General features: G+C 58.6%; 44 protein-coding genes and 1 tRNA gene. 22 read left to right on the forward strand and 23 right to left on the reverse strand.

Features of this window, described 5'->3' with window-relative positions; genetic code table 11:
* Positions 1 to 169: 169 nt before the first annotated feature.
* On the reverse strand, positions 170 to 493 hold the full coding sequence (locus ACGHU1_RS12355) for a hypothetical protein (protein WP_390587315.1): 324 nt from the start codon (positions 491 to 493) through the stop codon (positions 170 to 172).
* 371 nt (positions 494 to 864) lie between these two features.
* On the opposite strand from ACGHU1_RS12355, the gene ACGHU1_RS12360 reads away from it, so the two are divergent.
* The gene (locus tag ACGHU1_RS12360) at positions 865 to 1773 is read left to right on the forward strand and encodes a DUF4238 domain-containing protein (protein ID WP_390587317.1); all 909 of its coding nucleotides are present in this window, start codon (positions 865 to 867) and stop codon (positions 1771 to 1773) included.
* Positions 1774 to 2130: 357 nt separating this feature from the next.
* Here ACGHU1_RS12360 and ACGHU1_RS12365 read toward each other — a convergent pair whose 3' ends face one another.
* Positions 2131 to 2598: a hypothetical protein gene (locus ACGHU1_RS12365; RefSeq protein ID WP_390587319.1), complete on the reverse strand. Its 468-nt coding sequence runs from the start codon at positions 2596 to 2598 to the stop codon at positions 2131 to 2133.
* 85 nt (positions 2599 to 2683) lie between these two features.
* Here ACGHU1_RS12365 and ACGHU1_RS12370 point away from each other — a divergent pair, with 85 nt between their 5' ends.
* Positions 2684 to 3355 carry a hypothetical protein gene (locus ACGHU1_RS12370; protein WP_390587321.1) on the forward strand — a complete coding sequence of 224 codons (672 nt, stop codon included), beginning with the start codon at positions 2684 to 2686 and terminating at the stop codon, positions 3353 to 3355.
* Here the strand turns inward: ACGHU1_RS12370 and ACGHU1_RS12375 are convergent.
* The 7 genes from ACGHU1_RS12375 to ACGHU1_RS12405 all read right to left on the reverse strand — a co-directional run bounded on the left by ACGHU1_RS12375 (position 3352) and on the right by ACGHU1_RS12405 (position 9899).
* Positions 3352 to 3903: a GNAT family N-acetyltransferase gene (locus ACGHU1_RS12375; protein WP_390587323.1), complete on the reverse strand. Its 552-nt coding sequence runs from the start codon at positions 3901 to 3903 to the stop codon at positions 3352 to 3354. The genes ACGHU1_RS12370 and ACGHU1_RS12375 overlap by 4 nt on opposite strands.
* A gap of 42 nt (positions 3904 to 3945) precedes the next feature.
* Positions 3946 to 4734: a LysR family transcriptional regulator gene (locus ACGHU1_RS12380; RefSeq protein ID WP_390587325.1), complete on the reverse strand. Its 789-nt coding sequence runs from the start codon at positions 4732 to 4734 to the stop codon at positions 3946 to 3948.
* Between the two features lie 62 nt (positions 4735 to 4796).
* Positions 4797 to 5204, reverse strand: coding sequence for a Co2+/Mg2+ efflux protein ApaG (apaG, locus tag ACGHU1_RS12385; protein ID WP_390587327.1), 408 nt, complete (start codon positions 5202 to 5204; stop codon positions 4797 to 4799).
* Positions 5205 to 5527: 323 nt separating this feature from the next.
* On the reverse strand, positions 5528 to 6157 hold the full coding sequence (locus ACGHU1_RS12390; RefSeq protein ID WP_390587329.1) for a 2-hydroxychromene-2-carboxylate isomerase: 630 nt from the start codon (positions 6155 to 6157) through the stop codon (positions 5528 to 5530).
* Between the two features lie 87 nt (positions 6158 to 6244).
* Positions 6245 to 7759: a SulP family inorganic anion transporter gene (locus ACGHU1_RS12395; RefSeq protein ID WP_390587330.1), complete on the reverse strand. Its 1515-nt coding sequence runs from the start codon at positions 7757 to 7759 to the stop codon at positions 6245 to 6247.
* Positions 7760 to 8122: 363 nt separating this feature from the next.
* The gene (locus ACGHU1_RS12400; protein WP_390587332.1) at positions 8123 to 9340 is read right to left on the reverse strand and encodes a trans-sulfuration enzyme family protein; all 1218 of its coding nucleotides are present in this window, start codon (positions 9338 to 9340) and stop codon (positions 8123 to 8125) included.
* 19 nt (positions 9341 to 9359) lie between these two features.
* Positions 9360 to 9899: a TetR/AcrR family transcriptional regulator gene (locus tag ACGHU1_RS12405; RefSeq protein WP_390587334.1), complete on the reverse strand. Its 540-nt coding sequence runs from the start codon at positions 9897 to 9899 to the stop codon at positions 9360 to 9362.
* 76 nt (positions 9900 to 9975) lie between these two features.
* On the opposite strand from ACGHU1_RS12405, the gene ACGHU1_RS12410 reads away from it, so the two are divergent.
* On the forward strand, positions 9976 to 10383 hold the full coding sequence (locus ACGHU1_RS12410) for a hypothetical protein (protein WP_390587336.1): 408 nt from the start codon (positions 9976 to 9978) through the stop codon (positions 10381 to 10383).
* Between the two features lie 45 nt (positions 10384 to 10428).
* Positions 10429 to 11781 carry a phospholipid carrier-dependent glycosyltransferase gene (locus ACGHU1_RS12415; RefSeq protein WP_390587337.1) on the forward strand — a complete coding sequence of 451 codons (1353 nt, stop codon included), beginning with the start codon at positions 10429 to 10431 and terminating at the stop codon, positions 11779 to 11781.
* Here the strand turns inward: ACGHU1_RS12415 and ACGHU1_RS12420 are convergent.
* From ACGHU1_RS12420 to ACGHU1_RS12445, 6 genes are all read right to left on the reverse strand, one after another.
* A complete protein-coding gene (locus ACGHU1_RS12420; protein WP_390587412.1) occupies positions 11778 to 12869 on the reverse strand; it encodes a glycosyltransferase family 2 protein in 1092 nt (363 codons plus the stop codon). The genes ACGHU1_RS12415 and ACGHU1_RS12420 overlap by 4 nt on opposite strands.
* 13 nt (positions 12870 to 12882) lie before the next feature.
* A complete protein-coding gene (gene leuB / locus ACGHU1_RS12425; protein WP_390587339.1) occupies positions 12883 to 13941 on the reverse strand; it encodes a 3-isopropylmalate dehydrogenase in 1059 nt (352 codons plus the stop codon).
* Between the two features lie 9 nt (positions 13942 to 13950).
* Entirely contained in the window at positions 13951 to 14553 is a 603-nt protein-coding gene (locus tag ACGHU1_RS12430; protein WP_390587340.1) for a DNA repair protein RecO, read from the reverse strand.
* 87 nt (positions 14554 to 14640) lie between these two features.
* Positions 14641 to 14892 carry an accessory factor UbiK family protein gene (locus ACGHU1_RS12435; RefSeq protein ID WP_390587341.1) on the reverse strand — a complete coding sequence of 84 codons (252 nt, stop codon included), beginning with the start codon at positions 14890 to 14892 and terminating at the stop codon, positions 14641 to 14643.
* A gap of 72 nt (positions 14893 to 14964) precedes the next feature.
* On the reverse strand, positions 14965 to 15513 hold the full coding sequence (locus tag ACGHU1_RS12440) for a TspO/MBR family protein (RefSeq protein ID WP_390587342.1): 549 nt from the start codon (positions 15511 to 15513) through the stop codon (positions 14965 to 14967).
* A gap of 204 nt (positions 15514 to 15717) precedes the next feature.
* A complete protein-coding gene (locus ACGHU1_RS12445) occupies positions 15718 to 16473 on the reverse strand; it encodes a TlyA family RNA methyltransferase (RefSeq protein ID WP_390587344.1) in 756 nt (251 codons plus the stop codon).
* A gap of 34 nt (positions 16474 to 16507) precedes the next feature.
* On the opposite strand from ACGHU1_RS12445, the gene ACGHU1_RS12450 reads away from it, so the two are divergent.
* From ACGHU1_RS12450 to ACGHU1_RS12470, 5 genes are all read left to right on the forward strand, one after another.
* Positions 16508 to 17110 carry a hypothetical protein gene (locus tag ACGHU1_RS12450; protein WP_390587346.1) on the forward strand — a complete coding sequence of 201 codons (603 nt, stop codon included), beginning with the start codon at positions 16508 to 16510 and terminating at the stop codon, positions 17108 to 17110.
* Between the two features lie 782 nt (positions 17111 to 17892).
* Entirely contained in the window at positions 17893 to 18975 is a 1083-nt protein-coding gene (locus tag ACGHU1_RS12455) for a branched-chain amino acid aminotransferase (protein ID WP_390587347.1), read from the forward strand.
* A gap of 6 nt (positions 18976 to 18981) precedes the next feature.
* A complete protein-coding gene (locus ACGHU1_RS12460; protein ID WP_390587348.1) occupies positions 18982 to 19920 on the forward strand; it encodes a rhodanese-related sulfurtransferase in 939 nt (312 codons plus the stop codon).
* Entirely contained in the window at positions 19917 to 20573 is a 657-nt protein-coding gene (locus tag ACGHU1_RS12465; RefSeq protein ID WP_390587350.1) for a glutathione S-transferase, read from the forward strand. Before ACGHU1_RS12460 ends, ACGHU1_RS12465 begins: the two co-directional genes overlap by 4 nt.
* 34 nt (positions 20574 to 20607) lie before the next feature.
* On the forward strand, positions 20608 to 20985 hold the full coding sequence (locus ACGHU1_RS12470) for a hypothetical protein (protein WP_390587351.1): 378 nt from the start codon (positions 20608 to 20610) through the stop codon (positions 20983 to 20985).
* Positions 20986 to 21002: 17 nt separating this feature from the next.
* Here the strand turns inward: ACGHU1_RS12470 and ACGHU1_RS12475 are convergent, their stop codons facing one another.
* Positions 21003 to 21896 carry a LysR family transcriptional regulator gene (locus ACGHU1_RS12475; RefSeq protein WP_390587353.1) on the reverse strand — a complete coding sequence of 298 codons (894 nt, stop codon included), beginning with the start codon at positions 21894 to 21896 and terminating at the stop codon, positions 21003 to 21005.
* A 129-nt stretch (positions 21897 to 22025) separates the two neighbouring features.
* Here ACGHU1_RS12475 and ACGHU1_RS12480 point away from each other — a divergent pair, with 129 nt between their 5' ends.
* Together ACGHU1_RS12480 and ACGHU1_RS12485 are read left to right on the forward strand one after the other, a co-directional pair.
* Positions 22026 to 22739 (forward strand): pirin family protein, encoded by a 714-nt coding sequence (locus ACGHU1_RS12480; RefSeq protein ID WP_390587355.1) that lies wholly within the window; start codon positions 22026 to 22028, stop codon positions 22737 to 22739.
* A gap of 76 nt (positions 22740 to 22815) precedes the next feature.
* Complete coding sequence (locus tag ACGHU1_RS12485) at positions 22816 to 23409, forward strand: FMN-dependent NADH-azoreductase (protein ID WP_390587357.1); 594 nt, start codon at positions 22816 to 22818, stop codon at positions 23407 to 23409.
* Between the two features lie 61 nt (positions 23410 to 23470).
* Here ACGHU1_RS12485 and ACGHU1_RS12490 read toward each other — a convergent pair whose 3' ends face one another.
* From ACGHU1_RS12490 to ACGHU1_RS12500, 3 genes are all read right to left on the reverse strand, one after another.
* Positions 23471 to 24814, reverse strand: coding sequence for an MFS transporter (locus tag ACGHU1_RS12490; RefSeq protein WP_390587358.1), 1344 nt, complete (start codon positions 24812 to 24814; stop codon positions 23471 to 23473).
* A 127-nt stretch (positions 24815 to 24941) separates the two neighbouring features.
* Positions 24942 to 27008 carry an NAD(+) synthase gene (locus ACGHU1_RS12495; RefSeq protein ID WP_390587360.1) on the reverse strand — a complete coding sequence of 689 codons (2067 nt, stop codon included), beginning with the start codon at positions 27006 to 27008 and terminating at the stop codon, positions 24942 to 24944.
* Positions 27009 to 27056: 48 nt separating this feature from the next.
* Complete coding sequence (locus ACGHU1_RS12500) at positions 27057 to 28058, reverse strand: DNA topoisomerase IB (protein ID WP_390587363.1); 1002 nt, start codon at positions 28056 to 28058, stop codon at positions 27057 to 27059.
* A 119-nt stretch (positions 28059 to 28177) separates the two neighbouring features.
* Between ACGHU1_RS12500 and yghU the strand changes: the two genes are divergently transcribed.
* From yghU to ACGHU1_RS12520, 4 genes are all read left to right on the forward strand, one after another.
* Entirely contained in the window at positions 28178 to 29035 is an 858-nt protein-coding gene (yghU, locus tag ACGHU1_RS12505; RefSeq protein WP_390587366.1) for a glutathione-dependent disulfide-bond oxidoreductase, read from the forward strand.
* A gap of 79 nt (positions 29036 to 29114) precedes the next feature.
* Positions 29115 to 30497: an MFS transporter gene (locus ACGHU1_RS12510; protein WP_390587368.1), complete on the forward strand. Its 1383-nt coding sequence runs from the start codon at positions 29115 to 29117 to the stop codon at positions 30495 to 30497.
* Positions 30498 to 30567: 70 nt separating this feature from the next.
* Positions 30568 to 30642: transfer RNA gene (locus tag ACGHU1_RS12515), tRNA-Gln, on the forward strand.
* 419 nt (positions 30643 to 31061) lie between these two features.
* Entirely contained in the window at positions 31062 to 33953 is a 2892-nt protein-coding gene (locus ACGHU1_RS12520) for an AAA family ATPase (RefSeq protein ID WP_390587370.1), read from the forward strand.
* A 165-nt stretch (positions 33954 to 34118) separates the two neighbouring features.
* Here the strand turns inward: ACGHU1_RS12520 and hsdR are convergent, their stop codons facing one another.
* From hsdR to ACGHU1_RS12540, 4 genes are read right to left on the reverse strand one after another with little or no spacing between them, the layout of a single operon-like run.
* Positions 34119 to 36464 carry an EcoAI/FtnUII family type I restriction enzme subunit R gene (gene hsdR / locus ACGHU1_RS12525; RefSeq protein ID WP_390587372.1) on the reverse strand — a complete coding sequence of 782 codons (2346 nt, stop codon included), beginning with the start codon at positions 36462 to 36464 and terminating at the stop codon, positions 34119 to 34121.
* Entirely contained in the window at positions 36465 to 37103 is a 639-nt protein-coding gene (locus ACGHU1_RS12530) for a hypothetical protein (RefSeq protein ID WP_390587374.1), read from the reverse strand.
* A 2-nt stretch (positions 37104 to 37105) separates the two neighbouring features.
* On the reverse strand, positions 37106 to 38269 hold the full coding sequence (locus ACGHU1_RS12535) for a restriction endonuclease subunit S (RefSeq protein ID WP_390587376.1): 1164 nt from the start codon (positions 38267 to 38269) through the stop codon (positions 37106 to 37108).
* Positions 38269 to 39735 (reverse strand): N-6 DNA methylase, encoded by a 1467-nt coding sequence (locus ACGHU1_RS12540; RefSeq protein WP_390587379.1) that lies wholly within the window; start codon positions 39733 to 39735, stop codon positions 38269 to 38271. The genes ACGHU1_RS12535 and ACGHU1_RS12540 overlap by 1 nt, the downstream gene beginning before the upstream one ends.
* 195 nt (positions 39736 to 39930) lie before the next feature.
* Here ACGHU1_RS12540 and ACGHU1_RS12545 point away from each other — a divergent pair, with 195 nt between their 5' ends.
* From ACGHU1_RS12545 to ACGHU1_RS12575, 7 genes are all read left to right on the forward strand, one after another.
* Positions 39931 to 40197 (forward strand): hypothetical protein, encoded by a 267-nt coding sequence (locus ACGHU1_RS12545; protein WP_390587382.1) that lies wholly within the window; start codon positions 39931 to 39933, stop codon positions 40195 to 40197.
* A 30-nt stretch (positions 40198 to 40227) separates the two neighbouring features.
* Positions 40228 to 41112, forward strand: a complete 885-nt coding sequence (locus tag ACGHU1_RS12550; RefSeq protein ID WP_390587385.1) for a hypothetical protein — start codon at positions 40228 to 40230, stop codon at positions 41110 to 41112.
* 430 nt (positions 41113 to 41542) lie between these two features.
* Positions 41543 to 44977 carry a MobA/MobL family protein gene (locus tag ACGHU1_RS12555; RefSeq protein WP_390587388.1) on the forward strand — a complete coding sequence of 1145 codons (3435 nt, stop codon included), beginning with the start codon at positions 41543 to 41545 and terminating at the stop codon, positions 44975 to 44977.
* A 125-nt stretch (positions 44978 to 45102) separates the two neighbouring features.
* The gene (locus ACGHU1_RS12560; RefSeq protein ID WP_390587391.1) at positions 45103 to 46038 is read left to right on the forward strand and encodes an exonuclease domain-containing protein; all 936 of its coding nucleotides are present in this window, start codon (positions 45103 to 45105) and stop codon (positions 46036 to 46038) included.
* 71 nt (positions 46039 to 46109) lie between these two features.
* On the forward strand, positions 46110 to 46655 hold the full coding sequence (locus ACGHU1_RS12565) for a hypothetical protein (RefSeq protein ID WP_390587392.1): 546 nt from the start codon (positions 46110 to 46112) through the stop codon (positions 46653 to 46655).
* 81 nt (positions 46656 to 46736) lie between these two features.
* A complete protein-coding gene (locus ACGHU1_RS12570; protein WP_390587394.1) occupies positions 46737 to 47318 on the forward strand; it encodes a hypothetical protein in 582 nt (193 codons plus the stop codon).
* A gap of 42 nt (positions 47319 to 47360) precedes the next feature.
* Positions 47361 to 48119 carry a hypothetical protein gene (locus tag ACGHU1_RS12575; protein ID WP_390587395.1) on the forward strand — a complete coding sequence of 253 codons (759 nt, stop codon included), beginning with the start codon at positions 47361 to 47363 and terminating at the stop codon, positions 48117 to 48119.
* Positions 48120 to 48221: the final 102 nt, after the last annotated feature.

Below are 48221 nucleotides of genomic sequence, written 5' to 3' on the forward strand. Positions count from 1 at the left end.
GTTAGAGGATCGCCCCAATAGAAAAGGCCTTACTCGTATGAGCAAGATCTGCGGGACAGGACCGGCAATGTTCAGCTCTATTGTCCGAAGGGACTCGTAAGAGTGCCTTCGGATGGGCGCAAATAGGGGAGTGTTGGGTTTTGGTCAAGGGTGGTGGGGGAACGGGAACTCAAAGCTCGAGTTTCGCGCTAACGGGCTTTCCATATTCGATGCCCTGAACTCTGGGATCATTGGCTTTTAGCTTCGTCGCCAAATATGTTCCATCTTTACGCATACCAGTAAAGACGATTTCGTCTTCAGCAACATATCCCAGATCAACTTCACCATCCGGTAGAAAAGCGAACATACGGCGTGCGATTGAAACGACCAATTGCTGGTCGTGTTTGAAAGCTTCGCGCGCCCAAGACATCAGGTCCGAATAGTACGGCTCAATTCGCCAGACGTTTGGCGTATCCGGATCCACGTGCACCGCCATTCGGCTTTCATCTTCCATCACTATAACCATTTTGCATTTCGAAGGACGCCAATGATCTCCGGCAATTGGCCAGCGCAGGTACCCGCACTCAAATACAGCACAGGATGGCGGCCTGCTGTCGTAGATTCCACATCCTTTTCGTTTGATAACGTGTTGGCACCAGATGCCAGCAGGTTTCTTCAATTCTGAGATAGCCATTAGCTTGCAGCACATACTGCATTCGCCACATTCCCGTCCGCCGAATGTAGAGAAATTTTCCAAGTCCATGATTAACCTCAAAGTATTATCGCGTTTTTCGCTATGCGAGATTGGCAGACGGCGCCAAGTCGAATAATCAACTAGGACGACAATAGTTCATCTGAGCGAGAACGCATCCCGGAAGTCCACAATTGCAGACACCCCGTAAACATCATTTTATCCCACAGTTTTGGACGAAAAATTGGGCAGGCAATGATGGCATGGCTCAAAGATATACAAGTCCGTTCCCCGGAGTTATCGCATCACATCGAAAACACCCCGCAGCGATTGGTTGGGAGGAACGATTATATGACTTCCCCGCGATGGATAAGAAAACTCTGGACTTCGAAACACTGCTATTCAAACGTATTGATCAACACGCCTCTGATTTATTTACAAAGCTGAAAAATTCGCCAAACCCGATACTTTCAAAAAGAGAGACGGAAACCCTCGCCGTATTTCTACTTACACTAATGCATCGAAGTCCCGCAGGCATCGCGGCAATGCGACAACTTTCGAAGATGCTTTTTGAGGAAGTTCGCGCTGAAATCCGCGACACCTACAACACCACTCGAAGCGAAATCGAACCGTTGACCGTCGAAGACTATGAAGCCCAACAAGGGCCCGATGCCTATCTCGACCATTTCAGCAATATTTTCAGAAGCGTAGTTTTCAGCGAGAAAATCGCCGCATTTCTAGCGAATTTGCATTGGAAACGGGTAAAATTGGAAGCGCCTGACCGAAGACTTCTGCTATCGGATGACCCTTTAATTCGAACCAATGGACTGGCCGGACCAGAAGGCCATGTCGCATTCCCTCTTTCACCAAAGTTCGCAATAATCGGATGCAATCAGTCACAATATTTTGATAAGATTTTCTCCCAAAGTCCTCGAATACTGATCGGGAAGTTCAATGAGCAAACTGTCCAATCTGCTCGACATTTTGTTGTTGGGGTAGACGAGCAACAAGACCGCTTTGTTCGGAATAGGTTTGGTAAGTCACAAAGACCCACATTATCCGAACAGTCGTTAAATGACCGGACAAACGGCAATTCCTTTTGATGTGATTTTCCTACTCGCGCCCACTCTCCAAATGTGCCTACCGCAGAGGCATGCGCCGGTCGCTGCCAGTTGTGGTGTCAACTGCAAGCGTCAGAGAACGCCGCCGCGAGTTTTTTGTCTTCCGCAAGCGCATCCGCGCTCGCGATGTCCTCGCGCCTTCGGCGCTGCGGGCGGCCGGTCGGCCTTGCGGCGCTACGCGCCGTGCTGCGCCACCGGGGCCCAATACTTGAGCCACGACTCTTGAGACTTTTGTTTCGCCCTCAAACGCCCAACCCGCTGGCTCGCGCTCTACTCGCACTATTCCAAGCCGCCATTAAATCGCCATTGGCACTGGCAAGGTCGTACTCCGCGATCCAATCAGTGGGTCTCGAAATCATTATAAGGCGTTCGCAAGGCAATAGCACAGTACGCTTCTAGCAAAGCTTGGCGAGGCTGGTCCTCTTCGGCGACGTACCTGAAATTCATCGTACGAATTCTCTTTTTTGCTGTGTTGAAAGACACTTGAAAATCCTCCGAAGCGGCCAACACAGCACGACCGCTTCCTGGCAGATAAGAAGGTGGGCCAATACCGAGATCTTCGCGCGCAAGCTTATACGCGAACGAGGCCTGGTTCTGACGTGATCCCGGACAACAGTGCAAAAAATATCGTTCTCTTAAGCGATTGGATCGCCCCACATAAAGAGATCGATCACCATCTGAGAACAGATATACCCCGCACTTCGGCATATCGAGCGGAAGCTCTCCAAATTTCATTGGGTCACATGCCATCAATCGAGAGAGCTTGTCCTCGAAGTTAGAAATCACATCCAAAAATCGTTTGTTCATAAGGCCTCCCAGAGCGCGTCTGCATAAATAAAGATGACGCCATAATTTTCCTACTCGCCAAAAACCTGCATACACCCCGCGAGTAATGACCAAGCTCACCCCCACCCGCGCCACTCCCCGCCAAGCCACCTCCGCGGTCGCCTACACGGCCGAGCCGCCCTCGCCGTCCGATCCGCTGCTCGACTTTGCGCCGGTCCCTCACACCGCGCCTCGGCGCAACTCCATCACCCCCGGTCTCCAGCGCGAATTTATCGCGCATCTCGCCGCCACCGGCATTGTCACCGCCGCTGCTCGGCATATCGGCAAGAGCATGGAGGCTCTCTACAAACTGCGTGCACGGCCCGGTGCCGAGGGGTTTCGCAGTGCGTGGGATGCGGCCATTGACCGGGGTGTTTCGCGGCTGGAGGCGAGCGCCCTCACCCGCGCTATCGAGGGCGAGGAGCGCATGGTCGTCTCCTCCGGCAAGGTGCTCGGCACCGAAACCCGGCATAATGAGGCGCTGGTGATGTTCTTCCTGCGCGGCCGCCTTCCCCATCGGTACGGCAACGGCGATCTCATCCCCGGCCATCCTGCCTACGAGGCGCTCAAGAAACAGCTGCACGCCGAGTGGAAAGCCGAGCAATATGAAGAGCGCAACAGCGAGGAAAACCGTGCGGCGAACCTGCAATTCCTGACCGACCTGCGCGAACGCTGGCGGCGCGAGTGGGAGGCGGAGCAGGCGGGGAAAGAGGCAGCGGCGCGCGTGCTGGGCGCTTAGGCCGCGTATTCGCGTTTGAGCAGGCCATAAACATACGCGTCGCACAGGCCGATATGGGTGGTTTCGTGCTCGCGAAAATGCGCCTCCCGCGTGAAGCCGAGCCGTTCTAACAGGCGCACGGATGCGGCGTTGCGCGGGTCAACCTCGGCCGTGATCTTGCGCGCCCCGCCCTCTGGCACCGGCAGCGCAAACAGGTGCGCGATCAGCGCGGCGGCGCATTCCTTTGCCGCGCCCTCGCCCTGCCGGTGCGCGCAGACGATATACCCGATCTCAATCACGCCATCCTCATGCGCCGGAACCGCGACGAAACGGCCTGCAATCCCGCCCGCATCCTCGGCAATCCCCCTGTCTTGCGCAATCCACGTGCGTCCCGGCCAGTCGGCATCCGCGAGCCAGTCCCACAGCTCCGCCTCGCTACCGAACGCCTCACGTGTGAGATACCGGCACTGCTCCGGGTCCGACAGGGTGGGAAACAGCGCGCCAGCATCCTCACGCCTAAGCGGACGCAAGGTGAAACGCTTGGTCGTGAGAGTGGCAACAGGGATCATGCGAAGAGTGATACGCGGGGCCAATGCCGCACGCAAACACAGCTATTCGGTTAGGAAAGCGACGATACTCTTCACCTTTTTGCTGCGCCATTGCGGCGTCGGCGCGACGAGCCAGTATGCGCGGCGGCTTTCCTGCGGATCGCCCTCCGCCACCAGCGCGCCGCTTTCCAGCGCGCCTGCGACCAGCGGCTGCGGCAGGACCGTGCGGCCCATCCCGGCGAGCGCGCTGGACAGCGCCTGCCCCGCGCTGCCCGCTTTGATGCACGGCTTCACGCCATCAGGCAAAGCCGCGCCGGGCCAGTCAATCCACGCATCGCGGTGCTGCGGCGCGGCGACGGTGATCCGCTCTGCCGGGGCCAGCTGTACGCCTTCAAGGTCGCCGGGTCCGTCGGTGAGGCGGATGGCAAGGTCGAGGTTCGCCTCGGTAAAATCGGCGTTCTCGTTCGCGACAAAGCTATACAGGATGCCCGGCGTATCGGCCTGAAACACCGCAAGGCGCGGGGCGAGCCATTCGGCGTAGAATTCGCGCGGTGCAGCAATGGTATACCGGTCGGAGGACTGACCCGCCTGCATCGCCTGCACACTTTCTTCAAACCGCAGGAACCCCTCGCGCAGCGGATCAAGCCCCGCTTCGCCCTCCGGCGTCAGCTCCAGCCCCTTGCTCGTGCGGCGGAACAGGACCACGCCAAGGTGATCCTCCAGCGCGCGGATCTGCTGACCCACCGCTGCGGGTGTCACGGCAAGCTCATCTGCCGCGCGGGTGAAGGACAGGTGCCGCGCCGCCGCGTCATAAACGCGCAGGGCGTTAAGGGGGAGGTGGGTGCGTTTCATGCACAGGAAGCTTTAGCGCGCAACGCGGCTATCGCAAGTCGGCCCTCGCCAGAACTCGCAGCTTACCGGCCGCCTTCGGCGGTTTCGGGCGCGGCAAGCGGGAAGAAGGGGATGCGCACTTCCAATGGCGACCCGTCGGCTTTCAGGAAGGTGTAGAACCCCTCCATCGATCCGTGCGCGGTGGTCAGCGGGCATCCGCTCACATAATCGTGGCTTTCACCGGGTTGCAGCATCGGCTGTTCGCCCACCACACCTTCGCCATCGACATGGTTGACCATGCCGCGCGCGTCGGTGATGCGCCAGTGCCGGGTCTGAAGCTGGATCGGTTCGTGCGATCCGTTTTCAATGCGGATATGATACACCCAGAACCACTTGCCCGCATCGGGATGCGATTGCTCCGGCAGGAAATTGACAGCAACCCGAACGGTGACCCCGTTGGTGACGGCAGCGTGTTGGAACAGCTCTTTCATACGATTCTCAAGGTAACAATTCTTCGGACAGTCACAAGAGCACCAGCCCGGTTAATCCACCCTGTATTCGATCATTTCACCGCATTTCGGTGCAGATCGCGCATATTTTTGGGGTTGTGCGAATGACGCGCCAGCTGCGGAAACGCGCGAACAGCCTAGAAAATCCTCATCTTCTCAGTATTTTATCGCGAGCCAGTCAGATCAGGTGCCGCGTTTGCTGTGACCAAAAAGCCGGCCCCTAATCGCAACCTGTTTTTCCTATGAACTTTTTTTCGGGCAGGCCAGGCCATCCTAGATCGCCCTTTTCGGCCCAAGCCCCGGCGTCAACCTTTGATCAGCTCTTCTTCGATCTGGTCGAGGCGTTCTTTACCGAAATACATTTCGTAATTTGCACTATTGCCGCCGGTTTTTCCGACAAACATGGTGGGAATGCCGAATGCTCTGCGATCGACCACGCTGTCGGTCATGGCGACGAGGCCTTGTTTTACCTCGTCGGTTTGCGCGCGTGCGAACAGGTCGTCTGCGTCAAAGCCTGCGTTCGCGATTTCCTTGCTCAGCGCGTCGGGGTCGGAAATATCGACGCCCCGCTCCCAGATGGCAGGCAGCATCATCTCCGCAAACTGAACGCCGCGCCCGTCCTGATCGGCGGCGAACAGCATCCGCTGAAGCAGGATCGAATTGAACGGGAATTGCGGGTGCATCTTGTATTTGCCAAGGTCGTGTTTGGCGATGAAGCGGTTCATTTCCAGCATCGAATAAGCAACCTTGCCCTTCACATCCTTGTCCCGAATCATCGGCGGGGCATTGCCGGTCAGCCGGTGCATCCCGGCCAGGAACACCGGCACCACGTCAAGCTCTGCGCCCGTGCGGCGGATCAGGTCGCGCAAAGGCCACCAGACGAGGTATGCGTTGGGACTTACGAAGTCGAAAACCAGCTCGACGCGGTTGGCCATGATTGCTCTCCCTTTGCGCGGACGCTTTTACAGCGTGTGGCTTGCATGACCCGCCGGCCTTGGCAAGCCCTCACCGCGCGAAAAGGATCAGTGCGGCGCGAGGCCGATTTCGAGACCGGTGCGATCTTCCAGCGCGAATTTGTCGAACAGATCGGCGCTAGCCGCGTTCAGGCCCACGATGCGCGTATGACGTCCGTTGCGGCGCATCCGCTCGACTGCTTTTTCCAGCGCGCCGATGGCCGAAATGTCCCAGAAATGCGCTTTCGATACGTCGATCACCACGTGGTGCGCCGCGTCCTCATACTGGCTTTCCGGGCCGAGCGCGTTCTGGAATTTGTCGACGCTGGCAAAGAAAATCTCGCCGGTTACGACATAAACGGAGCTGTTCGGGCGGCGGACACGCTCCACGCTGAACAGGTTGCGCACCTTGTTCGCAAAGAAGATGCCCGACAGCAGCACGCCGACCAGCACACCAAGCGCCAGATCGTGGGTCCAGACAACGACGATTACAGTCGCGATCATCACCATCGAACTGGTTGGTGGATGGCGGCGCAGATTGGGGATCGAATTCCAGCTGAACGTGCCGATCGAGACCATGATCATCACCGCGACAAGCGCGGGCATCGGCACTTGCCCAACATATGGGCCAAGCACGGTGAGCAGGAACAGCAGAAACGCGCCGGCGGTGAATGTCGAAAGCCGTCCGCGTCCGCCCGATGCGACATTGATGACCGACTGGCCGATCATCGCACAGCCGCCCATGCCGCCAAAGAAGGCCGCTGCGATGTTGGCGATGCCCTGACCGCCGCTTTCGCGTTGCTTGTTGCTTTCAGTGTGGGTCATGTCGTCCACGATCTGCGCGGTCAGCAGGCTTTCCAGCAAGCCCACAGCCGCCATCGTCAGCGAATAGGGCGCGATGATTTGCAGTGTTTCGAGCGTGAAGGGCACGTTCGGGATCGCAAAAAATGGCAGGCCGTCGGGCAGTTCACCCTCGCCCGCGACATTCTTTACTGGCAGGCCCCAATACATCGCCGCAGCGGTCAACAGGACAATCGCGACCAGCGGGCTTGGCACCGCTTTGGTAACGCGCGGCAGCAGATAGATCACGCCAAGGCCAACCGCGACCATGACGTAAGTGTAAAGGTTCACCCCGTCGACGCGCGGATCAAGCTGGGGGATTTGCGCCATGAAAATCAGGATCGCGAGCGCGTTGACGAAGCCGGTGATGACGCTGCGACTGACAAACTGCATCAGCAGATCGAGCCGCAGGAGCGCTGCGATGCCCTGGAAAATGCCCATCAGGATCGTCGCGGCAAACAGGTATTCGACCCCGTAATCGCGCACCAGCGGGATGACGACCACCGCCACCGCAGCCGTCGCGGCAGAGATCATGCCCGGACGCCCGCCTGTCAAAGCAATGACCATCGCAATGACGACCGAGGCATAGAGACCCACGCTTGGATCGACCCCGGCGATAAGGGCAAAACCGATAGCCTCCGGAATCAGCGCAAGCGCGACCACGATGCCTGCAAGAATATCTGCCTTTGGCTGGCCCAGCCAATCACGCCGCAGCGTGGCCGCAAAGGAGCGGTCAGTCTTCATAATCATAATTCCAGAATTCACCCGACAGGCCATATTGCACCAGGCGGGATATAAGCAGGACGCGCCCTGCAACAGAGCTTGGCGCTTTATAGGTCAATGCTGCATTGCACAACCCGCAGGCCATGAGCGGCCAAAATCACGGTTAAAAGGGCGTTACCCGCGATTGAACGCGTTCCGTTAGGAAGACTGCGCGATACCCTGCATTGTCCACGAACGCAGAGTGTTTTCCGCGCGTTCGGTATTTCGACGAGGGTGGCCCCTCAATAGTCGTTCCAAACGGCCCCAAGAGAATAACGCACAGGGCGGGGTCAATGTGCATGAAGCCGGGTTCGTCCTCATACGGGGTGACCCGGCTTTTTGCGTTTAAAGCCCTGCTGCGGACAAGGACCGGTCCATATCTTCGGTCAGATCGGCGATATCTTCCAGCCCGACATTGATGCGCAGCAGCCCCTCGGTCACGCCCATCGCCTCGCGCGCGCCCTCGCCCATATTGGCGTGGGTCGTGCTGGCCGGATGGCACATCAGGCTGCGCGTATCGCCGATATTGTTGGAGATATCGATCAGTTCCATCGCGTCGAGGATCGCAAAAGCACGCGCGCGGGTTTTTACATCGAATGCAAAGATCGGCCCGGTGGCTTCCATCTGTTTGATCGCGATGTGATGCGCGGGATGGCTCGGCAGGCCCGGATGGCGCATTTCGCCGCCCGCTTTCACGATCCGCGGCTCCAGAAATTCGCCCAAAGTCACCGCGCTCCGGCTTTGTTCGTGCGCGCGCAGGCGGAGCGTTTCCAGCCCCTTGTGCACGACCCAGGCGTTGAAAGGGGAGATCGTCGGACCGGTGTTGCGCTGGAATGGCATGAGCGTTTCGGTGATCCATTCCTCGCTGCCGCAAATCGCCCCGGCCAGCACCCTGCCCTGCCCGTCCATCAGCTTGGTCGCGCTGTAAGCGACAACATCTGCGCCGAATTCCATCGGGCGCTGCAGCACCGGAGAGGCAAACGCATTGTCGACCACGGTGGTGATCCCGTGTGCTTTCGCAAGGTCGCAAACATATTTCAGATCAACCACATCCAGCGTCGGGTTTGCCGGAGTTTCGAAAAAGAAAACCTTGGTGTTCGGCCTGATTGCCGCTTCCCACTGCGCATTGTCGGCGCTGTCGATCACGGTCGTCTCGATCCCGAAACGCGGCAGCAGATTATCGACGAGCCAGCGGCACGAACCAAATGCTGCGCGTGCGGCAACGCAGTGGTCTCCGGCGGAAAGCTGGCACAGCAAAGACGCCGTCATCGCCGCCATCCCGCTTGCCTGGGTGCGGCATGCCTCTGCCCCTTCAAGCAGTGCGATGCGCTCTTCCAGCATGGCAACGGTCGGGTTCTGGAGCCGCGAATACGTCATGCCCTGTGCATCGCCGGCAAACCGGTCTGCGACAGTTTGCGCATCGTCGTAAGTGTAGCCCGAGGTGAGGAACATCGCCTCGCTCGTCTCGCCATGTTCACTGCGCCACGTGCCGCCGCGCACAGCCTGCGTGGCGGGGCGCCATTTGCGCGTCGCGGCGCGGTCCATTCCAGTCGTCTTTTTCATGAGAACGGCGTTAGAGCGGTTAAAGTCCGCTCGCAACCAAACCCTCGCTAGCCGTGCGATCATGGCCGACCACGCCCAGCATTAATGTGCCTTCTAACAAGGTCATCAGGTAACGTGCGCCGCCAGCTGGATCAGGATCATCTTCGGGCATCTGGGTCTCCAGCCACGCTAGCTGTTTGGTCATCATCTGCTCGGCCGCTTCCTTATAGCCGGATACGCCCCGCGCCGAACCCGCCACGATTTCCCACCAGAGTACCATGAAGGGCTGCATCGCAGGCTGTTTCCCCTGCGCCAGAATCCGTTCGAAACACTCCTTCCGGGTTGCCGCGCGTCCGTCACCCAAAGCCATCTCAAGCGCGGCCGAATAAACCCCGGCGATGTATTCGACCAAACCTGCAATCAGCTTTTGCTTGTTCCCGAAATGATAGATCAACATCCGGTCGCTCGTCCCCGCAGCTTTGGCCAGAGGCCGAAGGCTCGCGCTGCCAAGTCCATGCTCGAGGACGTGCGCGGCGAGTCTTGGAAGCAACGTTTCCCGGGAGAGAGAGGAGCTCGTCATTTCACTCTTGTAGCGTACGCTACAATACGCTACCAGATAATGCAGCAACCGCTACAACGATATCCGGAGCTGATCGATGAACGTCCTGCAAATCACTTTCCTCGCTGTGCTGGCATGCGGCGGTATCGCAATTGCCTATACATTGCTCGCCAAGCCAACAACCGGCAATGCGTTCCTCGCTGCCATGCTTTCCGCCGGTCTTGGCGCATTCACCGCCGTTCAGATCGCACAGGAGGGTGTGATGATGTTCTTCATCAATCACACCCACAATCTAACCGGGCTTCAGGTGTGGTGGGATCTGGTCATGTGCGTCGTGATCGGACTGTTCCTGATCGCGCAGCGTGCACGCGCGGCTGGAATGAATTTGGCGCCGTGGTTCCTGTTCGTCGGCGCCACGGCAAGCATTGGATTGCTCGCCACGTGCGCACGATTGTTCTGGCTCGAAAGCCGGACGAGCACACTTGCGGGCACTTCCGCCGTGTAAACCCGCTTGCCGGATGGCGGCACCTTTTCTAAGCGGCAGTGCCATATGACGGACGCTGCCATCACCGCTTCGACACCGCTCGGGAATGCGCATCAGGCTGCACTCCCGAAAGATCATCCCGCCGATCCGTGGCTTTGGTGTATCGCGCTGCCGCTGCTGTTCGGATCGCTGGCGACCATCCGCCTTGCGATCCCCTCTGCGCCCTATTTCGATGAGGTGCATTACCTGCCCGCCGCGCGCGAGATTCTCGCGATCTGGGGCGATGGCGGTGCGTACACCAATCGCGAACACCCGCTGCTGGGCAAGGAATTGCTGGCGCTGGGCATTTACCTGTTCGGTGACAACCCGCTGGGCTGGCGGATATTCCCCCTCATCGCCGGAATAGCAGCGGTGGGCGCGTGTATGCGAGCGATGTGGCATGCCAGCCATGACCGGTTCGCCGTGATCGCTTTTGGCATTTTGCTGGCGACCGGTTTCCATCTCTTCATCCATGCCCGCATCGCCATGCTCGATATCTTCATGGCGGCGTTCCTTTCGATTGCCGCATGGCAATTTGCCGCCGCGATCCGCCAGCCGGAACGCGGGCGTTTGCGGCTGGCCCTTACCGGGATCGCCATCGGCTGCGCGCTCGGCTCCAAATGGAACGCCGTGCCGCTGGCGATGGTGCCTGGCATCACATTCTTTGCCGCCCGGCTGTCCGCAGGCCGCCGCCGTCTGTTCACCAGCACCCGGGGCATTCCTGTGCCCGGCGTTTCGCTGGCAGAGGCGTTTGTCTGGCTGGGGGCCGTGCCGCTTATTGTATACGCCCTGACCTTTGCGCCGGGATACTGGCTGGGCGATCAATTTCACGCGTCTCCATTGACGGAGTTCGGCCTGATCGGATTGCACCGGGAGATACTTTCACTGCAACAACAGGTGCTTGCGCCGCATTCCTATATGAGCACTTGGCCGCAATGGGTGCTGAACACACGCGGCATCTGGTATCTGTATGAATTTACAGACGGCGCGCAGCGCGGTGTCTTGCTAATCGGTAATCCGCTCACCATGCTGATCGGACTGCCTGCGCTGGCATGGTGCCTTGTAAACGGGCTTTACCAACGCAATTGCGCGAAGATGGCGATGGTGATCGGGTACGCGGTCACGTTAGGCCTGTGGCTGATCGCGCCCAAGCCTGTGCAATTCTATTACCATTATCTGCTGCCGAGCATGTTCCTGCTTGGCGCGCTCGCCCTGACGCTGTCGGATATTCACAGCAGCCAAAGATACCGCTGGGTCAGCTACACGGCGCTAACGGCATCGGCGCTGGTGTTCGCGCTGTTCTTCCCGATCCTGAGCGCCGCCGAACTGGAAGGCCCGATGAGCTTCGCCAAATGGGCGGTGATTGAGGGGTGGCGCTAAAACCGGCCCCAGACGAACCGGCTCGATAGCGCATAATTCCAGACCGATCCGATCAGGATACCGGCCAGCGCCGCGAGTGCCCAGAACAGTCCCTGACTTTCCAGCAGCGTCGCGACGGCCACATTGGCGAAACCGCCCACCGCGCAGGTTGCGCAGAACCCTGCCCAGCCTGCCAAAACTGCGCCCCAGCCCTTCAGCCGTTTGTCGCGGTAGGTCAGCCAGTTGTTGAGCCAGAAGTTAAAGCTCATCGCGACCAGCACCGCGCCCAATTGCGCTTTCCAGAATGTCGCCGTCATTCCGCCCAGCAGGACTGCCAGCACCGCATAATGCACGATTACGCCCAGCCCGCCGACCGTCCCGAACAGCGCAAAGCGCGTGGGGATCACCCGGCCCAGCGTCTTGTCATAAAGCCCGGCGAGAAAATCGAACAGAATTGCGCGGTCCAGCTTACTTTCCCCTTCGCGGCGGGCGGCAAAATTGAGCGGGAATTCCTTCACCTGCATGGGCGCGTCCGAAGTCGCCAGCAGATCGAGCAATATCTTGAACCCGATGCCCGACAATCGGGGCGCAAGGGCGCGTGCGCGGCTGGATGGCAACATGAAAAATCCGCTCATCGGATCGGTCAGTTCGACGCCGGTAATGGCGCGCGCGACGCGGTTGGCCATGCCCGAAAGCCGCTCGCGTTCCGGCGCGTCCCAGTCTTCAGGACTTGCCCCTTCGGCGAAGCGGCTGGCGACGCAAATATCGGCCTCACCGGCTTTGAGGCTCGCCAACATATCAGGGAGCAATGCGGGATCATGCTGGTGGTCTGCGTCCATCACCGCCACAAACGGCGCTGCGGTGGCGCAGAACCCTTCGATAGCGGCGCTCGATAGCCCGCGCCTGCCGATGCGCTGGATCACGCGCACCCGGCGGTCTTCGCGGGCAAGATCGCGCCCCTCGTCGGCGGTTCCATCGGCGCTGTCATCATCGACGATCAGCACTTCCCATCCATCGCGCCCCAACGCCTGTTCGATGCGCTCGACCAGCGGCACCAGATTGCCGCGCTCGTTGAGAGTCGGAAGGATTATGGCGAGTTCAAGGGCCATGCGGGATCGAGGGTCAGAGCCGTTTGAGGACAGCCGCGCCGATTTCCTCGCAGCCATGTGTCCCGCCCAGATCGCCGCCGCGAATACCGTCTGCCAGCGCGCTCTCCACCGCGTTTTCGATGCGGGCAGCCTCTGCTTCGCGGCCAAAAGAATGGCGCAGCATCATCGCGGCGGACAGGATCGTCGCCATCGGATTTGCCTTGCCCTGGCCGGCGATATCGGGCGCGCTGCCGTGGATCGGTTCGTACAGGCCGAACAGACCGTGATCGGTGGACCGGTCGCCCATAGATGCGCTCGGCAAAAGCCCGATTGATCCGACCGCCGCGCTGGCAAGATCGGACAGGATATCGCCGAACAAATTGGCCGTCAGGATGACGCTGAATTGCGAAGGGTTGCTAATGATCTGCATCGCCGCGTTGTCGACATACATGTGGCTCAGCGTAATGTCGGGCTGAGCTGCGGCGGCGGCAATTACGGTGTCGCGCCAGACCTGGCTTGTTTCAAGCACGTTGGCCTTGTCGACACTGCACAATTCGCCGTTCCCTGCGCGCGCCGTGCTAAATGCGACCTGCGCGATGCGGCTGACCTCTGTTTCGCAATAGGACATCATGTCCCACCCCTCGCGGCTGCCATCGGCGGCTTTTCGTTCACCCTTGTCGCCGAAATACACATCGCCGGTCAGCTCGCGCACGATCATCATATCGAGCGTGCGGGCGATCTCCGGCTTCAACGGGGAGAGATGCTCCATTCCCGCAAACACCTTTGCCGGGCGCAGATTGGCAAACAGATCAAGCTCTTTGCGCAGGCCCAGGATCGCCTGTTCTGGGCGCAGATGACGCTCCAGACCGTCGCAATCAGGATCGCCAACCGCGCCAAACAGCACCGCGTCCGCTTCGCGCGCCATCGTCAGCGTCTCTTCGGGCAGAGGATGGCCGTGGCGTTTGTAAGCGATCCCGCCCACGTCGCCGTCGAACAGTGTCAGGCCGGGCAGGTCGAGCGCCTCCAGCACCATGACCGCCTGCCGCGTGACTTCGGGGCCGATCCCGTCCCCTGGCAGAACTGCGATTTTCATAGGCTTCCCTTATTCCAGCATCCGCACCAGCCGTTCGCCCAAGGCGGTGCGCGCGGCAATAACATCGCTTTTCACATCGGCAAGCAGGTAACGCGCGATGGGTTTGTGCAGTGCGCGAAAAGCTTCGATCTGCGCGGGGAAATCATCGTCCATATCAGGCTTGCCCCCGCCATATCCCAACTCGCGCAAGAACATCGCTTCATACGCGACCATCGCCGCCAGCCAGCCGCGCGCAGATGGCGCGTGGCAGATCGCGTTGAGCAGGCCGTCAAGCGCCTGATAGAGCGAGGGATAAGGATTGCGTTCCGGCAGCGTGCTGGCCGTAAGCGCGCAGGCCCATGTGATCGCCGCCGCTGGCAGCGGCTCGGTCATCCAGGGGCCTCGGCTTTCCTCCAGCTCCAGCCGGGCAAAGGGCAATTGGCTCGCCGATTTTGCGCGCAGTTCCAATGCGACCCGGTTGCCGGGGATCATCACCGGACGCAGCTGCCGCCCCCTGCCGCCCGCGACATAGCCCGCGACCAGTCCGTATTCTTCGGTGAGCAAGCGCGCGATCGCCGCCGTTTCGCCGTGCGCCCGGCTGGCGACCAGCAATGCAGGCGCGGTCAGGTTCATTCGGCCCCGGCGACCGTTTCGCAGGTAGGCTCAGTGCATTGCATAAAGAAGCGCGCGCGCCCAGTGCCCGTGTCAGAGCAAATGTGGTTATTTGGCGGAAAGTTTCGCTTCAAGCTCGGCGACTTTCGCTTCGAGCGCGTCGGCTTGCTCGCGTGCTTTCTGGGCCATCGCTTTTACCGTGTCGAATTCTTCGCGGCTTACGAAATCCACGCCGCCCATCGCCTCTCTCAGGCGTTCGCGCGCGCTTTCGCGGGCTTCGCGCGTCATGCCGGCCATGGTGCCTGCTGCGCTGTTGGCAATTTTGACGAAGTCGGCGATGATCGGGTTTTCGCTTTGCATGAAAGCTATTTGGTGAAGCCGGTGCGCTTTGTCCAGAATGTTTCTGCGCCTGAGACAGGCTGCGCAGATTGGCTAAAGCGTGATTTCCACTGCCGCTGCAGGTTCTTCACCGCTTGCCGCTGCGGGGTTCTCTGCGATGAACTGGTAATTCAGCGCCGCCGCGAAACACGCCCACAGCAGATACGGCACCAATAACAGCGCTGCCACGCGCCGGACCCGCCAGAACAGCGCCATAACCACGATCAGGCTGACCACCGCATAGCCAAGCACGTACAGCGCCAGCGTCATCTCTTGCATTCCGAAAAACACCGGCGTCCACGCCAGCGTGCCAACGAAATGCAGCGCGAATGCAATCAGCGCAGCGCCGCGTCCACGCGCGCCCCATGCACTTGCAATCATGGCGACTGAAAATCCGACCAGCACCCAAAGCACGGTCCAGACGATCCCGAAAATCGCAGGAGGCGGAAAAATCGACGGCTTGTCGAGCGACTGGAACCAAGATGTCGAAGCATTGCCAAGCTGACCGGACATAAAGCCGAGCAGGACCACCAGCGGGACCATGAAAAGCGACCATCGTAAAAAGCTGGCGCGCAGCTGCTCTTTTGAAGCCAGAATGTTCATTCACTCTCCTGTCCGGCGGACGCCGTTAATTCATTGGGCGCTTCAACGCTCGGTCGTTCTACTCACTGTTAGCTGGCGTTAATCGATTCGTTCATACCTGTATGCAAGCGCACGGTGCGAAGTGTCAGGGTCAGGGACACTTTACCCACATCTTGCGTGGAAGGGGTCTTTGATATCCGGGGGCGCCTGATACGAGCTTGATGGCTAGCTGCGCCGTGCGCTGATCAGGAATTCGACGTTCCCTTGCGGTCCTGTAATCGGGCTTTGCGCGATTCCCTGAATGTCCCAGCCCAGATTTTCGAGCCACTCGCGCACCTCTTCGCAGACACGCGCGTGCAGATCAGGGTCGCGGACCACGCCGCCCTTGCCCACCTCTTCACGCGCAACCTCGAATTGCGGTTTTATAAGTGCGACAAGGTGGCAGTCCTTCGCAGCGAGTTTTAACGGGCGTTCGAGCACTTTTGCCAGGCTGATGAAACTTGCATCGCACACTACCCAGCTGACAGGGCGATCAATTTGCTCGGCGGTCAGGATGCGCGCGCTGGTCTGTTCGTAAACGGTTACGCGGTCATCCTGCCGCAATTTCCACGCGAGCTGGTTGGTCCCGCTATCCACTGCAAACACATGCGCTGCGCCGTTGGCCAGCAACACATCGGTAAAGCCGCCGGTGGAGCTGCCGACGTCCATCGCGGTAACGCCCGCCGGATTGAGCGCGAAGTGATCAATCGCATGCGCCAGCTTTATCCCGCCGCGGCTGACCCAGGGATGATCGCGTCCGCGCACTTCCAGCGAAGCATCCTCGGCGATCTGCTGCCCCGGCTTTTCGACCTTTGCCTCGCCCGCAAAGACAGTGCCCGCCATTATCAGCGCCTGCGCCCGCGTTCGGCTTTCCACCAGTCCGCGTTCGACCAGCAGGTGATCGACCCGCTTCTTTTTCGGTTGTTTCGTTGTTTTCGTCATGGACCCGAAAGGCGTTAGCGCGCATTTAAGTGCCATGAAAGCAATCTACTTACATGCCGCTGGCGCAATCGCGCTGACCTTCACCATCGCTGCCTGCGTTCCATCGGTGACCATACCGCCGGCACCGACGCCCGTTCCAGCCGCCGCGCCCCCCGCCGCTGCGCCCGCACCCGAACCTGCGCCTGCACCTGCGCCCGCGCCAACACCGGCCCCCGCACAGGCCGTGCAGGAACAGGAATACGAAAACTATCTCGACGCGCCGCAGACGCCGGGGACGTGGACCTATGCGTCCGATCCCGATGTGACGATGGCGTGGTTTGGCACAGGCGGAAACGAACTGGCCGCCGATTTCGTGATCATCTGCCAGCTTGGGCAGCGTCAGATCGGCCTTGTGCGCAGGGGCTCCGATCAGCCTCGGGTGATGCAGGTGACCACAGAGACGACAACGCGCATCCTCGAAGCGTCAGCAATGCCGCGCGAGGGAGCAATGGTGGTCGCAATGCTGAACGCGGACGATACCCTGCTTGACGCGATGGCTGTCACCAAGGGGCGTTTCAAACTTGAAACCGAAGGAATGCCTACGCTCTACCTGCCCGCATGGGTCGAGGTAAGCCGCGTGATCGAGGATTGCCGCTAAAGATTCGTTTCGCGATTTCCACAGTTTGGCAGTGTTTTCGTCCCGCCGGACGCCGAAACGTTGACCGTCCCGGGTCTTCCACGGGCGCAGCGCGTTTCTCTATTTGGGCGAAGGCGCATGATTGTGACGTGGGAAAAGTTTTTTTCAAGTCTTGTGTTGGTAGGCGATAAGACTCAAATATGTGCTTGAGGTTAGCGGCGAACGCAAACTTCGGCCCCCGGTGAAACGCGAGGGTCTTGGCTTTCAAGCGCGAAAGGAGGTGATCCGATGTCTCATGGTTCAGTAGCGAGGTCGGTGAAGATCCCTACGGAGCATATTCGGTAGCATTTCCTTACCGAGTAAGGTTTCGTGAGCGGCACTTCCGGCCGCTGACCATGAAAGGGCGGTTCCCCGACGGGCGGAGCCGCCCTTTTCATTTTTTGTTTGAGCCTCAAGCGCCGGGCGCAGCGCATCCGCGCTGCTTGGCTGCGCCGCATAAGCGGCGGCGCGCGGTCGCGCGCTGGCGAGCCCGCGGCTCGCACCATTCCAAGCCATCGGTCGAGCGCCCTGATACTTGGCGCTACCTCGCATTGTCGCTGCGGAGCACGGCGCGAAGCGCCGCAAGGGCGACAGCCCGCCCGCAGCGACGCAGGCGCGAGGAAATCGCGCCCCGGATGGGGTGCGCAAACAAAACACCCGGCGCTTGAGGCTCAAACCAAAAAACCCAAAACAAAACTCCGCACATACACGCCCGCCTACACAATCCTTGCCCCCGTCGGCGCACGGCATTATCTGCCTGCGTCATGGAATTCACGACGCTCCCACACCCTTCGCCAACACCCGATGACGCGCGCGAGGCGGCGATTGCCGATCCCGGTTTCGGCACGGTTTTCACCGATCACATGGTCACCGTCGATTACGACGCGGCGAAAGGCGGTTGGCAAACACCTGTGATCGGCCCGCGTCAGGCCATCCCTTTAGATCCGGCGGCGAGCGTTCTTCACTACGCGCAGGAAATTTTCGAAGGCATGAAAGCCTTCCCCCACGCAGATGGCGGCCTTGCGCTGTTCCGGCCGGAGGCAAACGCACAGCGTTTCAACGCCAGCGCCCGGCGCATGGCAATGCCCGAAATTCCCGAAGAATTGTTCCTCGCCGCCGTTCGCGAAGCGGTGAAAGCGGATGCGGACTGGATGCCATCGGTCGAGGGCGGATCGCTTTATATCCGTCCCTTCATGTTCGCGTCGGAGGCATTTCTGGGCGTGCGCCCCGCGACCCAGTACAAATTCGTCGTGATCCTTGTATCGTCAGGCAATTATTTCAAGAACGGCGTGAACCCGGTGAAAATCTGGGTCAGCCAGGATTACGTCCGCGCAGCGCCCGGCGGCACTGGCGCAGCCAAAACCGGCGGCAATTACGCCGCCAGCCTTGTCCCGCAGGCCGAAGCGATCCGGCAGGGCTGCGATCAGGTCGTCTTCCTTGATGCGGTAGAGAAGAAATGGGTCGAGGAGCTGGGCGGGATGAACCTGTTCTTCATCCGGTCCGACGGCAGCGTCATCACCCCGGAACTGACTGGCACGATCCTGCCCGGCATTACCCGCGACAGTCTGATCGCGATGCTCCGCGAAGAGGGGCTGGACGTGCGCGAGGAGCCGTATTCAATCACGCAGTGGCGCGAAGAGGCCGAGAACGGCACCTTGCTGGAAACGCTCGCCTGCGGCACCGCTGCGGTCGTCACGCCCGTCGGCACAGTCGCCTCCCCCGCTGGCGAGTTCTCCATTGGCACCGGCGGGATCGGCCAGATGGCGCAGAAGATGCGCGAACGTCTGGTCGATCTGCAACATGGCCGGGTCGAGGACAAACACGGCTGGGTCGAGCGGATCGGGTAAACGCCCATGACCGACACCCCGATCCAGGTCGCCGCCCTATACCGCTTCACACGTTTTGACGATCCGGCAAGCCTTCAAGCGTCACTTCAATCCGCGTGCGATGCGGCCGGGATAAAGGGAACGTTGCTGATTGCCAAAGAGGGCATCAACGGCACGATTGCCGGCACGGACAATGCGCTAAACAGCGTGCTGGAAACCATCCGCGCCCTGCCCGGCTGTGCTGAAACCGAAGTGAAGTTCTCCCACGCCGATGCAATGCCTTTCAACCGGATGAAGGTGCGGCTGAAACGCGAGATCGTGACGATGGGACAGCCCGACATTAATCCCAATGCCAGCGTCGGGCGCTATGTCGCGCCAGAGGACTGGAACGACCTTATCAGCGATCCCGACACCATCGTGATCGACACCCGCAACGATTACGAAGTCGCGGTCGGCACATTCAAGGGCGCAGTCGATCCACAGACCAAAAGCTTCCGCGACTTTCCGGCGTGGTTCCGTGAACACCGCGAGGAATTGCTGGAGGGCAAGAAAAAGGTCGCGATGTTCTGCACCGGCGGAATTCGCTGCGAAAAATCGACCAGCTTCCTGCGCTCCGAAGGCATAGAGGACGTGTTTCACCTGAAGGGCGGTATCCTCAAATACCTAGAAACCGTGCCCGAAGACGACAGCAAATGGGAAGGCGAATGCTTCGTTTTCGACCAGCGCGTCGCCGTCAAACACGGACTTGAGCTGGGATCATACGGGCTGTGCTTTGCCTGCCGTATGCCGCTCAACGAAGCCGAAATGGCATCACCCGATTACGAAGCCGGTGTCAGCTGCCCGCACTGCATCAATGACCGCGATGACGAACAGCGCGCCCGCTATGCTGAACGCCAGCGCCAGCAGCAACTCGCCAAGGCGCGCGGTGAGGCGCATATCGGGCCGAAACCGAATGGCGATGCGTGACCGATTTTCCAGTCCTCTATTCTTTTCGCCGCTGCCCTTACGCGATGCGGGCGCGCATGGCGCTGTGGACGGCAGGCATCACGGTAGAGCTGCGCGAGGTAAAGCTCGCGGACAAGCCGCCCGAACTAGCCGAGGTATCGCGCAAGGCGACCGTACCGGTGCTGGCGTTAACCGATGGGACAGTCATTGACGAAAGCATCGCGGTCATGCGCTGGGCGCTTAACCAGAACGACCCTGAGGGCTGGCTGAAAGGCGATGACCGCGATTTGATCCAGCGGTTTGATGGCCCGTTCAAACACCATCTCGACCGTTACAAATACCCGACGCGCTACCCTGATGAGGCAGGCGGCGACGAGGATACCTTTCGTTTCGATCATCGCTCCAGCGGCTTTGCGATGCTGGCCGATCTCGATTCCCGTTTGGGAGACCGCAGGCACCTGTGCGGTGATTACCGGACCCTAGCCGATATCGCGCTGTTTCCGTTCATCCGCCAGTTCGCCAACACCGACCGCGACTGGTTTGACGCGCAAGGGCTGCCGCACCTTTTACCGTGGCTGGAGGGGCATCTCGCGTCCGATCTGTTCAAGGCTGTCATGCCTAAATTCACACCCTGGAAATTAGGCGACGAAGCGATCATCTTTGGCCCGGAGTAGTAGAATTTTAACTCTCGATGTGGATGTTGCCAGCATGTCTGGGTTTTCGCCTGTCCACAAGATTGCGATTGATGAATATCGCGCCGAATTGCATTTCGCGATCGGTGGTTTCTGGACGCTCGAAAAAATGCACAGCTTCCTCGGTGAATTGACCAAAGCTGCCGCGCCCTTTCTCAAATCGCGCAAACGCTTCAGGGTCCTCGGCGATCTACGCGACTTTGTGCCGCAAGACCGTTCGACCGCCGAGGCAATCCGTAACAGCCTCCTAGAGGCGCAGAAAAACGGATTGACCCGATTTGCCCTGGTATCGACGGCGCCGCTTGTGAAACTTCAATATAAGCGGATAACCGACGGACTGGATGTCGAATTTTTCGACAGCCCTCGCGAAGCAGAGATGTGGCTGCGCCAGTAATCCTGCGGCTTGAAAATTTAATTCCCCAATCCATCGCGGAACCCATCAATCAGCCAGTTTGCCGCCGGTCCCAGCCGCTCGTTCCTCCGCCATAGCGCACTCAGCGGATAGGCTGCGCCGGGTTTCTCCGGCAGGTCGAGTTCCACCAATCGTCCCGCTGCGATATCCTCTGCAACCTGATGACGCGGCATGTTGCCCCAGCCCAGCCCCTCTTTCAGCAAAGCGTGTTTTGCGCCCAGATCGCCCAGCCGCCACGTAAGCGGGCTGAGCACGGAAAACTCGCGGCCCTGCGTCAGATCGGATCGGTCGGCGAGGACCAGTTGCAAATGTTGGCGGCTTTCACCCGGCGCAACGTCCTTTGCCGCCAGCGGGTGATCGGGCGCGGCCACGGGAATGAGTTCAACATCACCCACCACTTGCCGTTCGAGCGCGGGATTGTCCCCGATCACCGGGCCACCAATTGCAAGCTGCGCGCGGTCATCCAGCAGGCATTCGGCAACCGCGCCAAGCCCTTCGATATTAAGCGTCAACGCGACTGTCGGGAACATGCGGCGGAATTCGCGCAGCACCTGTGCGGTGACATCGCTGGGCACCATCACATCGAGCACCAGGCCGACGCTGCTTTCTAACCCGGTATGGAGCGACTTCGCCTTTGCCAGCAGCGCATCGGCCCTGTCTGCGACCGCCCGCGCCTCTGCCAGCAGCCCCTCGCCCGCTTCGGTCAGCACAGGTTTGCGAGACCCTTCGCGTTCGAACAGGGTGGCGGCCAATTGCGTTTCGAGTTGGGCTATACCGTAGCTGATCGCGGAAACCGCCCGCCCGGATGCGCGTGCCGCTGCGCCAAAGCTTCCCTCGTCCACCACGGCCAGGAAGATACGCAATTGATCGAGGGATGGCTCACCCAGCTTCATCGGGTAATGTTCTAATATTCAGAACATTTTTGCAAGTTTTATCGCACTTATGCAGACACAAGACCAAGCCTATATCCGAGACTACACCGACAAGGCCGCATTATCGGCTTATCGAAACGGAGACCGGATATGATCGAACTTCGCCCCTTCAACACGCTCGGCTCGGCCAATCACGGCTGGCTCGATGCGCATCACCATTTCTCTTTCGCAAGCTATCGCGATCCCGAGCGCGTCAATTGGGGGTCGCTGCGGGTCTGGAACGATGACACAATCGCACCGGGCACCGGTTTTCCGACGCACCCGCACAGCGACATGGAGATCATCACCTATGTCCGCAAAGGCGCCATCACCCACCGCGACAGCATGGGCAATGAGGGCCGGACAGAGGCTGGCGATGTTCAGGTGATGAGCGCGGGCAACGGCGTGAAGCATTCGGAATACAACCGCGAGGATGAGGAAACCGAAATATTCCAGATCTGGATCATCCCCGATGAGCGCGGCGGTGCGCCGACCTGGGGCGCAAAGTCCTTTCCCAAGGGCGACCGCGCCGGACAGCTCGTCACCCTCGCCGCGAGCACTGCGAATGATGAAGACCGCGCAGCGGGCGCACTGCCGATCCGCGCAGATGCCCGCGTTCTGGGCGCAACGATCTCCGCCGGCGAAAGCGTGACCTACACGCCGGGCAGCGCGGACCGGCACCTGTATCTGGTTCCTGCGACCGGCAAGGTGCGGATCGACGACGTCGAAGCCTCTGCGCGGGACGGAGTTGCCATCACGCAGCTGGGCGAAGTGACGATCACCGCGCTGGAAGACAGCGAAATCGTGCTGGTCGACGCTGCCTGACACACCACCGAAACGAGCCGGGCGCGGCACATGCCCGGCCCGTTCCTCGTATGATTCAACTTAAGGAACCACACCCATGACAAACATCCTGCATATCACCGCCTCCATTCGCGGAGATGAAAGTGTTTCTACCGGCCTCGGAACTGCGCTTGTTGAAAAGCTTGCGGCACAGTCAGATGCACAGGTGGCGAAGCGCGATCTGGACGCTGAAACCTTGCCATTTGTCACGGCAGAACGCTTTGCCGCTAATTCGGCGGCTGCTGCGGACCGTACGCCAGAGCAGGCAGATCTGGCCGCTATTGCCGACACTTTGATCGCCGAATTGCAAGCCGCCGAAACGCTCGTAATCAGCACGCCGGTTTACAATTTCGGACCGCCTGCCTCACTTAAAGCGTGGGCCGATCTGGTTGCCCGCGTTGGCACGACCTTCAAATACACCGACACCGGACCCGTGGGTCTTTTGGAGGGTAAGAAAGCCTACATCACCGCAGCATCGGGCGGCACACCTGTCGGCAGCGACATGGATTTCATGTCCAGCTGGCTTCGTTTCTTTCTGGGCTTTCTTGGGATCGCGGATGTCGAAGTGATCGCCGCCGACGGGATTATGGGAGCAGACGGCGAAGCGAAGATCAAAGCCGCGCATCAGGAAGTTGCCAAGATCGCAGCCTGATCACAGCATTTGAAATTGCTATGCCGGGCTGTGTATCAGCAGCCCGGCATAGACATGGGGGTCAGGCCGGTCTTTGCGCGGCCAGTATCTCCTTTTGCTCACGGATCGCGTAATAATGAGGACGGCGCGGATATTTCACCGTCAGCATCAGGATTAGCGAGATCAGCGCTCCGGCGCCCACGACGATGAAAATGGTCGACAGTCCTCCGAACGCTTCGGTCTGGCTCAACATGAATGCCCCGAATGATATCCCGAAATTGCTGACCGCCATATAGATCGTGAACTGGGTTGCGGCGACTTTTGGATCGCACAGCCGCATCGAAATGGGCAGGCAGGCGACAGTCAGCAACAGGTCCAATGGAATCCAGAAATATACAAACCCAATGAAAAAGGCCGTATCACCCCATAACGGCACGCTGAGATACATGACCGCGCACATCGAAATGCTGGTAACCAGCCACATGATGGCGATGCGTTTCGCACCGAACCGGTCGCCCAGCCAGCCGCCCAGTGTCATGCACAGCACCCCGGCAAACAGTCCGGCGCTTGCCGTCAGCGACGCGATTTCCGATGTGCTCCACCCGGCATAATTTGCCCCGATAAGCGGCGTTGTCCCGGTCAACCCACCGTACAGAATACCGCGTCCGAAAAGCACTGGCAGCCACAGCAAGCTGGCCAGTTTCGACATGGAAAGAGCGGTCGATTTGAGCAGCGGCCACCACGCCTCCGGCTGGATGTCGATATTGCGCTGGTTCGACTGACCGGAAGACCAAGGCAGCTTTCGCTCCCCCTCGCGCTCGCGAAAACTGCCGACATAGGCGCACAGGACAAAGATCAGCAGCGCGACGATCAGGAATGCGGCCGGCGCTCCGAAATCTTCGATCACGAACCCGCAGATGGCGGTTGCGGTCGCGATACCGATCGACTGACCTCCGAACATCATGCCGCTGCCCCGCGCCCTTTCATCCTCGGTCATGATGTCCACGGCCAACCCGTCGACCGCCACATCCTGAAATGTCGTCGCGAGGTTCACCGTGAAACCAATGGCGCCCAGCACGGCAACATCGCTTGGCAATGGATCAATGAAAGCTGCAACCACAAGGCACGCAATCATGACAAGCTGCGCGCCAAGTATCCATGCGCGCCTGCGCCCCATGGGAAGGAAGGTATAGCGGTCCATGATGAAGCCGTTGACCAGCTTTAGCGACCAAGGCAGCGCGGTTAGCGCAGCGACCGAACCGACCTCGGCCGCGCTCGCCCCGTTTACGGCCATCCATGCGGGGACGGCGAACCAGAACAACCCGATAGGCATTCCCTGTCCAACATACAGAATGAACAGCGTAAAAAGCCTGAGCGGCCTGCTGTGTTCAAGCAGCAAACCCGCACCACCGGATTGGTCGGTCATCAATTTCCCCCAAATGTCTGCGCGACATGCGCAAACTGACGACCCTGGGGAATAAGCTACAGCGATTGATCCCGCTGGCAAGCAGTGATGAGAGGTGCCGCCCTGATTGGCGCGTTTTTACAAATCGCTAATCGAGGTCGGGCAGACTGCTGCGCAGGTCGTCCAGCCAAACATCCGCCACCGCATCGGACGGCGCACGCCAATCGCCGCGCGGCGACAGCGCTCCGCCCGAACTGACCTTTGGCCCATTGGGCAGCGCGCTGCGCTTGAATTGGCTGAACCCGAAGAACCGGTGGAGGAATTTCTCGAGCCATCCAGCGATCTGCGCCAGATCATATTCGTTCTTGCGCTCCTGCGGGAAATTGACGGGCCAATGACCTGCGCTGGCATCACGCCACGCATGGAACGCGAGAAAAGCGATCTTGGCAGGCCGCTGGCCATACCGGATCGTGTGATGCAGGAAGAAATCGTTGAGCTCGTACGGCCCGATCTTCTCCTCGGTGCTTTGCAACTCGCCATCTTCGCCTGCGGGAACAAGCTCGGGCGAAATTTCGGTGTCCAGGACCGCGGCGAGCACCTCGGCGCAGGCGGGCACAAACTGCTCTGTCTCAATAGTCCAGCGGATGAGATACTGGATAAGCGTTTTCGGCACACCTGAATTGACGCCGTAATGGCTCATATGGTCGCCCACACCGTATGTGCACCAGCCCAGCGCGAGTTCGGAAAGATCGCCGGTGCCGATCACAAACCCGCTGTGCTGCCCGGCAAGCCGGAACAGATAGTCGGTGCGCAGACCGGCCTGCACGTTTTCGAACGTGACATCGTAATGCGCCTCACCATCAGCATAGGGATGCCCGATATCCTCCAGCATTCGCTTGGCCGCAGGCTTGATATCGATCTCCTCGGCGGTGATCTCCATCGCCTCCATCAGTCGCCACGCATTCGATTTGGTTGTGTCCGACGTGCCAAAGCCGGGCATGGTGTATCCGCGAATGGTGGAGCGCGGCAGCCCGAGCCGATCGCACGCCTTGGCCGCCACGATCAGCGCGTGCGTGCTGTCCAGCCCGCCCGATATTCCGATCACCAGACTTTCAGGCTTTGTCGCCTGAATGCGGCGCATCAGCGCATCAACCTGAATGTTGAACGCCTCATAGCAATCCTCATCCAGCGTTTTCGCGTTGTTCGGCACAAAGGGGAAGCGGCGGACGGGGCGGATCAGCCCGATATCGCGCGTCTCGCCAGAATGATCGAACATGATGCGGCGATAGCTGTCCTCGGGGCGGCCATGCGCTTCGGCTGCGTCGGAGAAGGTCTGGTTGCGCATCCGTTCGCCCGCGATCCTGTCGGTATCGATATCGACGACGCACAGCTCCGGCTCCAGATCGAAACGGACGCTTTCGGCCATCAGCTCGCCCAGCTCATACACCACGCCCTGCCCGTCCCATGCGAGATCGGTGGTGCTTTCGCCGTGTCCGCTCGCCGAATAGACATAGGCGCAGATGGACCGCGCGCTGCTGGACCGGCAATGCAGGTGCCGGTCATCCGCGCGTCCGATGGTGATCGGCGATGCGGATAGGTTGCAAAGGATGTGCGCCCCGGCGAGCGCGGCCATGGTGCCCGGCGGATTGGGCGACCAGAAATCCTCGCAAATCTCCACGCCGAATGTGAAGCCCGGCAGATTTGAAGCACCAAAGACAAGGTCGGTGCCAAACGGCACTTCCTCTCCGGCCACGGCGATCCATAAATCCTGGCAATTGCGGCCATGCGCGAAATAGCGTTTTTCGTAGAATTCGCGGTAATTCGGCAGGTAGCTTTTCGGGATCACGCCCAGCAATTCGCCATGCGCGATTACCAGAGCGCAATTGTAAATCTTGGAATTGCGCCGTAGCGGGGCGCCGACCACCAGCACCGTGCCGATATCCGCGCTCGCCTCGACCACTTCGCCCACCGCCTGTTCAGCGCGGTCGAGCAAGGCGTTTTGCAAGTGCAAATCGTCGATGGCGTAGGATGAAAGGCACAGCTCGGGATAGACCAGCAGATCGACGTTCTGTTCATGCGCCCGCTTTGCCTCTGCGATGACGCCTTCGGTGTTGAAAGGCACATCGCCGGTCCGCACGCGCGGGGTAGAGGTCGCCACGCGGACAAAGCCGTGGGCGTGCATATCGTAGAACGGATGGGTGCCGGCTGATGCCATGCGCAGGTCTCCTTTAAGGCTGGCTTTAGCCGCGCAATTCCGCCCTGCCTAGGCGGCAAGCAGATCGGCGGCTTGCGGGCTTTCCTCGATCAGCGTGATCAGCCCGCGCTCGCTCCGGCTGAGCCAGCGTGTCGCGCGCGGCAATCGCAGCGACGCGCGCCATTCGGACTGCGTCTCAACCTTCGCGATCACAGCGGGATGGATATAGCTTTTGCGGGCAGTGGCCGGGGTGTTGCCAAGGTGATCCGACACCAGATCAAGCAGGTCGGAAATGCGCACATCGTCCTTCGCCATCGCCAGCCGCTCGAATGCGAGCACGCTGCCGTGCCACGTGCGAAAATTCTTGGCGGTGATATCCTCGCCCATGGTTTCGCGCAGATAGCTGTTCACATCATCGGCGGTGATCGCGCGCGTCTGCCCGTCCTCATCCTCGAACTGAAAGATGTGGTCCCCGCCAAGGTCAGCCATTTTCTCGACCGCCTTGGCCAGCGGCGCGGATTCCACCGCCATCTGCCGGTCGCGGCCACCCTTACCCGTAAAATGCAAGGCGACGCTGTCCTCCGCCACCTCGACATGCTCGCTGCGCAACGTCGTCGCGCCGTAGCTTTCATTGCGGCGAGTATACTGCTCACTGCCGATCCTGATGGAGGTCAGGTCAAGCAAGTGCACCGCACTTGCCAATGTGCGAGTCATGGTGGGCGCGGATTGGGCGAGATCGTCTGCCACGCGTTTGCGGACAAGCGGCAGCAGCCTGCCAAACGCCTCGCAGCGGTCGAATTTTGATCCTTCGCGCATCAGGCGGAATTCAGGGTGATACCGGTATTGCTTGCGCCCCGCATCGTCATATCCTGTCGCCAGAATATGGCCGTTTTCCGCCGGGCAAAACCACGCATCGCGGTAAGCTGGCGGCAGGGCGATCGCGTTCAGACGCCGGCGCACCGCGCGATCACGGATGAGATCACCCTCGGGCATGTAATAGGCAAAGCCCTTCCCTGCCCCTCTGCGGGTGATGCCGGGCAGGCTGTCATCGACATAGATTAGCTTTTCCATGTCAAAGCAAATGCGCCGCGGACCCCGGCGGTTCCGCCTTGCGCTTTTACCGGCGAACCGCCACCTCTCGCGGCAAGGGTCAGAAAAGACATGAACTCTTTTTGCAGGAGACACGAATAATGGCCGATCCCACCTACACACCGCCCGCCGTATGGAGCGCCGACACCGTTTCGGGAGGGCGTTTTGCCAGCATCAACCGGCCAACATCTGGCGCGCGTGAGGAAAAGGCGCTCCCATCGGGCGACCACCCGTTCCAGCTGCACTCTCTCGCCACGCCAAACGGTGTGAAGGTCACGATCATGCTGGAGGAGCTGCTCGAACTGGGGCACTCCGGCGCGGAATATGACGCTTACACGGTGAACATCGGCGATGGGGAGCAATTCACCAGCGGGTTCGTCGATATCAATCCCAATTCGAAAATTCCGGCGCTGATCGATCAAAGCGGCGACACACCGTTCCGCGTGTTCGAATCCGGCGCGATCCTGCTGCACCTCGCTGAAAAATTCAGCGAGTTTCTACCCACCGATCCCGCCGCACGCGCCGAGGTGATGAGCTGGGTGTTCTGGCAAGTCGGAACCGGCCCCTTCATCGGCGGCGGCTTTGGCCATTTTTATGCCTATGCGCCAGAGAAATACGAATACCCAATCAACCGCTACGCCATGGAAACAAAGCGGATTTTCGATGTCGCAGACAAACGGCTCGCCAAAACGCGCTTTCTGGGGGGCGACGAGTACACAATTGCTGATATCGCCAACTTCCCATGGCTCGCGCCGTTCGTATGGGGCAAGATTTACAACGAGGCGAAGACGTTTCTCTCCATCGACGAATATGAAAACGTCGCCCGCTGGGTGCATGAAATCAATGCGCGGCCAGCGGTAAAACGCGGCAAGATCGTGAACAAGGTGTGGGGCGATGACAACGCGCAGCTGCGTGAGCGTCACTCTGCCGCCGATTTTGACGGCAAAACGCTGGACTGACAAACTGCGGTTTTAAATGGCAGGCCGCTTGACTAGGGCGCGTGCCTGCCGTCCTGTCGCCTTATGAAGGCAATGCGTCGTGGATGATCAGGGGAAAGAACGGGTCGGGACCGGCGAAAAGCTGGGCTACGGCATTGGCGATCTGGCCGCCGGGCTGATCCTTAATTTCTTCGGCGTTTTCATCCTCTATTATTTCGTCGATTTGAAAGGCCTTGCCCCGGCGGCCATCGGATTGATGATGCTGCTCACCAAACTGGTCGACGCGTTCACCGATCCGATGATGGGCGCAATCGCTGACCGCACGCGAACCCGCTGGGGCCGGTATCGCCCTTATATCCTGTTCGGCTCCGTCCCGCTCGGCATTGCGATCATTCTCGTGTTTACTCCGCCAGCCGGGCTGAGCGACGGGTGGCTGCTGGCATGGGCATATGTGACCTACACGCTCACGCAGCTGGCCTTCACCGCTGTCAATGTGCCCTATGGCGGATTGCTCGGCGTAATTTCACCGCGTTCCAAGGTCCGCACCAGCGTTACAGCATTTCGGATGTTCTTCTCCGCATCGGGCGGCATTCTGGTGGGCGCGCTGGGCACTACGCTGGTGCGCGAACTGGGCGGCGGGGATGAAGAGCTGGGCATTTTGCTAACGATATCGTGCATCGCAGCGGTGGCGGTTTTCAGCCTGCTGATCACGTTCTGGGCGACGAAAGAGCGCGTTCCGCCCGCCTCTGTCAACGGCTCGCTCAGCGGCGATCTGTCGGTTCTGCTGCGCTCCGGCCCGTGGATCGCAGTGGCAATTGCTGCGATTCTCGGCGTGACGGCGATTGCCGCGCGGGCGGGCAGCGCGCTGTTCTTTTTCAAATATGTGGCAGGCGATGACGGCACGCCCGTCTTTGCATTTCTCGATCGGACCGCCCTGTTCCTTACCTCGCTCGCGGTGGGTCAGATTGCCGGAGTGATCATCGGCAATCTGCTGCAAAAGCGGGTCGAGAAATCGCATCTCATGATCGCGGCGGGCGGGCTGAAAGCGTCGATGATAACGCTATTTTATTTCCTCCCGCTTGACGCGGTGTGGCCGCAAACGGCGGTGCAATTCCTTGTCGGGATCGGGTTCGGGATGCTGATGATCCTCTCTTTTTCCATGTTCACCGATATTGCCGAATTCATCGACTGGAAATCACGCAGGCAGATGACCGCACTCGTCATCGCAGCATCTGTATTTGCCGTGAAAGCCGGCATCGCGTTCGGATCGGCCATCCCAGGTTTCATGCTGGAGGCCACCGGGTTTGTGCAGGATGCCGCGCAAAGTGAAACCTCGCTCATGGGCATTCAGCTGGCCTTCGCTGTGATCCCTGCGGCAATGATATTTCCGGCGATGATCGCGCTGCTGTTTTACAGCATAAATCGCACCGTCATTGCCAAAGTTGAAAGCGACCTTTCCGCCCGCCGCGCTGCCGCTATTTGAACTTTGCACCGATTGTAGGCGAGACAACACTTCACATCCGCGAACAAGCCGCTATATCCGCGCCATCTGCTGGGGTGTAGCCAAGTGGTAAGGCACTGGTTTTTGGTACCGGCATGCGCAGGTTCGAATCCTGCCACCCCAGCCAGTTTCCTGAATTAAGCCAAACATCTGAAAACCTTACGGTTTCCCTGCGAGTCAAAACCGCGTGGCATCCTGCTGTGGCACCCTGTCGCAGCCTTGATCCTGGCACCATGAATCGAATGGTTTCGGGATGCAAGAACGCGTCCTAAATCTCTGGCGGCTTTTTGCACAGGCTCGTCGTGGGCGTGCAGCGCACTAATGTTCAGATCTGGCTAGGGCCAGCTTAGCGCTCGAACTTGAGCACAGGCTACGCCCCCTTTTCAGTCCGGAGTTGGAGGTAGTCCGCTCACGTTTCGCGGTTCCCGCATTGTTTGGCAGTGCGCAAAGTGGGGTTATGATTCGAAGACCATCAATATACCTCTTTGAAAATGGCACCGGAAAGTTGAAGGATCATTTGAAGATCAAAGGACAGGGAAGCACCGAATGAATGTGGATACCGGACACGATGCCGCAAAGGCCATCTTGGAGGAAGCGAAATCCCGACTTGTCGAGATCACTACTGAAGAAGACGCCAAGGTTCAGGTAATCAATCGTATTCTCACTGAGGCTCTCGGGTGGGATCACAAGGATATTTCCGCCGAACGCAAGCACGAGAATGGTTTCTCCGACTACGTGATTCACATCGAAGGCAATCCCGCCTTCTTGATTGAGGCAAAACGCGTGGGCGTTCTAGATCTAAAGACTAGGTCTACGACGCGTGGGCAATTTAAGATTTCAGGGCCTGTAGTTCGCCCGGCAATCGAAGGCGTTAATCAGGCTGCGTCCTATAGTCTGCCTGAAGGAATACCGCTCTGTCTGGTTACCGATGGGGTCACATGGATTATCTTTTTACCCTGGACTGGCTCAGGAAAATACACCGACAAAGAGGCGATTGTTTTTCCGACGATGAATTCGGTTCTTGCCGCATTTACTGAATTCTATGAACTCTTGTCAAAGGAACATATCCGGCGAAAAACATACAGAATTATTTTCGACTCAGTTCATCAGAGCCGTTTGACATTGGATCGCACGCTAGTTCCCGCAATTGATCAGACAGAAAATCAAATCGTGCAGAAGTCAGCTTTGGCATTTGATCTTGAGACTGTTTTTACAAAATTTTTCTCAAACCTTACTGGTCAGCAAGATCCAGAGATGCTTGCTGAGTGTTTCGTTGAAACCCGCGAGAGCAGGATTGCTGACTTCTCTCTTGAAAAGCTCACAAAGAATGTCCTCGGTAACGTCGCCGCCGGCCATAAGAACATTGACGAAGACCTCAAAGATCTGGTGACCGACGCTGTCGCCAGCGCTGGCGGCCAGACAGTCTTTATTGTGGGGCCATCAGGAGCGGGGAAATCAACTTTTCTGGATCGGTTCTTTTCGCGAACACTCGACCCGGATATCAGGTCTCAATGTCTGGTCATCAAGATTGATGTTCAAGATGCTACCGGCGATGGAAGCACATTGCTGTCCTGGCTTACGGAGAAAGCGATCACATCAATCGAAGCTCAGCTATATGATGGTGGTTCGCCATCTTGGGATGAACTCTTTGGCCTATACCACCTTGAATATAAGAGAAGATCCAAAGGTGCAGACGCTCGACTTTATCAAAGGGACAAAGAGGCGTTTAAAGATAAGTTCTCGGACTACATGGATCAGCAGGTTGAACATGATAGAGAAGGGTATCTCCGTCGTCTTTTGAAAGACATTGTTGTCAATCGCAGGAGGCTCCCAGTTTTCATTATTGATAACAGTGACGAATTTACAATGGATATAAAGTCACAAGTTTTTCAATATATTCAGGCACTCCAGCGACACGTAAGTAATTGCTTAATCTTTTTCCCGTCCACGGATAGATCTGCTTGGGCATTTGCGAAAACTGATATTTTCAATATTTACTCTTCGCGCTCATTCTTTCTTCCTACACCTCCTCCCCGCGAGGTCTTTCGAAAACGTGTCGACTTCCTGAGAAACAAGACTGATCAGTCGGGAGGTGAGGCTGAAGCTGCAAGCTACATTGCTCAGCACGGGATTACAGTTAAGATTCAAAACATCGCAGCATTCGCCTCAGTGGTTGAAGCAGTTTTCGTCGAACAAGACTACCCGTCGAAGCAGGTTGGTGAGCTATCCAATTATAATATGAGGAAGTCGCTCGATCTTGCGAAGAGAGTAATTACCTCGTCCGTTCTCAACTTAGAAGATCTAGTTCGATCCTACGTAACCTCGACGATGGCGGCACCATCCATTCAGCATTTCTCGAATGCGCTCGTAAAAGGGGATTACTCCTTTTTCAAACCAGAGGATGAGCCTGCAATCTTCCCTGTCTTTCAAGTGGACAAGAACATCAAGCAGTCGCCGCTCACTAACTTGAGACTCTTGCAGCATTTATCCGACGCTAGCCAATCCTCTCAGTCCTCAGATGACCGATATATCCGGGCTGAGGCGATCCTCTCATTCTTTGACGCGATGTCTATCACTGAACTTGCAACACAGCGCAGCCTAGAGATGCTGCTAGAGGCTGGGCTTATTGAACCGTATGACCTGTCTCGGCGCGGATACTCTGACGATAGGCGGTTCGCGATTACCTTCAGGGGGTTGGCACATCTGCGAATGGCGAAGTTCAACTCAGTATTCTTCGAGCAGATGGCACTTACAACACCGTTGGCTGATTCCGAAGTTAGTGAACAAGTGCGGAATGCGTTTCGCGAAAAGGGTTCCATTGGAAAGCGTTTGGAGAAGGTTCGAGAACTATTCGCTCAATATCTAAATGACGAAGACTCTAGGCATTGTTTTGTCCCAGAGAGACCCGAATTCTCTCAACAGGCAGAACTAGCCACAGAAATTCATAAACGCTGGGTTTCGGCAACACCGACAGAAGAGATGTGGGCAGCTGTTGATATCGTTGGCGAACGGCTTATGGGAAAAGTCGAGAAGTTCGACAAGATAAAGGGCTTTGGGTTTGTCGAGCTTCCGAGCCTTAGAGATAGTGCCTTTCTTCATATTCGAAGTCTGGAGACCAGCGGTATCGATCCTGTTCCGGACCCACTTCCGGGAGACGCAATCGAATGCGAAGTAACACGGAATAATAAGGGGCTCGCGGTAACCAGGGTAGTTTCGTTCAAGCCCGCAAGCGAAACGAGAGTTTCTGGGAGAATCGTGAAGTTGATACATAACAAGCGCTTTGGCTTTGCTCATATTGATGCGCTGAAGAAGGATGCTTTTTTCCATTTTGATTGGTTCAATGACGATCTTCAGCTCCGACTGCATGTTGGAATGGAGTTGGACGCTGCGGTCGTTAGTGACGATGAGGGACAACTCCAACTTCGACGCGTTTACTAGCTCGTTGCCAACACGATACTTGGCAAAAAACCACCATTTCTCTGCTCTCCAGAGAATGAGCCCCAATGATCAATGAAGTTGGGGCTAAGGTTTCGCCCCCCACGATCCGCTCGCGAACGCTAATACCGAAACCGGACAGTTTCACTCCAGCCCAACGCTTGATGATCAAATCGAAAAATCTGACTGTGGGTCGGAAAATAAATGACGCTGAATGTCGAGAAAGGCTGAACGAATTTCGCCCGTCGAGCCCAACTTCCTCTTCGCATCGTTCATGCTGCCGTAGCGGCTGCGGATGAAGTGGCTGAGGCGCTGGGTGTCGAGTTCGCGGATGCCGTCCTTGGCGTAAGAGCTAAGAACGTAATCGAGGAATTCGCGCATCTCCTCCTCGTAGCCATCCATGCCCGTTGCCTTCGCCGTTTCGACGCGTTCGGCCCGGGCTAGGGGTGCCAAGGTGAAACGGATATAGCCGAGCACATCGAAGATGTCCGAGTTCGGGGCATCGATCAGGCGGCGCATGTCAGACAGACGTTCACGGTCATAACCCATCTCGGTCAGGCGCTGGAGGAACGCGTTGCGGTTTTCTGGATCGCTCCATATCTCGCGAAGTTCGTCTTCGCTTGTAACCAGCGTGCCCAGATCGCCGAATAGGTAGTCCATGAATTCTTGCGCTGTGATCGGGCGACCGTTGAACATGTAGGTCGTTGCGCCGACGTAGCGGATCTTGCGCTCCTTGCCGTCAGCCAGCTTCACGATAACCTTCTCAGCCGGCTCCTTTGGGTCTTCGGGATCCTCTGGATCGTCCGGCCCATCGGGACCGCCGGGTCCGGGACGCGGCGGACGGGGATCTGCAGGGTCTTCCGGTTCGCCATCCCACTCGGGATCGTTGAAGTGCTCGTAGGCCTTCACGAAGTCGTAAATCGTGAAGAAGTCCTTCCCGTCGAAAGTGCGGGTCCCGCGACCGATGATTTGCTTGAACTCGATCATCGAGTTGATCGGCCGCAGCAAGACGATGTTGCGCACGTTGCGCGCGTCCACCCCAGTCGACAGCTTCTGCGACGTCGTAAGAATGGTCGGCAGCGTTTTCTCGTTGTCCTGGAACTCGCGCAGGTGTTGCTCGCCCAGCTTTCCGTCGTCTGCCGTCACCCTCTCGCAGTAATGCGGGTCCGGATTGTCCTTGATCTGGTTGATGAAGTTGCGAACGCGGGCGGCGTGATCCTGAGTGGCGCAGAAGACCAACGTCTTCTGGCGCTGGTCGATCTGGTCCATGAATTCCTGCACGCGGCTCATCTCGCGCTCGTCGATGATGAGCTTGGTGTTGAAATCGGCTTCCTTGTATTCCTTGTCCGGGTCGATCTCTCCCGCGATCACCTTGTCCTCGTCGCTGAAGGTGTAGGTGTCCATGGTGCTCGCCATCTGGCGGACCTTGAACGGCGTCAGGAATCCGTCGCCGATGCCCTCTTTCAGCGCATAGGTATAGACCGGCTCGCCGAAATACTTGTAGGTATCCGCATTGGTATCCCGCTTGGGCGTGGCGGTCAGGCCGAGTTGCACCGCGGGTGCGAAATATTCGAGGATCGCACGCCAGGTGCTTTCGTCCCGCGCACCGCCGCGGTGGCATTCGTCGATCACGATGAAGTCGAAGAAGTCGGGCGCGTAGCCTTCGAAGGTGAATTCGGTCTCCCCGTCCTTCCCACCGGTCATGAAGGTCTGGAAGATTGTGAAGAAGATGTTGGCGTTGGTCGGCACACCGCCGCGCTTACGGACTTCCTCCGGATCGATGCGAACGAGCGCGTCGGGCGGGAAGGCGCTGAAGGCGTTGTAGGCCTGATCGGCAAGAATGTTGCGATCGGCGAGGAACAGGATGCGCGGGCGTCGGACCGGTTCGCGGCTGAGGTTCCAGCTGGACTGGAAAAGCTTCCACGCGATCTGGAAGGCGATGCTTGTCTTGCCGGTGCCGGTGGCGAGCGTCAGCAGGATGCGCTTATCACCCTTCGCAATCGCTTCGAGGACGGCGGTGATGGCGTTGTGCTGGTAATAGCGTGGCTGCCATTTGCCGCCGCCGGTCTCGAACGGCACTGCGCCGAAACGCTCGCGCCAATCATTGCCAAGCGGGAAGCAACGATGCCAGAGCTCGTCCGGCGTAGGGAAAGGTAGGTCGTGATCGCCTTCCTTACCGGTGTTCATGTCTATGCCATACCAGCCGAGACCGTTGGTCGAGTAGGCGAAGCGGATTTCAAGGCGGCGGGCATAGTCTTTCGCCTGACCCACACCGGCAGTGTGTCCAAGCCCAGCGCGCTTCGCCTCGACCACCGCCATGTGGCGGCCCTTGTAGGTCAGGACGTAATCGGCAGAGAGAGCATTGGCTCGCTCACCGCCAGCAAGAATCCGGCCAGGTGCGATCGTGTATTCGCGGGAGATCGAAGAGCCTTCGACTACGCCCCAGCCGGCATCCCGCAGGGCGGGATCGATACGGTTGGCGCGCGTGTCGGCTTCGGTTTCCGCTTGCGGCATCTACGCGCCTCGCTTCTTCTGACGAGCGATATCCTCAAGGGATCGGATCATATTGTCGACACCAATTTGATAGAATTCAGCAAGATGAAATGACCAGCTATCAGATACACCCCTCTCATGCTCATGGAGTATCTTGATGATTTCATTCGCCAAGGCAATCATCGCTTCATCTTCTAGCGGGAAGTCATCCTCCACAGCCTCGGGATCAAAAAAATACTTCCTATCCAAGTGCGCGATCACCTTGTCCCTTCGACCCCGAATGCTCGCAATAATGTCGGAGTGAGCGGCGAGCGCGGACTTGTGCTTAAACGCCACGGCCTCGGAAAACTGACCATTCTTCCAGACAATCCTGCCGGAATTCGCTGCGCTGAAATCGAGAAATTTCTCTAAGTTGCCCCAACTCCGTTTCTTCTCTTCAAGGATTCGAGCCAAAGCCAGCAGCACGTCGCTCTGCATTGCCCGCGCAAAAAAATAGAGTGGGGGTGAGATTTCCCACAGTCCATCGCCGCGCTCTCGATAATGCCGCACTACCTCCCTGAAGATGGCAAGCTTGGCTATCAGCCCTTCTTGCCCGTGCACCATCACGACGAAGCGCCTCAGTCTCTTCTCGTAATCTTCTTGCGGCGTAGGTTCAGACACCGTTACAACCGCCCTTTAAACGCCGTCGATAAAATCGAAATACGAAGATCGTTGATGTCTTCGAGAGCCTTTTCATATTGCCCAACGGCTCGGGTTGTAAGGCCCTTGAGCCGTTCAGCCTCCTCAACAATATCCTGACGAGTCGCCGCATCCGGAAACGGTATCGGGATTTTGTTCAAGGCCTTCTGGTTGAGCTTCGGCTGCGCCATGCCGCTTATGAAAGGCTTCAGCGATATGGATTCGAGGTAGAGCCGCACAAATTCCTGATCGGTTCGGTCCTCAAAGCGCAGCACGTGCGCATGATTGTTGACCCAAGATTTGCCCGAGATCGAGAACGCGATCGGATAGGTGCGCGCCAATAGGTTAGCCCCATCCTCCGAAACCAAGAGCAGATCCTCGTCGAAGATGTAATCTGCCACGTGATCGACTACGCCTGAGGCTCCGTAGTAGGGCACGGAACCTGCGACGCGATCCCTTTTCGTGATCGGCACCCGCTGCCGATCTAGATTTTCGCTGATGTCAGGCAATCTTACCTTCCGCCATTCCCGGCCTTGGCGTTCGAAGATGAGAGCAAGCCAATTCTCGAACAGCTTATCCGAATCCGCCAGATTGGCCTCGGCGTTGGCGCGGGCGCGGTCGAGGGCGGCGAACGCCTGATCGAGCACAGCGCTAATCCGCTTCTGCTCGTCCAGCGAGGGGAGCGGCATGGAAACTGACTTCAGATTGGTAGCCGAAAGCTCCCTGAAGGTTGTTCCGGACCCCAAATCGTCGAGCAAATTCCTGTTCGCCATAAGGAAATAATACAGGAAGAGATAATCAACGTCCTTAGAGGGGATTAGGCCGCGGCAACCTTGATTGAATGCCATTGGGACCCCGTTGATCGCTAGATGTCCAATCGGCGCCCGCGTGGATAAAATCACCGAATTGGGCGGGACCAACCGCGCAGAAGACTTCGCTAGGCCCTCGGATGTGATCGTTCGCGGCGTAGCACTGGTTTTACGACCTTCCATTTTCCCCATATCGGCGGGCGTGAGCCATTGGTGTTCCCCGCCCCAATATTCCGCAACCTTCGATTTTGGCGTTCCGCCATTCACAACCGTGACCGCGTCACCCAGCCGCACGACCGGCCAAGCAGCGTTCCCGGTCGTAACCGCGGCCGTCGCCATCACAGCATGCCCCGAATGGCTTCGAGGGTCTGGGCAGTTTCCTCGTCCCTAGCCAGCATAGCGTCGATAATATCTGAGGGTTCGCGCAACGGTTCTTCTTCCGGCCCCTTCGGGTTGCGGACCGACAGTTCCCATGTTTTCTCATCGAGATCGCCGACTTTAACCGTCCAGCTCTTGTCGCTGGCGGCCTTGGTCGCCTGCAGCTCGACAAATTCCCGAAGGTCGTCGTCGTTGAGCGGGCTGGTCTTGCCCAGCGAACGGCCGGGATCGAGCTGGTAATACCAGATCTGCTTCGTCGGCGTTCCCTTGTCGAAGAACAGCACTACCGTCTTCACACCAGCGCCCTGGAACGTGCCTCCGGGGCAATCAAGCACGGTGTGAAGATTGCAGTTCGCCAGCAATTCCTTGCGCAGCTCCACGCTGGCATTGTCGGTGTTGCTAAGGAAGGTGTTCTTGATCACCACCGCGCCACGCCCGTGAGAGAAGCGGCCCTCCGCCTTCAGCTTGCGGATGAAGTGCTGCAGAAACAGGTAGGCCGTCTCGCCGGACTTGATCGGAAAGTTCTGCTGCACCTCCCGCCGCTCGCCACCGCCAAAGGGTGGATTGGCCAGCACGATGTCGTGACGGTCTGCCTGCTGGATATCCATCACATTCTCGGTGAGCGTGTTGGCATGGCGGATCGTCGGCGCCTCGATCCCGTGCAGGATCATGTTCATCACGCCCAGCACATAGGCGAGCGACTTCTTCTCCTGCCCGTAGAAGGTGCGGCGCTGCAGCGTTTCCCATTCCTCGCCGGACAGGTCCGGGCGGCGCAGATAATCCCACGCCTCGCACAGGAAGCCCGCCGAGCCGCAGGCGCCATCATAGATGGTCTCGCCAATCTTGGGATCGACCACCTTGATCATCGCGCGGATCAAGGGGCGCGGCGTGTAATACTCGCCGCCATTGCGCCCGGCATTGCCCATCCGCTTGATGCGGGTTTCGTAAAGGTCGGACAATTCGTGCTTGGCATCGGTGCTGCCGAAATCGAGCGTATCGACGATGTCGATCACCTCGCGCAGCGAATAGCCGGAGCGGAAACGATTCGCGAGTTCTGAGAAGATCTCGCCGACCTTGTATTCCAGTGTATCCACGTCGGCATCGCTGGCGTTGAAGGTCTTCAGGTAGGGAAACAGCTCGCCGTTGACGAAGTCGATCAGGTCCTGCCCGGTCTTTGCCACATTGTGATCGAGCTCACCCTCCTCGTCCTTCGGCGCTGCCCAGGCCTGCCAGCGATAAGCCTCGTCGAGGATTGGCGTGTAGTCGCGGCCTTCCAGCTCGGCCTGGTCCTGCCGCTCCTGCTCCAGATCGTCGAGATACTTGAGGAACAGCAGCCAGCTGGTCTGTTCAGCGTAATCCAGTTCCGACGACAGGCCCTCGTCATTGCGCATGGCCCGGTCGATATTGTTGAAAGCGTTCTCGAACATTGATGCCCCTTGTGTCGCGCAACTGCCTATTCGGATTGCCCGAATCGGGCAAGCGATAGGCGCGAATTGCGTCGTTTCCTGCGATCACGGCACCTGACATACTCGGAAATGATATTTATTTCGCAACCCTATTGCAAAGCCCGTCGAGCCTGTTATTGCTTTCTTATAGCAACACAAACGCAATGGATTAGCAATATGATGACAAGGCACGCCACCCATCGCAGTCAGCAGCGCAGCATTCCACCGTTCGCTGTAGAATTGTTCGAGCGATACGGCGCGATCTGCCGCCATGAAGGGGCCGATGTGCTCTTTATGGACAAGCAGGCACGCAAGCGAATTGCTCGTGACTTCGGCGGAGCAAGGGCCCTGCGATACGTGGAACCACTGCTCAACAAATACGCCGTGGTCGAGAATGGCCGGGTCATCACCCTCGCACACCGCAGCAAGCGCCTGATGCGCTGAACGCACCCAGAATCATTGGAGATAGCCATCGTGGCCACCATTATCACCCGCACCAATCCGAAGACTGGTAAGACCGAGCGCCCCTATCGCGACAAGCAAGGCCACTTCGTCCTTGGTGACCCCGCTTTCGGAAGCGAACTGCATCACCGCAAGAACGCGGTCCTGACGACCGAATATGATGAGGCCCTCCGCCTCGTGCGCAAAGGCTTCTCGATACGCATGTCCGCAGGTGATGGCACTCCCCCGTCGTTAATCAGTGCCGGGAAGCTGACACTTACCGAGGTTGATGCGCCCTCTGCTGGCGACATTCCGGCTGAAGGTCCCCAGACGCCCTTCTCGCGTGATGACGTCATGCACGACCTGCGCAAGGCCTTGGTCGCGGAGGCAGCCATGATCGCCCACTGGGGAAGCTACGAAGCGGCCGAAGCCTTTCTGGGGTTTCCGTCATCCAACGACGCCGGCGAACCATACGACGACGCAGATCCTTCGCAGGTCGACCTCTCGCGCTTCCGTGCCACCCCATTGATCGAGGCAAGCTACGACTGGGCGTTCCAGACCGGCAAGCCAGAAGCATTCCGTCCGGAATCGTGGGACGACCTCGGCTCCCTTATGGACGGCGCGTCCGCCGGGACAATCAGCACAATGTCACCTATGGGTAACCCTGAGAGCCCCTTACGGGTCACCATCGTCACTGCGTTCGCTCGTTGGAAATTCGAGTTCGAAACGTGGCTTCCGTTGTCGGTTCGCGAACTTGCATACCTCGCCCAGATGAACGAAGTCGCGGCGCGCAACGCCTTGGCCAAATCGGGCATCAAAGGGCGGGGCGGGATCGAGAACGATGTCGCCCGTTCCTGGCTGGCCGAGCGCCAGAAATTCGTCCCCACCCGGACCGAATTGCTGCCACTAAACAGCTAAAATTGCATGCAGGTTGAATGGCAACAGCCATACCAACCATGCCTAAAGTGCAGTGAACGGCGTGTCGCAAGGCATACATACCTTGCCTAATCAGGCCGACGCGCAGCCCGCATGCCGCGTGTTCCAAGGGTCTCACCCTTGCTATAGTGCGAGAGGACCGAGCAGACCAACCGCTTCACTGCAGTTCAAGGGTTGGCAACGATTACAATCGTAATTTTTGTATGCGCAATATCGCATCTCGTGGGGATTCCCACGAGTTGCATGCGGTCGCCCGTTGGTGACTGGCATCCTTTGCAGGATGCCCGGTGCGGTGCTGCGCACCTTGGAGAGAACAGTTGCAAGTTGGAAAGCGTTGAACTGAATACGATTTTTCTTGCACGCTTCGATCCGCATGCATCAAAATTTCGGAATGGCGCGAGAGCACATCAGGTTGGCAATTGAAGCCGAACGGCAGGTCCAGGGGTTCGCTTCTGCGGCTGCTGAAATGCGCTCCATTCCGATCCTCACTAAGGAGGCAATCTCACTCGCATTCGAACGCGCGGGTCAGCAATCGGCAGCGGCACGCCGAAGTCTGAAGGGCATATATGAAAGAACGCCGCCCCACCTTCTCGGATTGCCAAGCGACGAACACATTACCGGGAAGGTAGGAGGGCGCGCTCCTCTCACGCGAACGCTGACCTCTGCAGGAAGTGAGACCGCCACCAACCAGGCCCCGGGAACGACGCTTCAATTGCTCGTGCCAGCAAGCAGAGCGATCAGGCCAATGAACGCCTTGGGGCAGACCAGCTTCCATTTTTCGTTCGAGGTTATCACCGAGAACCACGTTAAATTCGGTCTCGCGACAAAAAGTGGCCGACGGGCCCGGCCAGACGAGCACGGCAAATACCTCGAAGATGAAGAGAAGCGCGCGGTCGAGCCCGTGATCGTGCCGATCGATCCGGATAACTTCGCGCATTACCAAGAGCGCGAGCAGGCCCTCGCAATGGCCGAGCAAGAATGCGTGTTTTCGAATATCGAAGGCGACCGAGAAGATCGCATCGCACTCTTCCGGGCAGCGGGTGAAAGCGAGAAGTCCAACAGGCCGCCGACACTGAAAGTGGATATTCGGACCCAGTCCCCCTTGGTCAGCGATTTCCTGGCCCAGGCGTGGAATGATGAAGCGCTTGCCGATGCAATGACCAAGACCGGCTTCGATAAGGTCGGGAAATGGAGCCAGAAGCGGCACGAGGCTCACGCTAGCGACGAATTCATCGAAGACTTCTGCAACCTATCCTTCTCGGGAGAAGATGCTCTTGCCGCCCACGCGGTGCTGAATAGCCTCGGATGGCGGGAAGAGTGGCAGAACCCGCTCGCATATCGGAGCCACGGTATCGAATGGGACACCGGGAAATCGGGCCGGATACAGATGCGCTGCGTGGGTGAAATCCCGCACGAACTCGATCGCGCCGGTCGTAACCGGTTCATGAAATCTCTTGCTAAGCGGTTCGATGCTCTTGGCGTTCCCTATGTCCTCGTCATGCATCGGCCCACTGCCGACAATCATGAAAAGAACTGGCATTTCCACCTGATCTACTCGGACCGCCCTGCCGAAAGGTTCGATCCGGAGGCCGTGCAACAGAGGCTCGAGGCCGGAGAGGCCGAAGTCGCCCGCTACAGCAAGCGCAACACCAAATACCTCGAAGCTGCACTGAACGACCCCAAGGTGCAGGCTCAGGCGGGACGTTTCGATTTTGAAGTTGAATACATCTACACCGACGCCAAAGGCCGCGAACGCACTGTCTATCCATTCAAGCAAAACAAGAATCGAGAGTGCACCCGCACCGACTTCGTGCCCGATCTGCGAGCCTTCATCGCGGACATCTCGAACCGGGAACTCGAACGAGCGAATGTGTCCCGGCGCGTCTGCGCTTCGAAGTATACCGAAATGGATATTCCGAAGGAGCCGGATCAACACCTGAACGACGCGGCGAACCGTCAGGAGCTGTCCGGGCAAAGCACACGGGAAGGAGCTTCGAACGAGGCGAAGCAATGGGACTATATTCAGCTCATGCTCGACAGGCAGCTTGAGCAAGAGAAGAATGACCTCTCGCCCGCCTGGTCCAAGTTAAGAGGGGATTTCAAAGAGGCCGGTGCAAGCGACGCGATAATCTCGCGTGTGGAAGGCGAATGGCTCAGCCTGAAGCTCGCCGAAGTGAAGTTGCGAGATCAGGCTCGGCGCGCAGCACAGCTTGCCGACCGGCTTCTTTCACGCCCCAGCGCGATGGCGAACGAGTCTTACAATCACGTCGAAGCGGTCCTCAATGGCACGGCAAGTCGCAAGGTAAAAAGCAAGCGCGACTTTCATTTGAAACGGCTGCAAATTCTCAACGACCACACAGCAGGGCTGAAAGAATTATTCCGAGAGGAATTCGCTCTTGAACTGCGGCTTGAAGCGCAAGCGGACGAACTATCAAAGCAAGCAACCTCGCTACTGGAGACCCACGGACTAGGTTGTGACTTGCTCTTTCCAGCGGGCCTTGCCGACAAACCAGCACCCACCCAGAAACCGGCCGCAACAAATAGCGCGAAACCTGTTCAGCTGGCTGCCCCGCGGGCAGCCCCAACCACGGTTAACCCCTCGGCCGCTGTAAAGGATCTCTCAAAGCAGCTCGACATCATCGCGAAGAAGCGGGTGCCTTTCTCAATCAAACAAGAGAGCTTGGCGAACGGCGAAACCGCATTGATCGCGCTCATCGAGCCAAGGGAGCAGGCGCTCTATGGTCTGCCGAAGAGGGTTGTCGCAAGAACCCCGCACGCGGTTTCGCGTCTGGTGAACATCCACGCAGCTCGCGTGCAGAGCGCGACCCTTCGCTCGGCAAGCGTTGCCGAGGTCCACGCTCCTGAGACCCTCACAGATCGGCCCGAACTCGTCACACAGCAACCAGTTGCATCTGAAGCGCCTTCGAACGTCGCTCAAGAAACGCCAGTCGCAGGCGATGCTTCGAAAGGCTCTTCTACCGACAAAATAGATGATCACTTCCAGAGCGAAAGCGAAGCAAGCCAAGAGCAACACGGTATTGCCGCGCCCTCCGATGGCAAGAAGCATGATACCGTGCGTGAGGTTGAGACCGAGGCCACAACGAGCGCTGCCACGACACAAGAAGACGCGCCGGCAGACGACACTGGTCCTAACCACGATCGGGCTAACATCCGAGCGCGCACTGAACTGGAAGAGTTGGATGAGTGGAACGCGGCAAACATCAACTCCATCAAAGCAAGGCGCGAAAAGGGCCTGCTTCAAGAAATGGCCGCGGCCGAAAAATCGAAACCAGCCCCCTTGGCTGAGCCGGTTGACAAAACTTCTGAAGAGGGATGCGCGCCCAAATCGAACTCGGTTATTGCGACCGAGACAAGGACGGTTTTCCGAACAAACGCGAACGAGGTGCCCCTCTCTCAGGCTGACCGTAATCGGATGGCAGCAGCTCCGCTTTACCTGGTCAAAACGCGCGAAGGGGAAATTCGCGTGCCAGGTCGCGATGTTCCGTCGTCGTTGGCCAGTGCTGCAACAAGCGGACAACATGCCCAGCAGTTCGACCACTGGTATAAACGACAAGAGGAGGAACGGCGAGAAATCGCCCAGCTTTTTGCTCAATCGCCCTATTCAAACAGTCGGGAGCTGGAGACTGGCGTCAACGATGGTGGCGCGGATCTGCGGCTGGCCATCCTCTGGGCTCGCTGGACAGATTCGCATGTTCTGAAGCAGGCTATCGACCAAGGGTTGGAAATGCGCCGCAAGGAAGAGTGCGAGGTTGCCCTCAAACGAGAGCAAAAGCGCGAACATATCCAGCAGGCTGCAATGGCCCATCATTTCGGGCAAGGAATTTGAACCTCGTTGCTGCAGCGTCATGCATGCATCCACATCAGGAAAAGCCTTCTCGCCAGCTTCGCTGTTCGAGGTTGGAGGTAGAAGGGAAAAGCCCTTCGGCCGACCTCGTGACACGAGGCAATTTGATGAACAGCTCAAATCTCACGCCGACGATCGTCGGCAACAACGATGCGCCCAGCGGCCGGCAACGGATCCTTAGTGCGGTGCGCGACCGCAAAGACTGGTCGCGTCGGGCACGGGAGGGCGAGAAATTCCGTCGGATCTGCGTGCTCGATACGGAAACGACCGGTCTGAACCTTTCCAAGCATCAAATCATCGAACTGTGCGCAGCCATCGTGGACGTAAGCGACACCGGCAGGATCGTAGCGGTGCGAAGCGTGATGACCGGGCTGGTCGATCCCGGCCACGCGCTGCCGCCTGAAATCGTCGAATTGACCGGGCTTACAGATGCTGTCCTGGCAGGAGAGTCGATCTGTCCTGAGCAGCTCACCGAGCTTCTCGAATATTGCGACGGGGCTATCGCGTTCAATTCGCAGTTCGACCGACCCTTCATCGAAAAGCACATCGGTCGTCACGTCCCGGTGCCCTGGGGCTGCGCTATGGCCGATGTGCCGTGGCGCAAGCTCGGCTTCGAACCCGGCCCGCAGGGATACGTTTTGAATCAATGCGGGTATTTCATGCCGTCTGCGCACCGCGCGAAGGACGATGTTCTCGCACTCATCCAGTTGCTGGATCATGTCTGCTTCGACGGTCAAAGCGTCATGGCGAAGGTGCTGGCAGCCATGGACGCCCCCGCATGGCGGTTCGAAGCCAGCACTGCTGCCTATGGCTTCAAGGATGATCTCCGAGACCGGCGCTACCGTTTTGCGGGAGAGCGGGCCCACAAGCTCTGGCACAAGCAGGTCCGCCCTGCGGAGTTCAGAGATGAATATCGCTGGTATAAAGAGACAATCGGTAAACGGCCCGTGGTCGTGCCGCTCCCGGCCAGCGAACGATACCGAGCAAATGAGACCTGGGTGCCGAAGCCACCGAAGGTGAGCGTTCCGGATTGGTTGAAGTGAAGATGAGCTGACGCCTGAGAAGGGAAAAAGCTTCGGCCAGAAGGCCGTCATCCAACAACAAGGAATACGATATGAACACTTCCACCACCGGCGGGCACGATGCCCGCCGGGCCAACGCCTATGCCCTCCATCTGGAACTCGGTCTCCCCGCCGAGGGAACCGTCCCAGCAGCAGTCAAATTTGCCTCTGTGACCGGCATCGATATGGGCATTCTCGATGCTGCGGTATGCAAGGTTGCAGAAAGTGGCTGGGCCTGTGTGATTGCCATCTATGCGGATGAGGGGGCAGCCGCACCGCACTGGTATTTGGCGCTGATGCCGCATGCAGAGGGCATAATTGCAACCAAGGTCAATCCGGCAGCGATCGGCGATGATGAACCGTTGGTGCTGATGGCCGAGGATCGAAGGCAGCAATTCGCCGTAAGCGAATGCGGCCGCCTCGTGGAAGTGCCCGTTGAAGCTGCGGCTCGTCGAACGCGTTCGCATCGGAATGCTGCCAAGAGGATTGCCGCGACCGCCGAAACCCTCGCGCCCTTTTGCGCGGGCGGGCCCAGCCCGGGCGACCTCTTCGTCGACAGCGCTGGCAATATCAGGAACGCAGCGCCTTTCGCAGCCTGATCCTCACAAACCTACGATCATCCAGGCGGTGTCTTCCTCGGGAGGCGCCGCCTGTTTCTTTTCAGGAACAGGAAACCCCACATGAACTTCTCTCCCAGGCGCCATCCGCATGTGCTGACCGCACTGGAAATCGTGCGCGACCGACCGGCGAGCTACCGCTCAACCATCCGGTGCATCGCGATGTTCACCGTCACCAAGTGTAACGAATACGGTGCTCGTTTTGCCGTCGAACATTACGCCTTCGACCGCGAGACGAAGCGTTCGGATATCATCGGCGGAATCGCCAGGAGCATTCCGGTAAATGCTACTTTGATTGCGAAGGCACAACCTTCCCAGATGCGCGAATGGCGCAGGGCAATGCAGGCAGGGATGCCATTCTCGCCCTCGGACCTGCAACTCATCCGGCGACAACGGAGTGACCTTGCCATCATGCCGCTGGAGTGCCGCGAAGCTGCGCTCGACGAAACCGCAGCGTTCTACGTGATCCAGCGTGCGGGTCCGGGCTCATCGACCATGGCACAAGCTCGGCGCGCTGCCGACGAGGCACAGGTGCTCTGGTTGACCTTCCTTGCGACCTGCTGCCGCGAGAACGACCGGACCTCGCTGGGCTCGGCCTACCAGGCCTGGCGGGCGATCCAAAATGCTCGCCCGCTTCCCTTCTGACGAAACGTGATGGTGCCGACATACAAGGAAAGGAAAAGGCAAATGGCGAAGCAAAGCTACATCGCGCTCGACTGCGAATTTCACTGGGACCAGGAGCTTCACAAGGCTCATCTCGCGATGGATCACAAATCGAAGCGCAGAGCGGTCGCGGTCAAGAAAGTCATGGCAGCAGCTGCGTTCCAGTTTTCGATCGACGACGAAGGCAAAATCTCCACCGGCGAGGTGGCAAGCTGGAACGAGTTCGATTGGGGCGATGAAGAAGCGGTAGTCACCCAGATCTTCGACTACCTGCGTGCACACGAAGACAAACCGATCGTCACATTCGGAGGGCTGGCAACGGATATCCCCGTGTTGTTACTAGCGGGTCTGGCGCATGGCTTGCGTCTACCTCCCCAGATGGTCGATCAGCCAGGCAGGCGTGGGCCACGACCACACCTCGATTTGGGGTTGATGCTGAAGGGTGGCGGCAGAACCTGGAGCCACCTGTCACAGGTGCTGCTCCGAATGGGCGTGCCGTTTAACCTGGTCGCGGCAAAGCCCAGCGTGCGGCGACCAGTGAGCGCCAGCGCATGGCAGAACCTGCGGGATCACGTCGAGCTCGACTGCCTACTGCTGTCTATTGTCAAGCTCGGCTGGCTGGTTGCGCAAGGCACCGAGGGCCTGCGGCTAGAGCCTGCCATTATTGGGCTGATTGAAGGGTTCCTGCGTCGGCGCCCAGACCATTCGTTAAATAACGAGTTGCGGACCTATTCCAATCGGTTGCAACAGGAGCTTGCCGACGGATTCGACCTCGCAGCCTGAATCACGCCTCATAATGCGCCGGACCGACGGAAACCAAGCAGTGTCGGTCCGGCACTTCATGCATCATCCCGCGTTTAAGACTCCAGCCCTTGTGCTATTCGG

Source organism: Erythrobacter sp. MTPC3 (genome assembly GCF_042854385.1).
GTDB lineage: Bacteria > Pseudomonadota > Alphaproteobacteria > Sphingomonadales > Sphingomonadaceae > Erythrobacter.

Bases quoted from the DNA above. Each gene is read 5' to 3' on its own strand.
- ACGHU1_RS12420 (WP_390587412.1), bottom strand. From the start codon at position 12,869: ATGGCCCTTGAACTCGCCATAATCCTTCCGACTCTCAACGAGCGCGGC.
- ACGHU1_RS12565 (WP_390587392.1), top strand. From the start codon at position 46,110: ATGAACACTTCCACCACCGGCGGGCACGATGCCCGCCGGGCCAACGCC.
- ACGHU1_RS12435 (WP_390587341.1), bottom strand. From the start codon at position 14,892: ATGCAAAGCGAAAACCCGATCATCGCCGACTTCGTCAAAATTGCCAAC.
- ACGHU1_RS12410 (WP_390587336.1), top strand. From the start codon at position 9,976: ATGAACGTCCTGCAAATCACTTTCCTCGCTGTGCTGGCATGCGGCGGT.
- hsdR (WP_390587372.1), bottom strand. From the start codon at position 36,464: ATGCCGCAAGCGGAAACCGAAGCCGACACGCGCGCCAACCGTATCGAT.
- ACGHU1_RS12480 (WP_390587355.1), top strand. From the start codon at position 22,026: ATGATCGAACTTCGCCCCTTCAACACGCTCGGCTCGGCCAATCACGGC.
- ACGHU1_RS12560 (WP_390587391.1), top strand. From the start codon at position 45,103: ATGAACAGCTCAAATCTCACGCCGACGATCGTCGGCAACAACGATGCG.
- ACGHU1_RS12370 (WP_390587321.1), top strand. From the start codon at position 2,684: ATGACCAAGCTCACCCCCACCCGCGCCACTCCCCGCCAAGCCACCTCC.
- ACGHU1_RS12495 (WP_390587360.1), bottom strand. From the start codon at position 27,008: ATGGCATCAGCCGGCACCCATCCGTTCTACGATATGCACGCCCACGGC.
- ACGHU1_RS12540 (WP_390587379.1), bottom strand. From the start codon at position 39,735: ATGTTCGAGAACGCTTTCAACAATATCGACCGGGCCATGCGCAATGAC.
- ACGHU1_RS12500 (WP_390587363.1), bottom strand. From the start codon at position 28,058: ATGGAAAAGCTAATCTATGTCGATGACAGCCTGCCCGGCATCACCCGC.
- ACGHU1_RS12390 (WP_390587329.1), bottom strand. From the start codon at position 6,157: ATGGCCAACCGCGTCGAGCTGGTTTTCGACTTCGTAAGTCCCAACGCA.
- ACGHU1_RS12405 (WP_390587334.1), bottom strand. From the start codon at position 9,899: ATGACGAGCTCCTCTCTCTCCCGGGAAACGTTGCTTCCAAGACTCGCC.
- ACGHU1_RS12415 (WP_390587337.1), top strand. From the start codon at position 10,429: ATGACGGACGCTGCCATCACCGCTTCGACACCGCTCGGGAATGCGCAT.
- ACGHU1_RS12430 (WP_390587340.1), bottom strand. From the start codon at position 14,553: ATGAACCTGACCGCGCCTGCATTGCTGGTCGCCAGCCGGGCGCACGGC.
- leuB (WP_390587339.1), bottom strand. From the start codon at position 13,941: ATGAAAATCGCAGTTCTGCCAGGGGACGGGATCGGCCCCGAAGTCACG.
- ACGHU1_RS12365 (WP_390587319.1), bottom strand. From the start codon at position 2,598: ATGAACAAACGATTTTTGGATGTGATTTCTAACTTCGAGGACAAGCTC.
- ACGHU1_RS12395 (WP_390587330.1), bottom strand. From the start codon at position 7,759: ATGAAGACTGACCGCTCCTTTGCGGCCACGCTGCGGCGTGATTGGCTG.
- ACGHU1_RS12375 (WP_390587323.1), bottom strand. From the start codon at position 3,903: ATGATCCCTGTTGCCACTCTCACGACCAAGCGTTTCACCTTGCGTCCG.
- ACGHU1_RS12440 (WP_390587342.1), bottom strand. From the start codon at position 15,513: ATGAACATTCTGGCTTCAAAAGAGCAGCTGCGCGCCAGCTTTTTACGA.
- ACGHU1_RS12570 (WP_390587394.1), top strand. From the start codon at position 46,737: ATGAACTTCTCTCCCAGGCGCCATCCGCATGTGCTGACCGCACTGGAA.
- ACGHU1_RS12545 (WP_390587382.1), top strand. From the start codon at position 39,931: ATGATGACAAGGCACGCCACCCATCGCAGTCAGCAGCGCAGCATTCCA.
- ACGHU1_RS12520 (WP_390587370.1), top strand. From the start codon at position 31,062: ATGAATGTGGATACCGGACACGATGCCGCAAAGGCCATCTTGGAGGAA.
- apaG (WP_390587327.1), bottom strand. From the start codon at position 5,204: ATGAAAGAGCTGTTCCAACACGCTGCCGTCACCAACGGGGTCACCGTT.
- yghU (WP_390587366.1), top strand. From the start codon at position 28,178: ATGGCCGATCCCACCTACACACCGCCCGCCGTATGGAGCGCCGACACC.
- ACGHU1_RS12400 (WP_390587332.1), bottom strand. From the start codon at position 9,340: ATGAAAAAGACGACTGGAATGGACCGCGCCGCGACGCGCAAATGGCGC.
- ACGHU1_RS12470 (WP_390587351.1), top strand. From the start codon at position 20,608: ATGTCTGGGTTTTCGCCTGTCCACAAGATTGCGATTGATGAATATCGC.
- ACGHU1_RS12460 (WP_390587348.1), top strand. From the start codon at position 18,982: ATGACCGACACCCCGATCCAGGTCGCCGCCCTATACCGCTTCACACGT.
- ACGHU1_RS12535 (WP_390587376.1), bottom strand. From the start codon at position 38,269: ATGGCGACGGCCGCGGTTACGACCGGGAACGCTGCTTGGCCGGTCGTG.
- ACGHU1_RS12355 (WP_390587315.1), bottom strand. From the start codon at position 493: ATGGAAGATGAAAGCCGAATGGCGGTGCACGTGGATCCGGATACGCCA.
- ACGHU1_RS12450 (WP_390587346.1), top strand. From the start codon at position 16,508: ATGAAAGCAATCTACTTACATGCCGCTGGCGCAATCGCGCTGACCTTC.
- ACGHU1_RS12380 (WP_390587325.1), bottom strand. From the start codon at position 4,734: ATGAAACGCACCCACCTCCCCCTTAACGCCCTGCGCGTTTATGACGCG.
- ACGHU1_RS12485 (WP_390587357.1), top strand. From the start codon at position 22,816: ATGACAAACATCCTGCATATCACCGCCTCCATTCGCGGAGATGAAAGT.
- ACGHU1_RS12490 (WP_390587358.1), bottom strand. From the start codon at position 24,814: ATGACCGACCAATCCGGTGGTGCGGGTTTGCTGCTTGAACACAGCAGG.
- ACGHU1_RS12475 (WP_390587353.1), bottom strand. From the start codon at position 21,896: ATGAAGCTGGGTGAGCCATCCCTCGATCAATTGCGTATCTTCCTGGCC.
- ACGHU1_RS12575 (WP_390587395.1), top strand. From the start codon at position 47,361: ATGGCGAAGCAAAGCTACATCGCGCTCGACTGCGAATTTCACTGGGAC.
- ACGHU1_RS12455 (WP_390587347.1), top strand. From the start codon at position 17,893: ATGGAATTCACGACGCTCCCACACCCTTCGCCAACACCCGATGACGCG.
- ACGHU1_RS12445 (WP_390587344.1), bottom strand. From the start codon at position 16,473: ATGACGAAAACAACGAAACAACCGAAAAAGAAGCGGGTCGATCACCTG.